At 69.8% G+C, this 57,671-nt stretch carries 43 protein-coding genes and 1 pseudogene; 21 read left to right on the top strand and 23 right to left on the bottom strand.

Translation table 11 applies throughout. The features are described 5' to 3' along the window. The first annotated feature begins 104 nt into the window (after positions 1 to 104). Positions 105 to 1,193: a glycoside hydrolase family 19 protein gene (locus Aco03nite_RS16715; protein ID WP_203796260.1), complete on the top strand. Its 1,089-nt coding sequence runs from the start codon at positions 105 to 107 to the stop codon at positions 1,191 to 1,193. A 57-nt stretch (positions 1,194 to 1,250) separates the two neighbouring features. Here the strand turns inward: Aco03nite_RS16715 and Aco03nite_RS16710 are convergent, their stop codons facing one another. After that, positions 1,251 to 1,748, bottom strand: coding sequence for a phospholipase (locus tag Aco03nite_RS16710; RefSeq protein ID WP_203796258.1), 498 nt, complete (start codon positions 1,746 to 1,748; stop codon positions 1,251 to 1,253). A gap of 135 nt (positions 1,749 to 1,883) precedes the next feature. Next, on the bottom strand, positions 1,884 to 7,886 hold the full coding sequence (locus tag Aco03nite_RS16705; protein ID WP_203796256.1) for a LamG-like jellyroll fold domain-containing protein: 6,003 nt from the start codon (positions 7,884 to 7,886) through the stop codon (positions 1,884 to 1,886). A gap of 503 nt (positions 7,887 to 8,389) precedes the next feature. On the opposite strand from Aco03nite_RS16705, the gene Aco03nite_RS16700 reads away from it, so the two are divergent. Beyond that, the gene (locus Aco03nite_RS16700; RefSeq protein ID WP_203796254.1) at positions 8,390 to 14,662 is read left to right on the top strand and encodes an RHS repeat domain-containing protein; all 6,273 of its coding nucleotides are present in this window, start codon (positions 8,390 to 8,392) and stop codon (positions 14,660 to 14,662) included. Positions 14,663 to 14,743: 81 nt separating this feature from the next. Here Aco03nite_RS16700 and Aco03nite_RS16695 read toward each other — a convergent pair whose 3' ends face one another. From Aco03nite_RS16695 to Aco03nite_RS16675, 5 genes are all read right to left on the bottom strand, one after another. Beyond that, entirely contained in the window at positions 14,744 to 15,193 is a 450-nt protein-coding gene (locus Aco03nite_RS16695; RefSeq protein ID WP_203796252.1) for a SitI3 family protein, read from the bottom strand. Between the two features lie 30 nt (positions 15,194 to 15,223). After that, a complete protein-coding gene (locus Aco03nite_RS16690; RefSeq protein ID WP_203796251.1) occupies positions 15,224 to 15,676 on the bottom strand; it encodes a SitI3 family protein in 453 nt (150 codons plus the stop codon). Between the two features lie 11 nt (positions 15,677 to 15,687). Then, positions 15,688 to 16,125, bottom strand: coding sequence for a CdiA C-terminal domain-containing protein (locus tag Aco03nite_RS16685; protein ID WP_203796463.1), 438 nt, complete (start codon positions 16,123 to 16,125; stop codon positions 15,688 to 15,690). A 232-nt stretch (positions 16,126 to 16,357) separates the two neighbouring features. Further along, positions 16,358 to 17,020: a WXG100 family type VII secretion target gene (locus tag Aco03nite_RS16680; RefSeq protein ID WP_203796249.1), complete on the bottom strand. Its 663-nt coding sequence runs from the start codon at positions 17,018 to 17,020 to the stop codon at positions 16,358 to 16,360. Then, on the bottom strand, positions 17,017 to 17,328 hold the full coding sequence (locus Aco03nite_RS16675; RefSeq protein ID WP_203796247.1) for a type VII secretion target: 312 nt from the start codon (positions 17,326 to 17,328) through the stop codon (positions 17,017 to 17,019). Before Aco03nite_RS16675 ends, Aco03nite_RS16680 begins: the two co-directional genes overlap by 4 nt. A 285-nt stretch (positions 17,329 to 17,613) precedes the next feature. Between Aco03nite_RS16675 and Aco03nite_RS16670 the strand changes: the two genes are divergently transcribed. Further along, the gene (locus Aco03nite_RS16670; RefSeq protein ID WP_203796245.1) at positions 17,614 to 18,969 is read left to right on the top strand and encodes an FAD-dependent oxidoreductase; all 1,356 of its coding nucleotides are present in this window, start codon (positions 17,614 to 17,616) and stop codon (positions 18,967 to 18,969) included. Positions 18,970 to 19,021: 52 nt separating this feature from the next. Here Aco03nite_RS16670 and Aco03nite_RS16665 read toward each other — a convergent pair whose 3' ends face one another. Both Aco03nite_RS16665 and Aco03nite_RS16660 read right to left on the bottom strand, forming a co-directional pair. Then, positions 19,022 to 20,530 carry a glycosyltransferase family 2 protein gene (locus Aco03nite_RS16665; protein ID WP_203796243.1) on the bottom strand — a complete coding sequence of 503 codons (1,509 nt, stop codon included), beginning with the start codon at positions 20,528 to 20,530 and terminating at the stop codon, positions 19,022 to 19,024. Then, positions 20,527 to 21,156, bottom strand: a complete 630-nt coding sequence (locus Aco03nite_RS16660; RefSeq protein ID WP_239145214.1) for a hypothetical protein — start codon at positions 21,154 to 21,156, stop codon at positions 20,527 to 20,529. Before Aco03nite_RS16660 ends, Aco03nite_RS16665 begins: the two co-directional genes overlap by 4 nt. Before the next feature lie 208 nt (positions 21,157 to 21,364). Here Aco03nite_RS16660 and Aco03nite_RS16655 point away from each other — a divergent pair, with 208 nt between their 5' ends. The 5 genes from Aco03nite_RS16655 to Aco03nite_RS16635 are packed head-to-tail and all read left to right on the top strand — an operon-like array spanning position 21,365 to position 26,208. Continuing rightward, the gene (locus tag Aco03nite_RS16655) at positions 21,365 to 22,237 is read left to right on the top strand and encodes a S1C family serine protease (RefSeq protein WP_239145213.1); all 873 of its coding nucleotides are present in this window, start codon (positions 21,365 to 21,367) and stop codon (positions 22,235 to 22,237) included. A gap of 25 nt (positions 22,238 to 22,262) precedes the next feature. Continuing rightward, entirely contained in the window at positions 22,263 to 23,255 is a 993-nt protein-coding gene (locus Aco03nite_RS16650; RefSeq protein WP_203796240.1) for an AAA family ATPase, read from the top strand. Continuing rightward, positions 23,256 to 24,143 (top strand): DUF58 domain-containing protein, encoded by an 888-nt coding sequence (locus Aco03nite_RS16645; RefSeq protein ID WP_203796238.1) that lies wholly within the window; start codon positions 23,256 to 23,258, stop codon positions 24,141 to 24,143. It abuts the gene before it with no gap. Beyond that, positions 24,140 to 25,114, top strand: coding sequence for a vWA domain-containing protein (locus Aco03nite_RS16640; RefSeq protein ID WP_203796236.1), 975 nt, complete (start codon positions 24,140 to 24,142; stop codon positions 25,112 to 25,114). The genes Aco03nite_RS16645 and Aco03nite_RS16640 overlap by 4 nt, the downstream gene beginning before the upstream one ends. After that, positions 25,114 to 26,208, top strand: coding sequence for a VWA domain-containing protein (locus Aco03nite_RS16635; protein WP_203796234.1), 1,095 nt, complete (start codon positions 25,114 to 25,116; stop codon positions 26,206 to 26,208). Before Aco03nite_RS16640 ends, Aco03nite_RS16635 begins: the two co-directional genes overlap by 1 nt. On the opposite strand, the gene Aco03nite_RS16630 is transcribed toward Aco03nite_RS16635, so the two are convergent. Continuing rightward, positions 26,141 to 28,069 carry a bifunctional sugar phosphate isomerase/epimerase/4-hydroxyphenylpyruvate dioxygenase family protein gene (locus Aco03nite_RS16630; protein ID WP_203796232.1) on the bottom strand — a complete coding sequence of 643 codons (1,929 nt, stop codon included), beginning with the start codon at positions 28,067 to 28,069 and terminating at the stop codon, positions 26,141 to 26,143. The two genes, Aco03nite_RS16635 and Aco03nite_RS16630, sit on opposite strands and share 68 nt — an antisense overlap. A gap of 7 nt (positions 28,070 to 28,076) precedes the next feature. Further along, a complete protein-coding gene (locus tag Aco03nite_RS16625) occupies positions 28,077 to 28,703 on the bottom strand; it encodes a TetR/AcrR family transcriptional regulator (RefSeq protein ID WP_203796230.1) in 627 nt (208 codons plus the stop codon). Between the two features lie 89 nt (positions 28,704 to 28,792). Here Aco03nite_RS16625 and Aco03nite_RS16620 point away from each other — a divergent pair, with 89 nt between their 5' ends. Beyond that, the gene (locus tag Aco03nite_RS16620) at positions 28,793 to 29,617 is read left to right on the top strand and encodes a shikimate dehydrogenase (RefSeq protein ID WP_203796228.1); all 825 of its coding nucleotides are present in this window, start codon (positions 28,793 to 28,795) and stop codon (positions 29,615 to 29,617) included. Next, positions 29,601 to 30,977 (top strand): Nramp family divalent metal transporter, encoded by a 1,377-nt coding sequence (locus tag Aco03nite_RS16615; RefSeq protein ID WP_203796226.1) that lies wholly within the window; start codon positions 29,601 to 29,603, stop codon positions 30,975 to 30,977. Before Aco03nite_RS16620 ends, Aco03nite_RS16615 begins: the two co-directional genes overlap by 17 nt. Positions 30,978 to 31,016: 39 nt before the next feature. Here the strand turns inward: Aco03nite_RS16615 and Aco03nite_RS16610 are convergent, their stop codons facing one another. Both Aco03nite_RS16610 and Aco03nite_RS16605 read right to left on the bottom strand, forming a co-directional pair. Beyond that, a complete protein-coding gene (locus Aco03nite_RS16610) occupies positions 31,017 to 31,799 on the bottom strand; it encodes a peptidase (protein ID WP_203796220.1) in 783 nt (260 codons plus the stop codon). A 2-nt stretch (positions 31,800 to 31,801) separates the two neighbouring features. Continuing rightward, positions 31,802 to 33,049: a VWA domain-containing protein gene (locus tag Aco03nite_RS16605; RefSeq protein WP_203796218.1), complete on the bottom strand. Its 1,248-nt coding sequence runs from the start codon at positions 33,047 to 33,049 to the stop codon at positions 31,802 to 31,804. A 167-nt stretch (positions 33,050 to 33,216) separates the two neighbouring features. Here Aco03nite_RS16605 and Aco03nite_RS16600 point away from each other — a divergent pair, with 167 nt between their 5' ends. From Aco03nite_RS16600 to Aco03nite_RS16585, 4 genes are all read left to right on the top strand, one after another. Next, complete coding sequence (locus tag Aco03nite_RS16600; RefSeq protein WP_239145212.1) at positions 33,217 to 33,942, top strand: AAA family ATPase; 726 nt, start codon at positions 33,217 to 33,219, stop codon at positions 33,940 to 33,942. 184 nt (positions 33,943 to 34,126) lie between these two features. Further along, positions 34,127 to 35,077, top strand: coding sequence for a zinc-binding dehydrogenase (locus Aco03nite_RS16595; protein ID WP_203796216.1), 951 nt, complete (start codon positions 34,127 to 34,129; stop codon positions 35,075 to 35,077). 76 nt (positions 35,078 to 35,153) lie between these two features. Beyond that, positions 35,154 to 35,654: a SigE family RNA polymerase sigma factor gene (locus Aco03nite_RS16590; RefSeq protein WP_203796215.1), complete on the top strand. Its 501-nt coding sequence runs from the start codon at positions 35,154 to 35,156 to the stop codon at positions 35,652 to 35,654. Further along, on the top strand, positions 35,651 to 36,379 hold the full coding sequence (locus Aco03nite_RS16585) for a hypothetical protein (RefSeq protein WP_203796213.1): 729 nt from the start codon (positions 35,651 to 35,653) through the stop codon (positions 36,377 to 36,379). Before Aco03nite_RS16590 ends, Aco03nite_RS16585 begins: the two co-directional genes overlap by 4 nt. 2 nt (positions 36,380 to 36,381) lie before the next feature. On the opposite strand, the gene Aco03nite_RS16580 is transcribed toward Aco03nite_RS16585, so the two are convergent. The 4 genes from Aco03nite_RS16580 to Aco03nite_RS16565 all read right to left on the bottom strand — a co-directional run bounded on the left by Aco03nite_RS16580 (position 36,382) and on the right by Aco03nite_RS16565 (position 41,283). Continuing rightward, the gene (locus tag Aco03nite_RS16580) at positions 36,382 to 37,884 is read right to left on the bottom strand and encodes a ricin-type beta-trefoil lectin domain protein (RefSeq protein ID WP_203796211.1); all 1,503 of its coding nucleotides are present in this window, start codon (positions 37,882 to 37,884) and stop codon (positions 36,382 to 36,384) included. Further along, a complete protein-coding gene (locus Aco03nite_RS16575; RefSeq protein ID WP_203796209.1) occupies positions 37,881 to 38,528 on the bottom strand; it encodes a prepilin-type N-terminal cleavage/methylation domain-containing protein in 648 nt (215 codons plus the stop codon). The genes Aco03nite_RS16580 and Aco03nite_RS16575 overlap by 4 nt, the downstream gene beginning before the upstream one ends. Next, positions 38,525 to 40,207 carry an Ig domain-containing protein gene (locus Aco03nite_RS54080; RefSeq protein ID WP_203796207.1) on the bottom strand — a complete coding sequence of 561 codons (1,683 nt, stop codon included), beginning with the start codon at positions 40,205 to 40,207 and terminating at the stop codon, positions 38,525 to 38,527. The genes Aco03nite_RS16575 and Aco03nite_RS54080 overlap by 4 nt, the downstream gene beginning before the upstream one ends. Positions 40,208 to 40,284: 77 nt before the next feature. Next, a complete protein-coding gene (locus Aco03nite_RS16565) occupies positions 40,285 to 41,283 on the bottom strand; it encodes a polyprenyl synthetase family protein (RefSeq protein ID WP_373872603.1) in 999 nt (332 codons plus the stop codon). 65 nt (positions 41,284 to 41,348) lie between these two features. On the opposite strand from Aco03nite_RS16565, the gene Aco03nite_RS16560 reads away from it, so the two are divergent. Continuing rightward, positions 41,349 to 42,515, top strand: coding sequence for an acyl-CoA dehydrogenase family protein (locus tag Aco03nite_RS16560; RefSeq protein ID WP_203796203.1), 1,167 nt, complete (start codon positions 41,349 to 41,351; stop codon positions 42,513 to 42,515). Positions 42,516 to 42,707: 192 nt separating this feature from the next. Here the strand turns inward: Aco03nite_RS16560 and Aco03nite_RS16555 are convergent, their stop codons facing one another. Next, positions 42,708 to 45,146: a glycogen/starch/alpha-glucan phosphorylase gene (locus tag Aco03nite_RS16555; protein ID WP_203796201.1), complete on the bottom strand. Its 2,439-nt coding sequence runs from the start codon at positions 45,144 to 45,146 to the stop codon at positions 42,708 to 42,710. A 45-nt stretch (positions 45,147 to 45,191) separates the two neighbouring features. Here Aco03nite_RS16555 and Aco03nite_RS16550 point away from each other — a divergent pair, with 45 nt between their 5' ends. Then, on the top strand, positions 45,192 to 45,830 hold the full coding sequence (locus tag Aco03nite_RS16550) for a 4'-phosphopantetheinyl transferase family protein (RefSeq protein WP_203796199.1): 639 nt from the start codon (positions 45,192 to 45,194) through the stop codon (positions 45,828 to 45,830). On the opposite strand, the gene Aco03nite_RS16545 is transcribed toward Aco03nite_RS16550, so the two are convergent. Further along, the gene (locus Aco03nite_RS16545; RefSeq protein WP_203796197.1) at positions 45,821 to 47,323 is read right to left on the bottom strand and encodes an ArnT family glycosyltransferase; all 1,503 of its coding nucleotides are present in this window, start codon (positions 47,321 to 47,323) and stop codon (positions 45,821 to 45,823) included. The genes Aco03nite_RS16550 and Aco03nite_RS16545 overlap by 10 nt on opposite strands. 40 nt (positions 47,324 to 47,363) lie before the next feature. Beyond that, positions 47,364 to 47,522: a hypothetical protein gene (locus Aco03nite_RS16540; RefSeq protein WP_203796195.1), complete on the bottom strand. Its 159-nt coding sequence runs from the start codon at positions 47,520 to 47,522 to the stop codon at positions 47,364 to 47,366. 117 nt (positions 47,523 to 47,639) lie between these two features. Here Aco03nite_RS16540 and Aco03nite_RS16535 point away from each other — a divergent pair, with 117 nt between their 5' ends. The 5 genes from Aco03nite_RS16535 to Aco03nite_RS16515 all read left to right on the top strand — a co-directional run bounded on the left by Aco03nite_RS16535 (position 47,640) and on the right by Aco03nite_RS16515 (position 54,832). After that, positions 47,640 to 51,770: an nSTAND1 domain-containing NTPase gene (locus Aco03nite_RS16535; protein WP_203796193.1), complete on the top strand. Its 4,131-nt coding sequence runs from the start codon at positions 47,640 to 47,642 to the stop codon at positions 51,768 to 51,770. 236 nt (positions 51,771 to 52,006) lie between these two features. Continuing rightward, positions 52,007 to 52,552, top strand: coding sequence for a hypothetical protein (locus tag Aco03nite_RS16530; protein WP_203796191.1), 546 nt, complete (start codon positions 52,007 to 52,009; stop codon positions 52,550 to 52,552). After that, on the top strand, positions 52,549 to 53,316 hold the full coding sequence (locus Aco03nite_RS16525; RefSeq protein WP_203796189.1) for a hypothetical protein: 768 nt from the start codon (positions 52,549 to 52,551) through the stop codon (positions 53,314 to 53,316). Before Aco03nite_RS16530 ends, Aco03nite_RS16525 begins: the two co-directional genes overlap by 4 nt. A 24-nt stretch (positions 53,317 to 53,340) precedes the next feature. Continuing rightward, on the top strand, positions 53,341 to 53,748 hold the full coding sequence (locus Aco03nite_RS16520; protein WP_203796187.1) for a hypothetical protein: 408 nt from the start codon (positions 53,341 to 53,343) through the stop codon (positions 53,746 to 53,748). Between the two features lie 64 nt (positions 53,749 to 53,812). Continuing rightward, positions 53,813 to 54,832 (top strand): hypothetical protein, encoded by a 1,020-nt coding sequence (locus Aco03nite_RS16515; protein WP_203796185.1) that lies wholly within the window; start codon positions 53,813 to 53,815, stop codon positions 54,830 to 54,832. Positions 54,833 to 54,838: 6 nt separating this feature from the next. On the opposite strand, the gene Aco03nite_RS16510 is transcribed toward Aco03nite_RS16515, so the two are convergent. The 3 genes and pseudogenes from Aco03nite_RS16510 to Aco03nite_RS16500 all read right to left on the bottom strand — a co-directional run. Further along, entirely contained in the window at positions 54,839 to 56,020 is a 1,182-nt protein-coding gene (locus Aco03nite_RS16510; RefSeq protein ID WP_239145211.1) for a CynX/NimT family MFS transporter, read from the bottom strand. A gap of 47 nt (positions 56,021 to 56,067) precedes the next feature. Continuing rightward, positions 56,068 to 56,898 (bottom strand): siderophore-interacting protein, encoded by an 831-nt coding sequence (locus tag Aco03nite_RS16505; protein ID WP_203796181.1) that lies wholly within the window; start codon positions 56,896 to 56,898, stop codon positions 56,068 to 56,070. A 196-nt stretch (positions 56,899 to 57,094) separates the two neighbouring features. Then, positions 57,095 to 57,671 (bottom strand): annotated as a pseudogene (locus Aco03nite_RS16500) (hypothetical protein); the annotation flags it as partial.

Raw genomic sequence — 57,671 nt, 5'->3', positions numbered from 1 at the left:
TTTCTTAACAGATGTCTTGACTGCGGGTCTATTGATCTAGTTGAGTCGATGTACCACTCATCCCCCTCGCGCCAGTGCGTACCGAGACGTACGGAAGGTGAAGCATGCCCAGAAAAAGGGTGTTGTCGATCATGGCCACGATCGGTGTCGCGGTGGCCGGGGCCGCCGCCGCGCTCATGCCGATGACCGCGTCGCACGCGGCCGAGGCCTGCGCCGCGGCGTACAGCGGTTCGGCGGTCTACACCGGCGGCCAGCGGGCCTCGTACAGTGGGCACAACTGGACCGCCAAGTGGTGGACCCAGGGCGAGACGCCCAGTACCGGAGGGTCCGGCGTGTGGAGTGACAACGGCTCCTGCGGTGGCGGCACCACCACCCCGCCGCCGTCCGGCAACTGCAACCACCCGAGCTGGGTGGCCGGGCAGTTCTACCCGGCCGGCGCGATCGTGAAGTACACCAACGGGCAGTACTACCAGGCCACCCACGAGAACCCGGGGTACGACCCGGTGATCAGCACCTGGTACTGGTCGCCGTACACCTGTTCCGGGACCACCACCCCGCCGCCCACCGGAAACGGCAGCTTCCCGGTGACCGAGGCGCAGTTCAACCAGATGTTCCCGAACCGGATCGCCTTCTACTCGTACGCCGGTCTGATCGATGCCGTGAAGAAGTTCCCGGCCTTCACCACCACCGGCAGCGACACGGTCAAGCGCCAGGAGGCCGCGGCCTTCCTCGCCAACGTCAACCACGAGTCCGGCGGCCTGGTCTACGTCGAGGAGCTGAACCAGGCGAACTGGCCGCTCTACTGCGACCGCAACCAGCCCTACGGCTGCCCGGCCGGGCAGAGCGCCTACCACGGTCGTGGCCCGATCCAGCTGAGCTGGAACTTCAACTACAAGGCGGCCGGTGACGCGCTCGGCATCGACCTGCTGAACAACCCGGACCGGGTCAAGAACGAGGCGTCGGTGGCCTACCAGACGGCGGTCTGGTACTGGATGACCCAGCGCGGTCCCGGCACCATGACCCCGCACGAGGCGATCGTCAACGGCCGCGGCTTCGGCGAGACCATCCGCAGCATCAACGGCGCCCTGGAGTGCAACGGCGGCAACCCCGCCCAGGTGCAGAGCCGGGTCGACGCGTACAACCGCTTCGCCGGGATCCTGGGTGTGACCCCGGGCGGCAACCTGTACTGCTGACAGCACACGGAATGGGGCCGGCGGATCTTCCGCCGGCCCCATTCCATGTGTCAGGGCTCAGCCGATCAGTTCGGCTGCGGTGTCCAGATCGGTCTGGGTGACCGACGCCGTCGAGCCGAAGATCTGGACGGCCCGGTAGTACGTCAGGGCCAGGGTCCGGCAGGCCGGCCGGACCGCGGGCCGGTAGGTCGAACACTTGCGTTTGAGGTCGCCGTAGAAGGCGTCGTCGATCCGGTCCTTGGCGGCGCCGGTGAAGGCGTCGGCCGCCTTGTGGTTGCGGTAGCCGAAGTCGTGGCGGTGGCAGGAGAGCCGGAAGTCGAAACCCAGCGGCCGGTCGGGGCTGAGCGAGCAGTAGTCGGTGCCCCAGTCGAAGCCGTAGTCGTCCGGGCTCTGCCGGGCCGTGTTCCACCTGTCGTAGGACGCGGCGGTGGTCTGGGTGAGGGAGGCGAGGACGGCGGCCTTCCCGGCGGCTGTCGCGGCGTGGGCGGGGGAGGCCGTCCCGAGAACGACGGCGACAGTGGCGGCCAGAGCGAGAAGTCGGGGGAAACCGGGCATCGAGGGCTCCTTCGGACGGCTCGAGCGCTCAGGCTACCGGCGGGTAGATGAACGATCATTAAGTCCAGAGCCCGATTCCGGCCAATCCGTAAAAAGGGGCGCCCGGCGAGTGCCGGGCGCCCCTGTGATCGTCGGCTAGACGGTGCCCAGCTCCTTCACCGTCTCCGGGGTGATCACGCCCTGGTAGACGTGCACCGCGTCCAGGTCACCGGGGAAGAAGTCGGCGGCCTGGTCGTTCCAGCGGGTCCGGCCCGCCGTGAACGAGCCGCCGGCGTGCCACGGGGTGCCTGTCGACTGCCCCTCACCGGACAGCTCGCCGTTGACGTACAGCGAAATCCTTCCGGTCGTCACGTCGTACGTGGCGGCCAGATGCGTCCAGGTGTTCAGCTGCACACCGGCCGGCGCCTGCGCGACGGTGACCGCCGGGTTCACACTGTCCGATCCGGTCATCACGACCCGCCAGCAGGCGCAGTCCCCGCCACGCTGGAGCATGAACCGTCCGGTGTGGTCACCCTCCTGGCTCAGCACCGTGGCGCTGCGCTGGTCGGCGGTGGTCAGCCGGGCCCACGCCGCGACCGAGAACGACTGGTCGGTACGCAGCAGCGGCTTCGACGTGACGTGGGCGGAGCCGCCGTTGAGCCGTACCGCGCCGATGTCGCCGAAGCTGGGGTGCCCCGGGTAGGTGTAGGCAGCGCCGCCGGTGAGCCGGCCGTCGTTGCCGTGGAAGCTCCAGTCCTTGGCGATCGTGGCGTCGCTGTCGTCCTCGAACTGCCAGTTGGCCGTCATCTCCGGCTGGGCCAGCGCCGATACCTCGGCGTCGTTGACGGCCCGGTTCCACACCCGCACCTCGGCCAGGTCGCCGGCGAACCAGGAGCCGGCGCCCCGGCCGATCCAGGTCGGCACGGTCAGGTCGGCGAACGGGGTGACGTCCGCAGCCGAGGTGTCGGCCGCCCCGTCGACGTAGAGGGTGAGCGACTTCAGTTCGGCGTCGTAGACCGCGGCCAGATGAGTCCACACGCCGGTTCGGGCGACCGTTGACGACTCCGCGTTGTGCCAGACGACGTCGGCTCCGGTGGCCGCCGACGGCATCACGGCCCGCCAGTGGTCACTGGACTGCTGGTACTGGAAGTAGAGCGCGGAGTTCCCGTCGCCACCCCGGGCGATGACGGTGCGGTCGGCGGACTTGTCGGTCAGCCGGGCCCAGGCGCTCACCGTGAAACTGCGGGTGGTGTTGAGGAGCAGTCCGGTGTCGCCGTAGCTGCCGGTCCCGTCGAACCGGGCGGCCTTGCGGCCGGTCAGCCGCCCGTCGGCCCAGGCGACGTCGTGCAGCTTCGCGTGGCTGAGACCGCGGTCGGGGCCGACACCCCAGCCGGTGTCCCGGCCGTCGGTTCCACTGCCCTCACCGAGCTTCCACTCGGCGACGGCGGGCTCGACGGGTGTGGGGTCGTCGACGATCCAGTCCGACGGGTCGGCATCGGCGAGGTACTGCTTGGCGAGCGCCACGTAGAAGAAGTCGCTCGGGAACACCGAGGTGCTGTCCCTCCACAGGTAGTCCTCGTGGATCCGGTCGGACAGGTGGTCACCGTCGACGGAGACCGCCGCGGCGAAGTTGATCACGTCGTCGGCGTACCCCTGGAGCTGGTCCGACCCCGGTGCGGTGCCGGCGATGAACTCGTTGACCAGCTTCCGCGCGGCCTCCTGTACCGGTGTCGCCGGCTTGGCGAACGGCGGCAACGTGGCCACATAGATGCGCAGCCCACCGGTCTTGTTCTGGAGCACGACGCCTGAGGTGTTCGCGTCATCCGTCTTGACCTTGCGCAGCTGGGAGGTCAGCGCGATCAGCTTGGTCTGGACAGCGGTGGCGCACGCGTCGGCGGTGGTGGCGGTGCAGGCCAGTAGATCGCTGGAACCCGCCGAGATCAGCACGGTCCGGACATTGGACTGGTTCAGGATCGCCCGGTCCACGGCGGCGATGGCGTTCTCCGGTGTGACGGCGCCCCCGCTCGGCAGTTGGCCCCGGTTGGCCCACGCACTGCTACCCAGATTGAGTACGCCGAACGGCACGGTCCCGCTGCCGTTCGGCGCCCAGAACAGCTGCTCGGCGATCCGGCTGTCGAGCCGGCCCTCGCCGGTGGCGGTCACGGTGTCGGCGTTGACGGTGTGGTCGCCGTACAGCACCAGGGCGCCGGACGGCTTGTCGGCGGGTGTGGTGACGTCGACACCGGCCAGGAACGGGATCCCGGTGACGGTGGACGTGCTGAAGCCGGTGCCCGCGGTGTCCAGGGTGCGGTCGACGCCGTCCGCGGCGCTGAGGTACACCGGGGTCTTGCCGTCCTGGTGCCCCGGCACCTTGCTGATCTTCCCGCGGACCTTGGCACTGAGCAGCACCACCGCGCGATCGGGCGCGGAGAACGGCACCGGGTCGCTGACGATGTCGGCGCCGGCCGCCAGGGTGATCGACTTCGAGCCGCTGAAACGGAGCGCCACCGGCGCGGAGGCCGCAGCCGCCCCGTCGGCCCGCGGCGCGATGGAGACCGAGTCCAGCGTGATCGGGGTCTTGCCGAGACTGTTGGCCACCCGGATCCGGACCTTCTGGGGACCGCGGGTGCCGATGCTCAGATGCACCGGGACACGGACGGTCTGCTCGTCGAGCGTGGCGTCCACGGTCGGCGCGCCGGGTGTCGGGTACGACTGCACCACGGCGGTGTCCTGGGCCGCGGCCCAGCTACCGACCCAGCGGTCACCGCCGGCTGTCGAGACCTGGCGGATCCCCAGGCCGAGGAGGTGCAGGGCCGGGCGTCCGGCCTGCGCCACGTTGGTGACCAGCGGCAGCGTGATGCCGGAGACGACCGCGCCGGGACAGGCCAGCGGGACGCTGGTGGCGAACATGCTGATCGGGACGGCGCTCCGGGTCGCGGTGCCCTTGTTGGCGGTGGGCGCGGTGAACACCGTCTCGGAGGCCGGGGTGGTCGTCCAGTCGGCGAGCGACTGGAGGGTGAACGACTGGCTCTTCATGCCGCAGCTGGTCTGGGCGTACGTGATCGTGCCGGTGGCGTCCCGGATCGGGCCGTTCGTGGTGAATCCGACGAAGACCACCGCGTTGCCCCGGTTGACCACGCCGGTGGGCGGCACCGTGACGATCTGCCCCGAGGAGAGCATGTTGTCGTTCCGGCCGTCACCGAACGTGGCGGGCAGTTTGATGGGCGCGCCGTTGACATTCACCGTGCCGCCCGGGTTCCAGCCGGCCGCCTTGAGGTGCGCGGCCTCGAAGCTGCTGCCGCCACCGTCGGCGTCGGCCCTGGTCACCGAGGGCGTGGTGCCCTCGGTGAGGGTGCTGATCGCGGTGTTGTTGAGACAGCTGGTGGTGTTGTCGACCGAGCAGGTCGGCACCGGGGCGAGCCGCAGCACGTCGAGGCCGGCCATGTGCCCGCCGGACGCGGCGTTCTTGCCGATCACCGTGAGCGTGATGGTGTGCAGGCCCTTGTGCAGGACGCGGGCGGTACCGCCACTGTCGGCGGCGATCCCGAAGTTGCGGAACGTGACCGAGTTGCGGGCGTTGTACGCGTCGAAGCCCCGCACCAGCGGTGTCTCACTCGTCCAGCCCTTGTCCAAGGTCAGGTTGTAGACGCCGTAGTTGGTCGCGGTCATCAGGCTCGCACCCAACTCGTACACGCCGGCCGCGGGGATGTTGAATTGGAAGACCGCGGAGTCGCCGACCGCGACCCGGCGGGTGGTGTCGATGTCGGCCAGCATGCCTTGCTGTCCGGTGTGGAAGTACCAGCCGGGGTAGCTGGGCTGCGTCTTCAGGAAGCCGCCGGTGCTGGTCAGGGTGGCCGGCGGGACCACTGTCGTGGTGCCGTCGGTGTTGTTCGCGGTCCATCCGGTGACCATGTCGTTGCCGGCCGCATAGAACGGCGACGTGGTGCCGGCGTAGAACGAGTACGTGGTCTGCGGTGACGTCGAACCGCCCTGGTCGACCGCCTTGACGAAGACCCGGTGCGCCCCCGCGGTGCCCGGAGCGAACCGCACCCCCGCGGTGCCGTTGATCACGGCGGTGCCGGTGCCGGCGGCGTTGTCGGCAGTCGCGAAGTAGACCTTCCCGGGGGTGGGTACGGTGGCCGCCGTCCACGCCGTGCCCTTGTTCGCGGCGTAGGTGACGTTCGCGAGGTCACCGTCGAGGGAGAACAGGTAGCCGACCACGTTGTTCGTACGGTCGTTGGCGAACTGGAAGACCCCGGGATCGGTGTACGAGCCGCCCATCATGTCGGGTGGGAACTGGGCGGAGACGACAGGTGGGGCCTTCGGCGCCTCGGTGTCGACGTGGAAGGTCTGGCCCTGTGACCAGACACCACCGTCCAGCCCGGACTCGTTCTTGATCGACGCCCGCCAGGAGTAGGTGCCGTTGCCCAGGGCCGGCGTCACCGTCCAGGCGCTGCCGTTGAGGTTGTAGCCGCTGCCCGGCCCGTATCCGGTGCGGATCTGGGTGCCGGCGTTGTCGAACACCTGGTACGTGATCCGGACGTTCTCCTGGTGGCCGTTCATCTTGGGGCTGTAGCCGTGCGCGGTCAGGGTGGGGGTCCGCGACGTGGTCACGATCCGGCCCTGGTCCACCACCGACGGGGTGACCTGCGGGTTTCCGGTGCCGTTGGTGAACTTCGGTTTGTAGCTGTACCGCACCGACAGCGTCGCGCCGCCGCCGTACCCGAGCTGCTTCCAGTGGTAGGCGTCGTTCATGTTCTTGGCCTCGACCATGAACGTCGCGTTGTTCGACTGGCCGGCGGCCAGCGGCTTGATGAAGCCGAGCACGTTGAAGTTCAGACTGGCCGGGCTGGGGCGCACCTTGCTGGTGCCGCAGTCCAGTTCCTGGGCGTTGACCGTGGACAGCACGCCGGTCTTCTTCAACGGCTCCTTGCCCCAGTACAGGCCGGAGGCGTTCCAGGACGCGATGGCGCCGACCCCGTAGATCACCGACGCGGTGTTGTAGCAGGACGCCGACCAGCGGTGCACCACGTACATGTTGGCTTCGTAGATCTCCGCGCCCTTGATGCCGGCGGTGTTCATCTGGTAGTACGTGCGGGCCCGTTCCCCGCCGCCGCCGGCCCAGTTGTCCCAGCCGACCCGGGCGCTCGTCGCGCCGGTGGTGGAGGTCGAGTTGTACACGTTCCAGCCGTTGCTGGAGATCCGGGCCCACTGCAGCTGCGACTTACTCGGCGAACCCGACCAGTACGGGTCGATGTAGACCGGGAACTTCGTGCTCTTCGCGGTCAGCAGCTTCCGGTCCGGCACCAGGGTCTGCTTGCCGCCGGCGATCCCGACCTGGACCTTCGCCCGGTTCCGGCCCAGACTGCCGGCCGCGATCCGGGCCTCCTGCGGGGTGAGATCGGCGCCGGTGGGCGGGGCGGGCGCGCCCTTCTCCGGGGTGCTGTCCCACATCAGTGCGGTGTCGGTGTGGAAGATCCGCTCACCGGACTTCGTGTCGATCGCCTCGGCCCCACCGTTGGCGGTCTCGGCGAGCTTGACCCCCGTACCGGAAAGTCCGAAATCGATCTTTTGAAGTGCGGGGTCGGCGGCCGCCTCGGGAGTCTTCACGACAAGCATCGACGAGTAGCCGGTCGCGTCCGCGATCACCTGCAGGTCTACGTCGGGCAGCACGTCACGGTAGGTGGCGGTGTCGCCGGAAACGACCGGCGTGGGCAGCTTGCCGGTCCAGGAGAAGGCCAGCTTCCGCTTACCGTCCGACATCGACAGCAGGCTGGTGCCGCCACCGCCGGAGATCGACAGCTCGGTGTTCGCCGCCCGTGGACCGAATGTGCCGTCCTTGCGCTTGACCAGGGTGGTGTCGACGGGCACCCAGGCACCGTCCTGCTTCACCCGCTGCGGGGCGGAGGAGTAGATCGCGGTCAGCGACCCGTCCGGGTTCGCCGACGTCGTCGAGTACTCGTCGGTGAGCGAGGGCACCGGGATCGGATCACCCTCGTCCCGGGCCTTGCCGATCGCCGAGGCGACCGGATCGGCCGGTGCCGGAGTCTTCGGTTCCGCATGAGCCGGCGCCGGCGCGACGACCGTTCCGGCGGTGAGCAATATGGCGACCGCGGATGCCAGAGGCAGGCGGCGCCGATGCGTCCATAGTGACGGCATGATGCCCTTCAAAGGTGTCGGGAAGAACGACATAGTAAGCCGTCGTCAATCGAGACGCGCGCCCCTCCTATTGCATTATCTGATTGACCCCTAAAAATGTCGTGTGAAGTCTCCTGGACAACCTGTCGCCAGTGTTGTATGTGGCGGCATTCTATTTTGGAGAATGGCGCATCCGGTGCAGACGGCGGCCGGGGCCGGACTTACGCTGTGCTCGCTTGATCGAAGATCATCATGCACAGAAACTCATACGGGGAAAGGGCCGTGGGGCTTTGTTCACCTTTTACGGTCGAACGGCGAGACTGGTGGCCCGATGCCAACAGGGCATCGCTGTCGTCGGCGCGTTCGTCATCACCGCGGGGTTGTTGAACCTCGTTCCGCCGAGCGGTGCGAACGCCGCTCCTAAAGACCCGAAACCGGTCGAGATGAAGCGGGTTCCGCTGGGTCCGGCCAAATCTGCGAAAAAGGTCACGGCGACGAAGCCGTACGCGAGACACGATCCGGCCGTGGCCGCCGAACTGCCCGGTGCCTCGACGTCGACGGTCACCCTGTCCCGGACCGGTCGCCAGCGGGCCGGGAAGTCACCGGTCTCCCTCAGCCGTCCCGGCCGCGGCACGGCACCCGGTCAGGTCCAGGTCCGCACCGTCGACCAGACGACCGCACGGGCGGCCGGGGTCACCGGCATGCTGTTCACGCTGCAAGCCTCGGGCACCGTCGACGTCTCCGTCGACGAGAGCACGTTCCGTAACGCGTACGGCGGCGGTTTCGCCTCTCGGCTCAAGCTGGTGCGGCTGCCGGAGTGCGCGGTCACGACCCCGTCGCTGGCGGCGTGCCAGACCCAGACCCCGCTGTCCGGGGCGTCCCTGTCCGCGACGGTGGCGCTGGCCGGCACGACGGTCCTGGCCGCGACGGCGGGGGAGTCCGGCGCCGAGGGCGACTACTCGGCGACCAGCCTGTCCCCGGGCGGCACCTGGTCCACCAGCGGCAACACCGGCGGCTTCACCTACAGCTACCCACTGACCCTGCCCCCGGCGATCGTGGGTGACGCGCCGGAGATCAGCCTGAACTACAACTCCAGCACACAGGACGCCCGAACCGCCGGAACCAACAACCAGTCCTCCTGGATCGGCGACGGCTGGACCGGGGCGGAGAGCTTCATCGAGCGCTCCTACAAGCCCTGCAAGGACGTCACCGGTTCGGGCGCCCCGGACGACAGCGGCGAGGTCTGCTGGGCCGGCCAGGTGCTGACCATGTCGTTGGACGGCAAGTCGACGCAGATCGTCTACGACGACGCCACCAAGACGTTCCGGCCCGCCGACGACAACGCGACCACCAAGATCGAGCGGTTGACCGGCGCGACCAACGGGTCGAAGAACGGCGAGCACTTCAAGGTCACCATGGACGGCACCGAGTTCTGGTTCGGCCTGAACCGGCTGCCCGGCTGGAGCGCCGACAAGGAGGAGACCCGGTCGGTCTTCACCATGCCGGTCTACAAGGCCACCGCGGGCGCCGCCGAATGCCCCACCGGCGCTTTCGCCGACACCGCCTGCAACCTGGGCTTCCGGTTCAACCTGGACTACACGGTGGACCGCAACGCCAACGCGGTGGCGTACTACTACACGCCGGAGATCGGCTACTACGGCGCCAACGGCAAGAACACCGCGGTCTCCTACGTCCGGGGTGGGCAGCTCAAGCGGATCGACTACGGCATGCGGTCCTCGGCGATCTACTCCGCCGCGGCCCCGGTGCGGGTCGAGTTCAACACTGCCGAGCGGTGCATCGCCGGTCGCCCGGCCGGCAACACCTGCGCCGACAGCCAGTTCACCGACTCCCACCCGGAGTACTGGCCGGACACCCCGGTCGACCTGAACTGTGTCAGCGGCAAGGACTGCACCAACCACGGCGCGAGCTTCTGGTCCCGCAAGCGGCTGTCCTCGATCGTCACCAAGGTCCAGGTGGGCGGGGAGACGAAGCTGGTCGACCGCTACGACCTGACCCAGACCTTCCCGGACGGCGGCGACCACGCCCCGACGCTCTGGCTGGAATCGATCAAACGAACCGGCCTGAACCGACTCGGCGGAGCAACCGCCGACGCCGACGGCGGAACCACCACGTTCCACCCCGTCCAGTTGCCGAACCGGGTAGGCACGGTTCCCGGTCTTCCCCGGATGTACCACAACCGGATCGTCTCGATGGAGTCGGAGACAGGTGCGCTGACCACCGTCGAGTACTCCACACCGGACTGCTCCAAGGCGCCGGCCAGCGACCTGAACGACGCTGACGACAGCGCCGCTCAGAAGTTCGCCTCCACCAACACCACCGGGTGCTTCCCCGTCTACTGGGCGCCCGACGGACAACCGCGCCCGCTGATCGACTGGTTCTACACCCACCCGGTCGTCAAGGTCAGCACCGTCGACCGGTACAACCGCTACCAGGACGGGAGCCAGCCCGGACTGGTGACCGAGTACGCGTACAAGGGAAATCCCGGCTGGCACTACGACGACAACGAACTCGTCAAAGCCGTGAATCGCACCTGGGGGCAGTTTCGCGGTTACCCGGAGGTGCAGACCCGAACCGGCGACACCAAGGTCTTCCACTGGGCCGACGGTGAGCAGGTCTACGACCGAAAGACCCTGACCACGTCGTACTACTTCCTCGGCATGAACGGCGACAAGCTTCCCGGCGGCGGCACCCGCAGTGTTCCGGTCCTGAAGAGCACCGACGGCACGATCACGGTGGCCGATGACAACCGGCTGGCCGGACGGGAGTTCGAGAAGGTCCGGTACACGGCCGACGGCGGCGGCATCGCCAGTGCCACGGTCTCCATCCCGACGTTGATCGGCCCGACCGCGTCCCGGGCCCGCACCGGGGTACCGGCGCTGACCTCGGACATGGTGCGCACCGCCCGGACGGTGAAGCGGGAGAAGGTCTCCTACGGCTGGCGTACCACCGAGAGCCGGAAGTTCTACGACACCGCCGGCATGGAGGTGCAGAGCGTCGACCGCGGTGAGGCAGGCGCCGCCGGCAACGTCACTACCTGTACCTTCACCCGCTACCTCAAGGGCACGGTCGACACGCTCGTCCTGCCGGCTCAGGTCATCACGACCGATCAGGACTGTGCCGCCGCGGGCGCCGCCCCGGCCGGCAATCTGGTCTCCGACGTCCGGACCTGGTACGACAGCAACCCGTTCGCCTACGAGGGTGACGGTCAGGCGAACCCGGCCCGGCCGTCGCGGGGCCTGATCACCCTGCGGCAGGAGGCATCGGCCTCGACCGGTTCGACCGCGACCGCGTACGTGGACACGAACGCCTCCACGTACGACGAGTACGGCCGTGTCATCACCCAGACGCGGACCCCGAAGTCGAAGGCCCTGGACGGGACCACCAGCCTGGCGCAGACCGTGCACACCAGGTTCACTCCGACCACGGTCACCACGGTCACCCAGATCACGCCCGGCGCGGCATGCGCCACGGCCACCGCCTCGACCAGGGACTGCCAGGTCAGCCTGGTCATCCTCGACCAGGCCCGACGGCTCACCCTCACGGAGGTGGACGCGGCCGGGGCCACCACCTCGATGGCCTACGACGCGCTCGGCCGCCTGACCGCGGCCTGGCTCGCCAACAAGAACCGGACGGCCGGAGCCGAGCCGAACCTGACGCACGAGTACGCACTGTCGGCGACCGGACCGTCCGTGGTCACCTCCCGGCAGTTGCTGGACGCCACCGAACTGGGCGCTCCGCCGGCGTACAAGACCAGCAAGGTCCTGTACGACGCGATGCTCCGTGAACTCGAGCAGCAGGACACCGGTGAGAACGGCACCACCGTCGTCGACGACACCCAGTACGACTCGCACGGCCGTACCGTGATCACGAACAACGCCTACGCCGTCACCGGCGCGCCCCGGAACGAGCTGATCTCCGACCGGATCTCTCAGGTGACCATCCCGGCTTCCACCGTGACCTGGTACGACGGCCAGGGCCGAGCGACCCGGACCGCCGAGCAGCACAACGGCGCCGCGACGTTCAGCACCCGCACGGCGTACGAAGGGGACCGCACCACCGTCGTCCCGCCGAACGGTGGCGTCATCAACACGAAGGTCGTCGATGCCCTGGGCCGGCTCGCCGAGTTCCGCCAGTACACCGCCCCGCCGGTACTCGCCGGCGACCCTGTCGGCGGCTATACCGCAACCGGCGGAACCGCGGTGAGCACGAAGTACGGGTACAACGCCGCAGGCAAGCGGACCGGGGTGACCGGTGCTGACGGCGTCTCCTGGACCTGGACCTACGACCTGCGCGGCCGGGAGATCTCGCGGGTGGACCCGGACACCGGGACCAACTTCCAGAAGTTCGACGACGCGGGCAACCTGACCTCGACCAAGGACGCCCGTGGCATCGAACTGAACTTCACCTACGACCTGGCCGGCCGCAGACTCACCGCGGTCGACAAGGCCAAGAGCAACTTCAAGTACGCCTCCTGGGAGTACGACACCCTGCGGATCGGTGCTCTCACGTCATCCACCCGGCACGTGAACGGGGTGACCGGCGGCTACACGGTGGCCGTCACCGGGTACTCCACCCTGGGCAAGCCGCTCGGCCAGAAGGTCAGCCTGCCGTCCAGCGAAGCGCCGCTGCCGGTCGAGCACACCACGTCCTTCCGGTACACGCAGAACACCGAACAGCTCGCCTCGCAGGAGTATCCGGCGATCGGTGGCCTGCCCGGTGAGTTGATCAACTACGGTCGCAACCTGCTCGGGGCACCGACCCGGGTGTCCGGAATCGATCTGTACGTCTCCGGAGCCACCTACACCGACTTCGGGCAGCTGTCCCGGGTCACCATGGGCTCGTCCACCGACCAGGTGCAGGCGCTGTACTCCTTCGACGAGTACACGCTGCGGCTGACCGGGCGGACCGTGCACCGCAGCAAGGGCCTCGGCCCGCTGATCGACGACACCACCTTCACCTACGACGACGCGGGCAATCCGCTCTCGGTCACCGACAAGCAGTCCGAATCCGGCAACACGGTCACCGACGCCCAGTGCTTCCGGTACGACGGACTGAACCGGCTGGTCGAAGCCTGGACCGCGGCCGCGGCCTGTCCCGCCGCCACGGCCACCACGCCGGCCAGCGGAACCCTGGCCACCGGCCCGGCCGCCTACTGGCAGTCGTTCGGCTACGACGAGATCAGCAATCGCACCGAATTCACCGAGCACTCGGTCAACGGTGGGACCGACGCGGTCACCGGCTACACCGACGGTTGTACGGCCTCCTGTAACCGCACCGGGGCACAGCCGCACACGCTCACCGCGACGACCGGGGCGAATGCGTCGACGTTCACCTACGACGTCAACGGCAACATGCTGACCCGCACCTCCGCCTCGGGGAACGGGCAGACGCTGAAATGGGACGACGAAGGCCGTCTCGCCGAGGTCGTCGTCACCGGCTCGGGCGCGGGGACGACGAAGTACCTGTACGACGCCGACGGCAACCAGCTGATCCGGCGCGACCCCGGCAAAACCACCCTGTTCGTCGGAGACACCCAGATCGTCCTTGACACCGGTGTCACCCCGGCTGTGCTCAAAGGCGCCTCACGCACCTACTCGTTCGGTGGCAGCGGCCACGCCGTCGCCGTCCGGTCCACACTGCCCGGTGGTGGCACCCACTACCTGCTCAACGACACCCACGGCACCGGAACACTTGCCATCGACACCACCACCCAGCAGGTGTCCCGCCAGCAGATCAAGCCGTACGGCGAGGCGCGCGGCACCGTCAACACCGCGGCCTGGCCCGACCAGACCCGTGGTTACCTGGGCAAATCGAAGAGTGACAGCACCGGGTACTCGGATCTGGGAGCCCGCAAGTACGACCCGTCACTGGGCCGGTTCATCAGCGCCGACCCGCTCCTGGACGACGCCGACCCGAACCAGCTGGGCGGTTATACGTACGCGGGCAGCAACCCGATCCTGTCCAGCGACCCCAGCGGCAAACGTGTCGACGACGACATGAAGGTCGACGGGCGCGACTACTCCGGGAAACCGGCCGGCAGCACCGGCAACTCGCCGACCATCGGCGGCCCCCGCCAGCCGACCAGCTACACCGGCTGGACCCCGCCACCGTCGTTCAACATGCCGATCTCCCGGCCGAAGCCGCCGACGATCCCGCCCCGGCCGGTCTGCCTGTCCGGCGATGCCTTCGTCGCCGCGCCGCCGACCACCGGCGAGAAGATCGACGACGCTGCCAAGGCGGTCGCGGACGCCGCAGCGCCGTGCACGTTCGCGAAGTTCGCCGGTAACTACCTGCAACCCGGATGCGGTGGCTTCACGGATGCCGCCGGCGCCGCACCCAAGGGTGGCAAGGACTTCGGATCGGGCAACGTCACCAACACCGATCTGACGAAGAAGCTTCCCACCGCCGGGCAGCTCTACCTGATGGACCCGAAGTCGGTCGGGCACCGCATCCTCAAGAGCGGAGCCCTCAAGTGGCTCGGCAAGGCGGGCTTCGTCTTCGCCGCCCTAGGTGCAGTCGACACCTACTCCTCCGAACGGGAGAAGGGCTACTCGCGGACACAGGCCGGCTTCGCCGCCGGCGGGAACTTCGCGGGCGGCCTAGCCGGCGCCTACTACGGAGCCCAGGCCGGCGCGATCCTCGGATCGGCCTTTCCCGGAGTCGGCACGGTTGTCGGAGGTGTGGTCGGAGGTGTGGTCGGCGGCATTCTCGGCGCCGGCGCCGGACAACTGATCGTCGACGGCATCGGCGCGGGCTGGCGCAAGATGTTCGACTGACAGAACCAGAGCCGCACAACCAGCACCGTCAACGACGAGCGCCCCCGCCGATCACCGGCGGGGGCGCCCTCGTCTTCGCCCCTATCCGCCGATCACCGCGTCTGCCGCCGGGTGGGCGGACCACCAGCGGGCGTGATTGTGTTTGACGAGGTGACCGCCGAAGCGGGCCACCAGCAGGTAGTCGCCGTTGACCACCAGCGCCGCGTCCTCAGGCCCGGTCTCCAGAACCCGCCGGACGACGGCGATCATGTTGGCGGCGGCCTGCCCCGAGCGGACCGAACCGCCCAGACCGAAGGTGATCGCCACGAAGGGGCCCGGCTCCCACTCCAGGGGCTCACCGTCGGTGTCCGCGTCGACGTAGCCGTGCCGGGCGGACCGGAGGGTGACGTCGACCCCGAGCGTCCCGGAGAGGTTGGCGCCGAGAGCACGGCCGTCCCCCCACGACACCGCCTCCACCGGCAGCAGGGCGCGCTCCGCGATCTGAGCCGCGGTGAGGCCGGTGGCCAGGGTGAGCCGGTAATCAAGCGACATCCGCCTCGGTTCTCCTGCCCCACGGTTCCGTCAGGCGTCGATCACCGTGTTTGCTGCGGGATGGTGGTTCCACCAGGTGTTGCGGCGGTGTTTGAGCAGGGCTCCGGCGAATCGGGTGAGGAGCAGGACGTCGCCGTCGAGGAGCAGGACGGCGTCCTCGGGGCCGGTGTCCAGGAGGCGCCGGACGACGGTGAGCATGTCCGGCACGCTCTGTTCCGGCTCCGCGGACTTGTCCAGGTAGAACGTCAGCGACACATGGGCGTCGGGTTCGAACTCCCACATCCCGTCGTCCGATTCGGCGGAGACGTACCCGAACTCCCTGGTGAGCAGCGTGACGTCGAAACCGTGCGTGGCCCGGAGACCGGTGGAGTGGAGGACCGGGCCCGCTCCGGCCGGCCGCTCGGCGGGGTCGGGAAAGGCCCGCTCCGCGATCTGTTCAGCGGTGCCGTCGCCGATCAGGATCAGTTCGTACTCGAATGCCACTCTTCATGCTCTCAATCACTCGGCGGGGGCAGGTGGATCTGCACTGTCTCACCGTTCGGAAGCAGGGCCTTGACCTCTTTGAGGTTCTCGATCGGCCAGTCGTCGAACTGCCTCTGCAGGGCGGACAGATCCCCGCGCCAATGAACCAGGTCCACCACCACGCGCTGGGTCTGTTCCTTGACCACCTTGTCCTGGGTCTGCCACCAGACACCCCGGATCGGCTTGTCCGGTGTCGGGGAGTAGCAGTCGAACACCCGGCCCTCGATCAAGTAGTCCGGGTCCTTCGCCGGACTGCCAGCGTCGCCGGTGCTCAGCCGGGCCCGGGCGACCTCCTCCCCGCTCGGCCGTTGCTTGATCAGGTACCCCTGCTCGGCGAGCGCCGCAGCCGTAGCGTTCTCCCGCTCGGCCGACCGCCGGTTGTCACTGCGGTCCTCGGTGTCCCGCAACATCCCCGGGGTGATCTCGACCGGGCGGCCGTCGGGCCGGCCACCAGGAGTACCGGTCATCCGGGTGAAGCCGTCGTCGGTCCGGCCGCCGGCCGCCGCGGACGACCGGCCGGTGGCATTGCCGGCCCGTCCCTGGCGGGCGACCTCGGCCGCGGTCGTCTCGCTCGGTCTGACCGCGTCTGCGTGGCCGTGTGGGCGGGAGGAATGTGCGTCCCGGGGCTTGCCGGTCACCGGGTCAGCCGTTCAGGAGACGGGTCAGGTTGGTCAGGCTGGTGATCAGGGCGCTCACGTACGAGGCGATCCGCCCGGACCATTTGGCGACCGCTGACGCGATCTGGGCCGCCACCACCGGGATGGTGACCACCAGCAGGGCCTCGGCGGCCCACACGATCACCCGGGCCACCAGGTCGGCTATCAGGTCGCGGACCAGGTCCCGGGTGAAGGCGACCAGGTTGCCGGCAGCCTCGGTGGCCGACGCCATGGTGGTGGCCAGGACGCTCAGGCCTCCCATCGAGTCGACGTTGTGGGCCATCAGCCTCCGGTACGTGTCGGCGGCCGCGCCCTGCCAGTCGCTGACTCCGGTGGACAGGGCGGTGGCCAGGTCTCCGGACATGCCGGCCAGGTCCGCGGCGACGGTCTGCCAGGCGGCTGCATGGGCGATGACCAGGTCCGGCATGCCCGCGATCCGGTCGAGGATCTCGCGGAGCGGCTCGAAATGCTCCATCGCCCAGCCGAGGCCGCCCGCGAGCAGGGCACTGAACGGGTCGAGTACGGTGGCGACGGTCTCGGCGGCGAACGCGCCACCGGCCAGTGCCTGGTCGGCCCAGCTGCCGCTGTCGACCGCCTGGCGGACGCTCTGGAAACTGTCCGCCAGAGGGACGGCGTTGACCTCGGTCACCGTGCCCGCCGGACACGGTCCGCGGCAGCCGCGTCGCTGTCGGCGTAGTCCTGGGCGGTTCGGATCAGGGACTCCTCGGCCAGGCTCAGGTTTTCCTCGAGGTAGGCGTGGATCTCGGCCTGGGCCTCCCGGCGGGCGTCGAGGATTTCGGACATCCAACCGCACAGCAGGCCGTACGCCGCGTCGTTCCGGCCTATCGAGGCGCTCGCGGCGTGGACCGCGGCGAACCGGTCGCGGATGGTGGCGAGTCGGGCCGCGTGGGCCCGCAGCTGTGCCGGGTCGACGGTGAACGAGTCAGCCACGGTCATCGCAATCGTCCTCGTGGGTGGGATCCGGCGAAAACCGTCGAATCCTAGCAAGGTTCGTCGATGTCTGGAGTGACCGAACGGTGGTACACCGATCGAGGGAGACGGGGGCCACAGAAATCAGTAAAACCGCAGCTCAGGGTGGGTGCTAAGGGTGACCTAAGTCCGGTTTGGGGGGAATGTGGAGGGGGGTCGCATTGATCTAAACCTAGGTTGAGGTTTTATTGTCGCTCTGGCCTGTCGTCGATCAAGGCTGACGGATTCGAAGCGACGAGATTGGAAGCGACCATGAACCGCCCCCTGCGGGTTGCTGTCATCGGTGCCGGTCCGGCCGGTATCTACGCCGCTGACCACCTCATCAAAGCATCGGAGACGGTCACCGTCGACATCTTCGACAAGCTGCCCACACCCTACGGCCTGATCCGGTACGGGGTGGCGCCCGACCACCCCCGGATCAAGGAGATCGTCAAGGCTCTGTTCCGGATCCTGGACAACCCGCGCATCCGGTTCATCGGCAACGTCTCCTACGGTGAGGACGTCAAGCCGGAGGAGCTGAGCCGCTTCTACGACGCCACGGTGATCTCCACCGGCGCCGAGAAGGACCGCTCGCTCGACATCCCGGGCATCGACCTGCAGGGCAGCTTCGGCGGCGCCGACTTCGCCTCGTGGTTCAACGGCCACCCGGACGTGCCGCGCGACTGGCCGCTGGAGGCCAAGGAGGTCGCCGTCATCGGCGCCGGCAACGTCGCCGTCGACGTGGCCCGCATCCTCGCCAAGACCGCCGACGAGCTGCTGGTCACCGAGATCCCGGACAACGTCTACCAGGCCCTGAAGAAGAGCCCGGTCACTGACGTGCTCGTCTTCTCCCGCCGCGGCCCGGGGCAGGTCAAGTTCACCCCGCAGGAGCTGCGTGAGCTGGACCACTCGCCGAACGTCGAGGTGATCGTCCACCCCGAGGGCATCGAGTTCGACGAGGCCAGCCTCCAGGCGATGCGGGACACCCGGCACATCAAGATGTGTGTCGACATCCTGCAGAACTGGGCCGTGCGCGACCCGCGGGACCGCCCGCGCCGCCTGCACCTGTACTTCCTGCAGGCCCCGGTCGAGGTGCTCGGTGAGGACGGCAAGGTCGTCGGCCTGCGCACCGAGACGCAGGAGCTGACCGGTGACGGCTGGGTGCGCGGCACCGGCGAGTTCACCGACTGGGACGTGCAGGCCGTCTACCGGGCCGTCGGCTACCTCAGCTCGGCGCTGCCGGACCTGCCGTTCGACACCAGGACCGGCACCATCCCGCACGCCGGCGGCCGGGTCATGGACCTGGACGGCGAGCACATCCCCGGCATGTACGTGGCCGGCTGGATCAAGCGTGGCCCGGTCGGCCTGATCGGCCACACCAAGGGCTGCTCGGGCGAGACCGTCGCCAGCCTGATCGAGGACCAGACCACCGAGCGGCTGCCGCTCGCGCCCGAGGGTGACGACCAGAACGCCCCGGTCGCCTACCTGGAGCAGCGTGGCCTGCCGATCACCACGTGGGCCGGCTGGCAGCTGCTGGACGCGTTCGAGATCGCGCTCGGCGAGCCGCACGGCCGCAACCGGGTCAAGGTCGTCGACCGCGACGAGATGACCCGCATCTCCCGCGGCTGATCAAGCGCGTAAAAAATGGCCGGGGCATGATGCCCCGGCCATTTTCACGACATCAGACCTGGAAACCGCGGTGCCGGCGGAACAGCTTGCGCGCCATGAAGACCGTCTGGGCCACGGTGGCGATGTAGAGGATCGGCCAGCCCAGCGACAGGATCGCCGACTGGATCTCGACGCTCTGCTGGGTCCACGCGTAGGTCGAGGCGGCGACGATGGCCAGCAGGACGACCAGGGGCATGACGTACGCCGAGCCCTTGCCCTTCTCCGCGTTGGCCTGTGCCGCCCAGTTGTCCTGGTCGCTCTTGGCGAAGAACTGCGCCCAGGCCGAGACGAAGTGCCCCATCCGGACCCACATGTACATCTCGGCGGGCAGGGCCAGGGCGGCGTACAGCAGGTCGGAGGCGCTCTTGTCCTTCATCGCCAGCGCGAGCCGCAGGTTGAGCAGTGCCGCGACCGCCGGGGGGATCAGCCAGATCGGGTTGAAGACGAACGCCCCGATCGACAGCGACGCCACCAGCAGCAGCAGGAAGCCCAGTCGCGAGCCGATGTTGAACGCCATCGAGATGTTCTCGTACCAGCGCAGCCGCAGGTTGGGGTGCAGCGGCTGACCTTTGTTGTCACCGCGCTGGCCGGGCCAGAACAGGTCGATCGCGCCGAAGTTCCACTTCACCTGCTGACCGTGCAGCGCCCGCAGGTTCGTCATCGGGCCGACGTAGGCACGAGCGGACGCGCTGATCTTCGTACTGAAGCCGGCGTCCTTGATCTGCAACGACAGCTTGCTGTCCTCGACCTCGCTGTCGCGCACCCACGGCGCCTGCTGGTGGTGGCGGACCATCACCATCTCCAGCGCGCGCACGTTGAACAGGCTGCACTGGCCGCCGAGCACCGCCATGTTGCGCCCGCGCAGCAGGTTGTCCATGTTGAACGCGCCGAACTGCGCGCGCTGGCCGGCGATCAGGAACCGGGCCATCAGCCCCCGGAAGCGGCTCTTGTCGATGCTGTAGATGGCGCTCAGCCCGCCGATCCGCGGGTCGTCGGTCATCTCCAGCTCGAGCCGCTCCACCACGTCCCGGGCGAGCGTGGTGTCGCCGTCCACACCGAGGATGTAGTCGTAGCCCCGGGACAGGAAGTAGCCGTAGTTGAGTGCGCCGACCTTCTTGTCCGGGTTGACGCCCATGTCGTGGACGTGCACCTCGGTGACGAACTTCGAGCCTTTCACCGTACGGGTGTGTCTGCCCTCGTAGGTCCGGGCGATCTCCGGGGTGTCGTCGTCGGTGTTGTTGATGATGACGTGGATGACGTCCGGCAGCCGGGTCTGGGCGAGCAGGCTCTTCAGGACGTCGCCGATCGTGTCCTGCTCGTTGTAGCAGGGGATGATGCAGCTGATCGTGGCGTGCCGGGGCCCGCCGGACGAGGCCGCGATCTCGCCGGAGACGGTCTCGACCGCCTCCAGTTCGTGCAGCTTGGGAACGGACGGCAGGGCCAGCGGCCCGGCCTTGGCGCTACGCGGCAGCAGGATCTGGCGATCGCCGGCGCGGCGTAGCCCGGGAACGGTCTCGGTCATTCGGTGGCACCGTCCTTGACCAGCGGCAGGGTGAGAGTGTCCAGAGCGGTCGAGCGGTAGTACGTGCCGGCCTTCGGCGCGGTCTCCACCAGGAGATCCATCCGGACGGTCAGCGTCAGCGCGGAGGCGCCGGCGGTCGCGGCCGGCAGGGTCACCACCGTGTTGTACGGGTACGGCGGGGTGACGTCGAACTTCCCGTTGTCGGTCCGGACGTCGGTCCGTTTCGTGCCGTCGTCCTGCAGCACCTGAACGGTGGTGGCCGTGATGCGATGGGTGCTGTCGGTGTCCTCGATGTGGGCCGCGATGTTGAGGGTCTTGTCCGACGCGGCGGTGTAGAGCTTCGCGTTGTCGGAGGTCCAGTAGGTGAGGGTGACCGTGAAGGTGCCCTGCTTGACCTTGTGGACGACCGAGCCGGTGTCCAGAGGTCCACTCACCCGGGCGGCGGCGCTGCTGCTCGCGGAGACCGACACCGATGGGGACGGCTCGGCGGTGGGCTCGGTCGTTGAACTCTTGCCGAGCAGCGGTTTGCTGCTGCTGGTCAGCTCCTGGAAGCTGGCGCAGCCGGTGAGGCTGCCACACAGCGCGGCGGCCACCAGGCCGACGGCCGCACTTCGGGGGAGTCGCACGGGTACCCCTTTGCTGGGGGTGGGGGACAGGGGTCGGAGCTTCAGGTCGGCATCGCGGAGCCACGGTTGAGGGGTTGGGAGATGGTTGTCTAAGAAGTGGATAAGAGCGCGGTCCTTTTGCCGGATCTTGTGGTGAAAAGGAGGAATTCGCGTCCCGGAAACGGCCAGACTTCTCATGGGCAATTCCTAGGAATCGCTTCTAAGTTCGATGGATGAAGACTGTGGCGGTCATGCCGTGATGACGGTGCTCCGCCCGGACGGATCCGAGACGCCGGAGCCCGTTCCGGAGGAGCCGAAGAGACGGTTCAACACCACGTGGAACACACCTGAGCTGCGGCGGAGGGTGTTCATCGGCGCCGTCGTGATCTGGGCCGTGGCCATCACGGCAGTGGTGGCCGTACGCGGCGGGGGTGACGAACAGACGCCCGCCGTGGCCGCCCCGGCGCCCTCGCCCTCGGCATCGGACGCGCCGCTCACCGTCGCCGAGGTGTACCAGACGCTCACCCCGTCGGTCGTCCTGATCCAGACCACCGGCCACGATTCGCAGGACCGTCTGGAAGCGGGCACCGGCACCGGTGTGATCGCCAACGCCGACGGCACCATCCTCACCGCGAACCACGTCATCGACGGTGCCGAGTCGATCCGCCTGGTCTACGCCGACGGAACCCGGTCCACGGCCGAGGTCGCCAGCGCCGATCCGGCCCAGGACATCGCCACCCTCACTCCGGCACAACTGCCGGAGACCCTGGTCCCGGCGGTGCTCGGTGGTGGCGCCGCGGTCGGCGACGACGTGGTGGCGATCGGCAACCCGCTCGGGCTGACCTTCAGCACCACCAGCGGCGTCGTCTCCGGGCTGGAACGCGACAGCGGCGACATCGAGGGCCTGATCCAGTTCGACGCGGCGGTCAACCCGGGCAACTCCGGCGGCCCGCTGATCAACGACCGCGGCCAGGTCATCGGTATCGTCATCGCGCTCGCCAACCCGAGCGGCGCGGGCACCTTCATCGGCATCGGCTTCGCCGTCCCGATCGGCGCGGCCCTGGGCGGCGGCGAGGGCGAAGGCCAGTCCCCGCCACTGTGAGAAACCACGATATGAGGACGGATCAATGAGCTGGACCGACGCCCCGCCCGCCTCCGCCGGCCCGATCGAGAAGGTGCTGTACGAGGTCAAGAAGACCATCGTCGGCCAGGACGTCCTGCTCGAGCGCCTGATCGTGGCGCTGCTGGCCCGCGGCCACATCCTGGTCGAGGGCGTGCCCGGCCTGGCCAAGACCCTGGCGGTGAAATCGCTGGCCGAGGCGATCGGCGGGGACTTCCACCGGGTGCAGTTCACCCCCGACCTGGTGCCCGCGGACATCGTCGGCACCCGCGTCTACAACCAGCAGAGCGGTGAGTTCCAGGTCCAGCTCGGCCCGGTCTTCACCAACCTGCTGCTGGCCGACGAGATCAACCGGGCGCCGGCCAAGGTGCAGAGCGCACTGCTGGAGACCATGCAGGAGCGGCAGGTCACCATCGGCCGGGAGACGCACAAGCTGCCGACCCCGTTCCTGGTGATGGCGACCCAGAACCCGATCGAGAACGAGGGCGTCTATCCGCTGCCCGAGGCCCAGGTCGACCGGTTCATGATGAAGGTCGTCGTCGGTTACCCGACGGTGACCGAGGAGTTCGTGGTCGTCGAGCGGGCCCTGGCCCGGACCGCCGCGATCCAGCGGATCATCGACCCGGACACGCTGGCCGGCCTCCAGGAGGAGGTGGACCGGGTCTACGTCGACCCCTCCCTGATCGAGTACGCGGTGAACCTCGCGCACGCGACCCGCGACCCGTCCCGGGTGGGCCTGACCGACCTGGCGAAGTACGTCACCTTCGGCGCCAGCCCCCGCTCGTCGATCAGCATGGTGCTGGCCGGCCGGGCCCTCGCGTTCATCCGCGGCCGGGAATACGTAGTGCCCGAGGACCTCGCCGACCTGGCGATGGACGTGCTGCGGCACCGGATCGTGCTCTCCTACGAGGCGCTCTCCGACGAGGTCACCCCGGATCTGATCATCGCGAAGATCCTGGCGAACCTGACGTTCCCGGAACCCGCCGGCCGGGCCCGCTAGATGGCGACCGCCCCCGACCGGTTGCTACGGCGCCTGGAGTGGAAACTCGGGCGCCGTCTCGACGGGCGCCTGCAGGGCTCCTACCGGACCGTGTGGCACGGCTCCGGGTTCGACTTCACCGATCTGCGGGTCTATACGCCGGAGGACGACGTCCGGCACATCGACTGGAACGTGACGGCGCGCTTGGACGAGCCGTTCGTCAGGCAGTACACCGAGGACCGGGAGATGACCGCCTGGCTGGTCGTCGACCGGTCGGCGTCGATGCGCTTCGGTGGCGGCTCCGGAAAGGAGTCGACGGCCGCTGAGCTGGCGGTCAGCATCGCCCGGCTGATCTCCCAGGGCGGCAACCGGGTGGGGGCGATCCTCTACGACAACGCCGGTCATCGGCTCATCCCGCCGCGGACCGGGCGGGATCAGATTCTGCGCATCGCGCGGGATCTGACGGCGGACATCGTCCCGAAAAAGTCGGACAAGACGACGGACCTGACGGCGATGCTGCGATTCGCCGCGACCACCACGTCGCGCCGGCGGAGCCTCGTCTTCGTCATGTCCGACTTCATCGGCGACCCCGGCTGGGACCGCCCCCTCGCCCAGCTCACCCACCGGCACGAGGTAGTGGTCATCCGGGTCGTCGACCCGTCCGAACTGGAACTGCCCGACCTCGGCCTGGTCCTGGTCGAGGACGCCGAGACCGGCGAACAGCTCCTCGTCGACACCAGCGACCCGCTGCTGCGCGCCCGGCTCACCGAGCAGGTCGGCGCCCGCGAGGACGAGCTGGCCGCCGGCATGCGCAAGGCCGGTGTCGACGCCCACCGGATCACCACCGACCAGGACATGATGGCCACCCTGGTCGACATGGTCCGCCGTTCCGGACGGAGACGCCGGTGACCTTCCTCCACCCGGCCCTGATCGCCGTCGCGGTGCTGGCCGGCGCGGCCGCCGTGGCCGGTTACGTGGCCCTGCAGAAACGCCGGTCTGCGGCATTGTCAGCCGCGGGCTTCGCCGGCGCCGGCGGTGGGGGCGTGCGCAAGCACCTGCCGTACGCGCTGATCCTCGCCGCTCTTCCGGTCATGCTGATCGGCCTGGCCCGGCCGCAGGCGGAGGTCGCCGTGCCCCGCGTCGCCGGGACGGTGCTGCTCGCCTTCGACATCTCCAACAGCATGTCCGCCGACGACGTCGCGCCCAGCCGGATCGCCGCCGCGCAGGAGGCCGCCAAGGCGTTCGTCGAGGACCAGCCGGACACCGTCGACGTCGGCGTGATCGTCTTCGGTGACCAGGCGCTGCTCACCCAGGCGCCCACCGACGACCACGCCGCCGCCACCGCGGCCATCGGCCGGGTCACGCCCGGCGGCGGCACCTCGCTCGGGCAGGCCATCCTGGTCGCGCTCGGCACCATCACCGGCAAGCCGGTCAGCCTCCCGTCCGAGGAGTCCGGCGCCGCCGCCGCACCCCAGGACCTCGGCTACTGGCCGTCGGCGACGATCGTGGTCTTCTCCGACGGCGAGGAGACCGGCGGGCCCGACGTGGCGGCCGCCGCCGAACTCGCCGCCGCCGCCGGGGTGCGGATCCAGACCGTCGGTGTCGGCACCGCCAAGGGCGCGACCGTCGAGGTGGACGGTTTCCAGCTGGGCACCCGGCTCGACGAGAGCCTGCTGACCTCGGTCGCGCAGGTAACCGGTGGGGCGTACCAGCAGGCCGGGGACGCCGACGCGCTGGTGAACAGCACCAAGGCGATCGACCTGCGGCTGACCACCGAGAAGGAACCCCTCGAACTGACCGCCCCGTTCGCGGCCGCGGCACTCCTGCTCCTGACGCTCGGCGGGCTGCTGGGCACCCGGTGGAACGGAAGGATCGTCTGATGTCGCTGAGCTGGCCGTGGGCCCTGCTCGCGCTGCTGACCGTACCGCTGCTGCTCCTGGCCCGCTGGTTGCTGAACCGGCGGCGCAAACGGACCGCGGTGACGGTGTCCAGTGTCGCGCTGATCCGTGCCGCGCTGCCCGGGCGGACCGCCTGGCGCCGCCGGGTTCCGGTCTGGCTCTTCCTGGCCGGGCTGCTCGCCCTCGCCGGTGGGGTGGCCCGCCCGCAGGCGTCGCTGCAGGTGCCGTCCAACGACACCACGATCCTGCTGGCCATCGACGTGTCCGGCTCGATGTGCAACATCGACATCGCACCGAACCGGCTGGCCGTCGCCACCGACGCGGCCCGCGAGTTCGTCGAGGCGCAGGAGGGGGACACCCGGATCGGGCTGGTCGCCTTCTCCGGCATCGCCGGCCTGCTGGTCCCGCCGACCGCCGAGAAGGCGCCGCTGCTGGAGGCGATCGAAGGACTCAAGACCGCCCGCGGTACGGCCATCGGCCAGGCGATCCTCACCTCCATCGACGCGATCGCCGAGATCAACCCCGAGGTGTCCGGCACCGGCGTCGAACTGACCGCGCCCGCGGCCGGCGGCACCCCCGTCGACTACGAGCCGGACACCATCGTCGTCCTCACCGACGGCTCCAACACCACGGGCGTCGACCCGGTCACCGCCGCCGAACAGGCCGCGGCCCGGCGACTGCGGGTCTACACCATCGGGTTCGGTACCACCGACCCGCAGCAGATGGTCTGCACCCCCGACCAGGTCGGTGGTGACTCCTTCGGCGGCGGCCGGGGCAACGGTTTCGGCGGCGGTGGTTTCGGTGGCGGCGGTGGCGGCCGGGGTGGCAACCGGGAGATCGACGAGGAGGCGCTCACCCAGGTCGCCGATCTGACCGGTGGCCGCTACTTCAAGGCCGAGGACGCCCAGCAGCTCACCGACGTGCTCGGCGACCTGCCCAGCGAGTTCGGCCTGACCCGGCAGAACGTCGAGGTCAGCGTCTGGTTCCTGGCGCTCGGCGCGATGCTGGTCACCGCCGGGGTGACGCTGTCGCTGTGGTGGAACCGGGGCCCGGCTCCGCGGAAGGCGCCGAGCTGAGCCGCTGGTGGCGCTGGGCCGCCATCCGGACCGGGGCGTTCGGTTCACCGAAACGGTCGTAACCGCCGCGGCGTTCGACGATCTCGAAGAAGACCCGGCCGCCGATGACCCGGGTGTAGAGGTGCAGCAGCTCGCCGCCCCCGGCATCCCGGTCGTAGAGGATGCCGTGCTCCTTCAGCGTCGCCACCAGGGCGTCCGGGAGCGCGAACCGGGCGGCGAGATCGTCGTAGTAGTTGGCCGGGACCGGCAGCGCGGGCAAGGCCAGCGCTTTCGCGGTGGCGACGATGTCGGCGGTGGTGAAGGCGATGTGCTGCGGATCGGCCACCGCGGGCGCCCACTCGCCGCGGCGCAGCAGCGACACGGTCAGCGCCACCCGCACGTGCCGGGCCGGGTCGGCGACCGCCCGGGACCGCATCAGCCCGAACGGGGCCGCGTACTCCTCGGCGGCGAGATGCTCCAGCCCGAGAACCGAGTGATAGAAGAGCCCGGCCTCGTCGAAGTGGTCGAACGGCTGAGCCAGCCCGAGATGGTCGACACGCAGCAAGCCGGCGCCGGGCGTGTCGCTCCGCGTTCCCGAACCGCCTGCCGCGCCGCCCTCTCCCGCGCCCGCCGCCGTGCCGGTGGGCAGGAAGTCCGCGCGCCACGGGTTTGCCGGATCGGTCACGAAGATCTGGGTGCCGTCCGGGGCCGTGATCGCGGCCAGTTCCGCCTCGCCCGGCTCGCGGACGTTGGGGTGCGCGGGGGCCAGGAGAGCACCGGCCCGGGCGAGGGCCATCGCGGGATCGTCCGAGGTCACCGCGAAAGCGCTGATGGCGGCGGGGCCGGGAGCGGTCACCGCGCTGTTCAGGATGACCCGGCAGGAGTTCTGCTCCCAGAGTTCCACCGGCTTGGTCCGGTGTTGGCCGGTGTGGGCGAAACCGAGGCCACGCAGGACGGTCCGGAGTTCCGGCCCGGAGCGGCCGTCGACGGCGAACTCGGTGAAGGCGTGCCCGGCGAGGTGCGGCGCGGGAGGAAGGGAACGAAGGGCGGGGCTGCTCCCGGCGTACGGCGCAATCGGCAGTTGATCTTCTAGGGCGACCAGGGACCGCATGGCGTCGATCGCGGTGCGGGTGGGGTCGGCCTGGCGGAAGACGTCGTTGAAGACCTCCAGGGACAGCGGGCCGGCGTAGCCCGCGGCCAGCACCGAGCGGACGAAGCCGGGCAGGTCGAAGGCGCCCTGGCCGGGGAAGAGGCGGTGGTGGCGGCTCCACTGCAGGACGTCCATCCGCAGGTGGGGCGCGTCCGCGAGCTGCAGGAAGAAGATCTTGCCGGGGGTGATGCCGGCGATCCCGTCGGGGCTCACCTCGCGGGAGAGGACGTGGAACGAGTCCAGGCACAGGCCCAGTGCGGGGTGGTCGGCTCGGCGGACGATCTCCCACGAGCGGTCCCAGGTGGATACGTGCCGGCCCCAGGCCAGGGCCTCGTAGGCGATCCGCATCCCGTTGTCGGCCGCCCGGTCGGCCAGTTGGGACAACTGGGACGCGATGTGGTCGTTGTCGTCCGCCGCGTCCTCAGCCACCGAGGAGCACACGAGCACGGTGTCGATGCCGAGGGCGGACATCAGGTCGAACTTCCGCTCCGCTCTTTCGAGGTTTTTCGTGAAATGTCCCGAATCAGTGCTGTCCAGGTCGCGGAACGGCTGGTACAGATCGATGCTCAGGCCCAGATCGGCGCACCGGGATCGCACCTCGGCCGGCGACCACGGTGACACCACGAGATCGTTCTCGAACAGTTCGATCCCGTCGAACCCGGCTGCCGCGGCGGCCGACAGCTTGTCGCCGAGGGTGCCCGAGACGCAGACGGTGGCGATCGACCGGCGCATGGCGGCCTCACTTTCGTAGATAGCCGGTGACCAGGTCCCCGAGCATGGTCCGGTAGTGCTCCCGCCGGTCCGGGGCGAGCAGGTCCCGGTCGAAGAGGGCGCCCCAGGTGTGACGGTTGGCGACGCGGAAGAAGCAGAACGAGCTGATCATCATGTGGACGTCGAGGGCGTCGACGTCGTCGCGGAACACCCCGTCGCGCACCCCGCGGTCCAGGACCCCGCGGAGCAGGTCGACGGCCGAGCTGTTCAGGTCGACGAGCCGGGCCACGTGGTTCATGTGCTTGGCGTGCTGGGCGTTCTCCACCCCGACGAGCTTGATGAACGCGGGATGCGCCTCGTGGTGGTCGAAGGTGACCTCGGCGAGCCGGCGGACGGCGGCCGGGGGATCGAGGTGGCCGACGTCGGCGGTGCGCTCGGCGGCCCGGATCTCCGCGTACGCCCGCTCCAGCACCGCCAGGTAAAGCTGCTCCTTGCCGCCGAAGTAGTAGTAGATCATCCGTTTCGTGGTGCGGGTACGTGCGGCGATCTCGTCGACCCGGGCACCGCTGTAGCCGCGCTCGGCGAACTCCTCGGTGGCCACGTCGAGGAGTTCGGTACGGGTGCGTTCGGCGTCGCGCTGCCGTTCCTGCGTCATGAACGCAAGTCTGCCGTGGGCCTTGACAGTGTCCGTCGTCACACCTCATAACTAACGTACTAGTTCGTACATTAGCAAGGAGTTCGACGATGGCAGCTTGCCGATGCGGGTTGATCGGGACCGGGATCGGCGCGTCGCTGTCACCGGCACTGCACGAGGCCGAGGGGCGCCACCACCACCTCGGGCTCAGCTACGAGTTGTTCGATGTGGACACCCCGGCGGAACTGAAACGCTGCCTCTCCCTTGCGGAGCGATCCGATTTCGCCGGGCTCAACATCACCCATCCCTTCAAACAGCAGGTGATCGAGCACCTCGACGAGCTGTCCCCGCAGGCCCGGGAGATCGGCGCGGTCAACACCGTGGTCTTCCGGGACGGGCGGCGGTTCGGCTACAACACCGACGCCCTCGGGTTCGCCGAATCGTTCCGGACCGGCCTGCCCGGCGTCGCCCTCGGCCACGTGGTGATGCTGGGCGCGGGCGGTGCCGGAGCCGCCTGCGGTCACGCGCTGCGGGAGCTGGGCGTGGAAAGGCTGACCATCGTGGACCCCGTCCGTGGCGGGGAACTGGCCGATCAACTGGGCGCCTCCTATCTCCCCGAGATCAACTCCTTGAACGACGCCGACGGGCTCGTCAACGCCAGCCCGGTCGGCATGCGGCACCACCCCGGGATTCCGCTGCCCGCAGACCTGCTCCACCGCGGTCTGTGGGTCGCCGACATCGTCTACGTGCCCGTCGACACCGAGCTGCTGATCGCCGCCCGGGCCGCCGGACTCCGGGCGATCGGCGGCGCCGCGATGTGCGTCTACCAGGCCGCCGCGGCGTTCCAGCTGTTCACCGGGCGCACCCCCGATATCGCGCGGATGTTGCTTCACCTCTCCCGACTCCTGGAGCGCGGCAATGTTGACCGAGACTGAACTCCCCGAACCCCCCTCACTACGGCGCATGGTCGGCCCCGGTGTCGTCGCCGTCGGCATCGGCATGGCGGCCGGCGAGATCATCCTCTGGCCCTACCTGACCGCCCTCGGCGGCCTCGGCCTGCTCTGGCTGGCCTTCACCACGCTCGCCGTGCAGTTCGTCATCAACATGGAGATCGAGCGGTACACCCTGGCCACCGGCCAGACCGTGGTCGCCGGCTTCTCCCGCTGGTGGAAGGGCTGGGGCATCATCATCTGCCTGGCCGGCGCCTTCCAGTACGTCTGGCCCGGCTGGGCGACCAGCGGCTCCACCGTTTTCACCTATCTGGTGGGTGGCGGCGACCCGGTCTGGATCACCGTCGGGGTGCTGGTCACCATCGGCGTCTTCCTGACCCTGTCCAAAGTGATCTACAAGACCGTCGAGCGGGTGGAGACGGTCAAGGTCGTCCTCACCCTGTTCTTCCTCGCGGTCGTGGTCGTCTTCGTGATCTCGCTGAGCACCTGGGGCGAGGGTGCGAAGGCCACCGTGACCGAGTTCGGTCAGATCCCGGACGGCATCACCTTCACCATGCTGCTCAGCGCGATCGGCGCGGCCGGGGCGGGCGGGGTGCACAACCTGGTGCTGAGCAACTGGATCCGGGACAAGCGGTACGGCATGGGCGCGCACGTGCCCCGCCTGATCTCGCCGATCACCGGCCAGGAGGAGGCGGCCGGCGCCGACCGCTACACGTTCCCGATCGACGAGACCTCGATGGGCCGCTGGAACCTGTGGTGGAAGCGGGCCAACGCCGAACACCTGGTCACGTTCGTGGCGGTCTGTTTCGTGACGATCGGCGTGATGAGCCTGCTCGCCTACGAGACGCTGTTCGGCCGGGACGACCTCAAGTCCGACCCGTCGTTCCTGCGGATCCAGGGCGAGATCTTCGAGGCCGAGGTCGGCACCTGGCTCAAGCTGCTGTTCCTGGCGGTCGCGGCGGTCTCGCTGTGGGCGGCGGCGATGGGCCTGCTGGACATCATCGGGCGGGTCGCCTCGGACTTCCTGCGCCGCAACTATCTGCAGACGTCCACCCGGTGGACCGAGGCCCGGATCTACCTGATCGTGGTGTGGGTGGAGATCGTGCTCGGCTCGATCATCCTGCTGGCCGGGTTCACCCAGCCGCTCGGCCTGCTGATCGTCTCCACCTGTGCGGCTTCAGTGGTGACCCTGCTCTATTCGATCCTGCTGGTCCGGTTGAACACCCGGGACCTTCCGGCGCCGATCCGGATCCGGGGCTGGCGTCTCGGCGGTCTGCTGGTGGCGATCGGGTTCTACGGCTTCTTCGCGATCGCCATGGTCGTCACCCAGCTCGACAAATTGTGAGGTTCTGCCCGGGCTCGCGCGAGCCCGGGCAGAAACAACTCAGACCCGGCGCCGGCGACGGGTCCAGGAGAACCCGATCAGGCCGGTGACCGCGGCGATGAAACCACCGGCCACCGTCCACACCCACCGGGACGAGAAGTCCGGCAGCCAGTCCATCGAGAAGTCGAAGGAGGACTCCTCTTCGGGCTCCACGCTTGTCGTCGGCGCGGCGGAGGCGAGCAACTTGCCCGGCTGGTTGTTCGGCACCAGCGGGGCGGCCAGTTCACCCTGGTCGGCGCCGGTGTCCCCGGTCGGCGACTTCAGGGCCAGCGTGACGTCCAGCGGCAGACCCAGGTCCTTCTCCGGCAGTTCGGTGCTGGAGAGCCGGACGTAGTAGGTGCCCGGCAGCGGGTCACCGTCCCACGGTTCGGCCCAGGACCGGACCTGCCGCAGCCGGCAACCGAGCTGCAGCGTGGTGTCGGTGGTCTTGGCGACCGGGCTCTGCTCGCCGCCCACGCAGGCCTGCCGGCGGCGCAGACCGTCGAAGACCTCCACGGTCCACGAGTGGTCGCCGCTGCGGCCGGTGGCGGGCAGCGCGACGTCGATGGTCAGCTCCGGCCGCTGACCGGCGGTCGCCGGGAACTGCCAGTACAGGTAGTCACCGGTGACGGCACTGACCTTGACCTGCTGTTCCGGGGCGATCGCCACGGCGGTCAGGAACGACGTACCGGCCGAGGTGATGCTCTGCAACGGGGTAGGCCCGTCCGTCGGATCAGCAGCGAACGCCGAGGCTGCAGGCAGGAGAACCATGCCGAGAACGGCGAGTCCGAGAAGCTTCCGCATGATCAGTTCTCCCTCCAGGTGGCGACCCACCAGCGGGTCAGCCAGCCGGCCAGCACCCCGGCCACCAGACCGGCGATCGCCAGCACGAACAGCAGCAGGAAGCCACGGCCCAGGCCCGGGGCATCCGGCGCCTGCGAGGCCTCGACCAGGTCGATGCTCAGCTCGACGGGCATACCGGGGGCGCCGGCCGCCGTCGCCGAGGCGAACGAGTTGCTCACCACCAGGCAGATGTCCGAGGTCGCGGCCAGCGCCGGCTCCTCATCACCGGACCAGCGCAGGCCCGCCGACACCACGTCGGAGCGGCCACTGGCGGCGTCCAGCCCGCGGACCAGCTCACGACCGTCCACGGTGGCGGCCTTGACCAGCACGCCGTAGTCCCGGTTCAGCGGCCGGTCCAGCGAGATGCTGACACTCGCCCGCAGCTCCCGGCCGGCGTCCACGGCCACCCGGTAGAACCGGTGCTCGCCGATCAGCTCACGGTCGGTGTAGACACCGGCGGCCAGCAGCGGCGCGGTCGCGCAGTCCTTGGCGCCCTGCACGGTGGCCGGGGTGACCGGCGGCGGCACCGCGGCCCGGTCCACCAGCTGCTTGATCCGGTCGGTCAGCTCCTCCTCGCTCTGCGCCGCGGCGTAGGTGCCGCCGGTCGCCTGCGAGATGCAGACCAGTTGCTTGCGGGTCTTCTCGTCCGGCGCCAGGCCGAGCGTGTCGACGACCAGGTCGGTGCCCTGGGCGGCCAGCTCACGGGCCACGTCACAGGGGTCCGGCGGGGTGCAGGTGTCCTCGCCGTCGGTGATCAGCACGATCCGGCGGGCCGAACCGGTGCCCTCCAGGTCCTTGGCCGTCTCCCGCAGCGCCAGCCCGATCGGGGTGAAGCCGGTCGGTTTCAGCGAGGCGATGGCGTTCTTCGCCGCGACCCGGTTGACCGGCCCGACCGCCACGATCTGCTGGGTGTCCTTGCAGCCGAGACGCTTGTTGTCACCGCCGTAGGTGGCGCCGAGCACCCGGATGCCGAGCTGGGTGGTCTCCGGCAGGGCGTCGACCACCTCGTTGAAGGCCCGTTTGGCGACCGTCATCCGGGTCTGCCCGTCGATGTCGGCGGCCTTCATCGAGCCACTCACATCGAGAACCAGTTCCACCACCGGCGGTTCGGTCTCGGATGTCGGTTCGGCGTGCGCGGGGGTGGCGCCGAGAAAGGCGGAAGCCGCGATCAATCCCGTCGCTGTCACTATGGACAGTTTTCTGTGGATCACGCGGTAAGATCATAAACAATCTATTTCGGTACGGGGTAATCGGCCCCACAACCGCACCGGCCCCGGCCGTCTCGTCCGCGCGAGGTCCGCGTCCGCCGGGACCGACCCGCGACCGCCGGGCCGGATGCGGTGGTCCGGGTCACACCGCCCGCCGGTACCGTGGTGGCGTGTTCATCAGGGGGATGCGGCTGGACGAGGTGCCGGGGGGTAAGTATCCGTTCCGGGTTCCGGCGGTGCGCGGCCTGGTGAGCGCCGGTGAGCTGCGGTTCGACACGCCGGTCACGCTGATCGCCGGTGGCAACGGCAGCGGCAAGTCGACCCTGATCGAGGGGATCGCGGTGGCCGCCGGCTTCAACCCCGAGGGCGGGAGCACGTCGTTCAACTTCGCCACCCGCCCCAGCGAGTCGTCGCTGGGCGAGCACCTGACCCTGGTGCGCACCGCGGGCCGCAAACCCCGGACCGGTTTCTTTCTGCGCGCCGAGTCGTACTACAACGTGGCCACCGAGATCGAGCGGCTCGACGAGAACGGCTTCGACTCCTACGGCGGGGTGTCACCACACCACCGCTCCCACGGTGAGTCCTTCCTGGACCTGGCCACCCACCGGTTCGGCCCGGGCGGGCTCTACCTGCTGGACGAGCCCGAAGCGGCCCTGTCGGTGCAGGGCTGCCTGGCCCTGCTGGTCCGGATGGCCGACCTGGTCGAGAGCGGCAGCCAGTTCATCATCGCCACGCACTCCCCGATCCTGCTGGCCAGCCCGGGCGCGACGATCCTGGAGATCGACCCGGCCGGCACGATCGACCGGGTTCCGTTCGACCGGGCCGAGGCGGTGGTGATGACCCGGGCCTTCCTCGCCGACCCGAACCGCTTCCTGACGAAGTTGATGGCCGGCTGAGAGACGACGTTGACGGCCGGCTGAGAGACCGGTGACCATCGCCTCCGGCCCGGCGGTCGCCGGGCGGTCCGGTGGGGGGACCACATCGCGGGTGGCCACGGGAGTGGTGGTCGCTTCTGGCCGGGTGTAGGCGTACTGCCGCGAATTCATCTCTATCTTTTCTCTCGGGATAGCATGCTTTGCCATGAGAGCGATCCTGGTGTCCCGCCTCGGTGGTCCCGAGGTTCTTGATGTCGCCGAGTTGCCCGCGCCCGCCGAGGAGGCCGGCCGGAGTCTGATCGGGGTGACCGCGGCCGGGGTCAACTACGCCGACACGCATCGGACCGATGGTAGTTATCGGGCAGCGCCTGCTCTGCCGTTTGTGCCGGGCACCGAGGTCGCCGGGGTGACCGCGGATGGGCAGCGGGTGGTGGCGCTGCTGTTCCCCGGTGGCGGTTATGCGGAACAGGCTTCCGCCGCCATCGAAGATGTCGTGAAAATTCCGGACAAGGTGGATGACGCCACTGCGTTGGCCCTGCTAGTCCAGGGCCTGACCGCGTTCCACGTTCTGCGCGGCAGCGCCCGCCTCCAACCCGGCGAGACGGTGGTGGTCGGGGCGGCCGCCGGTGGGGTCGGTACCGTCGCGGTGCAGCTGGCCAGGATCTTCGGGGCCGGGCAGGTGATCGCCGCGGCCTCCACGCCGGAGAAACGCGAGCTGGCGCTGCGACTCGGCGCCGACGTGGCGGTGGACAGCGCACCGGACGGCTACCCGGACCGGATCCGGGCGGCCACCGGCGGCCGGGGTGCGGACGTGATCCTCGACTCGACCGGCGGCGCCACCCTGACCGCGGCCCTGGACGGCCTGGCGCACTGGGGTCGCCTGATCAGTTTCGGTAACGCCTCCCGTCAGGGCCGGGCCCCGATCGACCCCGGCACGCTGGCTGACCGGAACACGTCGGTCGCCGGGTTCTGGCTGCGCCCGGCCCTGGACCAGCCCGGCGGCTTCCACCAGCCGCTGACCGAACTGCTGGAGCTGGTCGCCGCCGGCCGGCTGGTGCTGCCGCCCGGACCGTCCTACCCGCTGGCCGACGCCCGGCGCGCGCACGAGGACCTGCTGGCCCGCCGGACCACCGGAAAGGTGGTCCTGACGATGTGATCCGTCCGCGCGGCCCTTGCTCTCGGTCCGCCGAGATCTCTAACGTCGGCTGCTCGGCCAGGGGAGGTGTGTTCGATTGCGTGACGACGCGTTCCGCGCGTATTTCGAACGGCACCACGATTCCCTCTCCCGGCTGGCCTATCTGATGACCGGCGAGTCCGCGGTGGCCGACGATCTGGCCGCCGACGCCCTGACCGAGGTGTGGCGGCACTGGGACCGGGTGAACGCGGCCGACGATCCGGCCGCCTACGGCCACGGCATCGTGATGAACCTGGCCCGCAACTGGGTGCGCCGCCGCAGCCGGGAGCGGATGCTGTCGTTCGGCCCGCTGCGCCGCGACCGGGACGCCGACGTGCCGGCCGTGCTCGACGTGCGCGGCGCGCTGAAACGGCTCCCGCACCGGCGGCGCGCGTGCGTGGTCCTGCGGTACGCGTTCGACCTGCCGGAACGTGAGGTCGCCGAGATCCTGGGGATCTCCGTCGGCGCGGTGAAGAGTGCCACTTCCCGGGGTGCGAGACAGCTCGCCGGGCTGCTGGGCGATCATGTCGGTATGGACGGTTGGGAGGCGGCGCGATGAGTCTCTCCGACGACCAGCTCCGGGCCGCTCTGCGGGACGCGGCCGCCGGGCACCGGCCGGACCGGGAGGCGATGCTCGACCGGATCGGTTCGGCCGCCATGCAGGACACCGGGGTGCGGCAGCGGGGTTCCCGGCTGCGGATGGCCGCGGTGGCCGGCGCGGTGGCCCTGATCTTCGGCGGCGGCGGGGTCGGCACCTGGGCCCTGACCAGCTCACCCGCCCCGGCGCCGGCCCCGCCAGCCCCGGCGCCCGGCACCGTCCGGCCGAGCCCGGCGGACACCGCGCCGGTGAGCGTCGAGCCCAGCCCGTCCGCCGTCTCGTCGAAACCGTCGCCGGCGCGGACCACCACACCGCCGGAGAAGAACCGGGTCGAGCAGGGCCCGATCTGGTCCGACGGTTCGGTCGTCGACGGGTCGAGCGTCGTCACCGTGAAGACCACCGCCGAGCTGACGTCGCTGGAGGTGGTGATCCGGGTGGCCCGCACCGACGGCCTGGTCACCCGCGGCGGGGTGAAGAAGGTGCCCGGCGCCAGCGTCACCACCACGGTCACCGAGGAGACGCGGGCCTTCGTCTACCGGTTCGTCATGTCACCGTCGGACACCCTCGCCCCGGGCACCTACACGTTCACCGCCCGCTACACCCACCCCGACGGCGGCCGGGACGCGGGCGGCGACACGTACCAGGCGGTCTCCGGCGATCTCCAGGTGTCCGGCGACTTCTTCTGAGGTCAGTTCTCCCGGATGTCGGTCAGCGGGGTCAGCTTGCTGATGTTGGCCGGCGCGTTCCACTTCTGCAGCTCCGAGCTGCTGCACTTCTCGACCTTGACCTTGCTGGTGCCGTCGGAGTGGGTGTCCTTCGGTGACGCGTTCAGGTCGGTCGGCTGGAGGCAGAAGCCGCTGCTGTCCATGATCCGGTAGCTCGTCGCGTACAGGCCGGTGTCGTGGAAGACGGTCCACTTCAGGGCCGCAGTCGCGGTCGGGTTGGTGGGGCACTTCTGCGTCGTCGCGTACGCGTTGGAGGCGGTGCTCAGCGGTGACTTGAGGCAGTAGACGGTTTTGCCGTCCTTGCTGGTCACCTGGATCGGGCCCTCCGCGTACTTGGCCGGCGCCACCGGGACCGGGTGCACCCAGATCTGGTTCCAGTCGACCTTGGCCTGCGGGTGCTGCTTGCAGAACCAGGCGATCATGTACGAGTACCCGGCGTCCTGGTTGGTGACGTCCAGACAGCGGCTGAACTGGGAGTAGTTGACCAGTTGGTTGGTGTCGTCACCGGCCATGCCCGCGCCGACACCGGCCGACGAACGCCACACGGTGGTGGTGCTGTTCACCGAGCAGGAGTTCAGGATCACCGCGCTGCCGATGGTGCTGGCGTTCTTCATGTTGATGCAGAAGTTCTCGACCGCCGCACTGGCGCTGGTCGAGTGGAACAGGCTGGAGCCGTCCAGGCTCCACTGGTAGAGCGGCTCGCGGGTGGCCGGATCGGCGGGGCACTTCTGCAGGGTGAGCGCGTTGTTGTTGGCGTGCGACGTGCCGGCGTACAGGCAGAGGCCGTCGGGCGCGGCTGTCGACTCCGAGTTGACGAGTTTCAGGTACAGGTCGGCGGTGTAGCCGAACTGCTGGGTGCTGGCGGCGTTGCAGGTCTTCACGACGAGGGCGGTGCCGACCGTCGGCGTCTTGGAGCCGGCGTCGAAGCAGAGACTGCCGACGCTGGACGAGGCGATCTGGATCGAGCCGCCGGGGATGTTGGTGTTGCTGGTGGAGAAGACGTAGGTGGCGCTCAGGCTGCGCGAGCCGGAGGTGTCCGTGCCGACGGCGCTGCTGCGCAGGCCCTGCGAGGTGACCAGCGCGGTGGTCGGCACCTTGGTGAGCGGGCAGGCGAGCGTCTTGCCGTCCTGGTCCTTGTAGACGATGGTGACGATGTACCGCAGTGACTCGCCGGTGTCGTCGACCCCGGCGTCCCCGGTGATGTTGCAGCCGGGCATGTCCTCCAGCTGGCCCACCACCTTGTCCTTCTCGAGGGTGGACGCCGCCCGGACCCGGGCCATCACCACGTCGAGCCCGATCTGGGCGCCGTTCAGGGCGGTGTTCCGGTCGACCAGGGTGCGGGTGCCGGTGACCTGCCGCAGGATCACCGGCAGCAGCATCGCCGACAGGGACAGGCCGATGGTGACGACGAGCATCGCCATCGGCAGTGATCCACGTTCGTCCCGGAAGAGGCGGTGTGGGCTCATGAGGTCGGCCTCCCTGCGCTGCAACTGTTGATAAGGATCTTGGAGGCTTCGGTGTCGATGTTCTGCGCGGTGAAGATGCTGTCGAACGGCAGGGCGACCTTGCCGACGGTCACCGAGAACCGCAGCCGGACCTGCTGGAACTGTGGTTGGTAGGCGACACCCACCCCCGCCACGCCGGCGCTCGCCGTGGCGTACGGCGAATCGCCCGGCTTGTAGACCGTCACCGGCCCGGTGGTGGTGTTCGCGGTGACGTCGGTGGCCAGCACCGTCTGTGACGTGGGTGCGGTGGCCGGCAGATCCCAGGTGGCCAGGATCAGCTGGCCGTTGTTGAGGATGATCTGCCGGCACGGGCTCTTGCCCGCCGTGTCGTCCGGCAGCGCGTACTCGGTGTACCAGCGGGTGCCGACCTTGCCCGGGACGGAGACCCAGGTGGCGTACCGCAGCTCCCGGTCGAGCCGGCGGAAGCTGATGTCCAGCTGGTCCCGGGCCTCCGAGGTCTGCTGGGTCCGGTTGGTGTCGGAGTAGAACTGCACGATGCCGGTCAGCGCGATGGCCAGGACGAACGTCATGATCGTCGCCGTCATCATGACCTCGATCAGCGAGAACCCGCGATCGTCGGTGAGTCGCCGGATCAGCCGCTTCACGTCACGGTCCAGATGAAGTTGTAGATGGTGGTGGACACCGGCACGGTGCTGACGCTGGTCAGGACCACCTGGTAGGTGCCGGGCGTGGTCGGGGTGCCGGTGAAGGCGCTCTTGCCGGCGTTCCAGGTCATCCCGGGTGGTGTGCCGAGCACGGTGGTGGTGACCCCCTTGGCGCCGACGGCCGTGGCGTTGGTCTCGACCGGGACCGTCGTCTTGTCGCCGGACTTCGACGTCACATCGGTGGCCGGTGACGTGACCAGCAGGCCGGTCGTGTTCACCTGGATCACGAACCGGTCGCTGACCGCGGGCCCGATGCTGTCGGTCACGCTGACCGTCGGCAGGTAGCGTCCCGGGGTCAACGGTGTGCCGCTCACCACGCCGGTCGAGGCGTTGATCGACACCCCCACGGGCAGGTTGGCGGCGGAGAACGTCAGGGTGCCGAAACCACCCGAGGCGGTGGCGGTCGCGATGACCGACGAGCCGAGGGCCACGGTCTGGTCGGCCGGCCTGGTCAGCACGATCGCCGGGTAGACCGTGTGGGTGTACGTCGCCTCGCCGTAGACCCCGTTGTTGTCGGTGGCCCGCACGACGGCCGTGTAGGTGGCGCTCGCGGTGCCGGTGATCGCCCCGGTCGCGGCGTCGAAGGTGAGCCCGCTGGGCAGCCCGGTGACGCTCCAGGTGTACTTCGAGGTGCCGCCGGTGTCCCCGCCGGTGACGGTGGGCTGCAGCGAGACGGCCTCACCGACGTGGTTCTTCGGCGCGCCGGGTGTCACCGTCACGGCCGGCGGGACGACCACGGTGTAGGTGATGCCGGTGAGGGTGTCCGAGCGGCCGGAGTCGTCGGTGACCTTCGCGGTGGCGCTGCTGTACGTGCCGGCCTTTGTCGGTGTGCCGCTGATCAGGCCGTTCTTGTCCCCGGTCAGGCCGGTCGGCACACCGGTGAAGGTCCAGGTGTTGGGCAGCGTGCCACCGGTCGCCTTGTACTGGTAGGTCACCGTGTTCAGCCCGACGTAGAAGACCGGCATCGGGTTCAGGGTGAGGTTGCGGACCACCGGCGACGGCCGTTTGATGTCGAAGAGCGGCTCGCTGATCTGCGAGATGAGCGTGGAGGTCAGGTAACCGCACTGGTCGTTGGTGCAGCCCCGCTGGGCCCAGGACTCCAGGACGACGACCCGGAAGTACTTGAGCTTCTGGGTCTCGTCGGCCGGTACGTTCGTCGCGGTGGCCGGATCGACACACTGGTCGGTCTTCGCGAAGTACACCTCGCACGTACCCACGTAGATCGACTGCTTGAAGTCGGTGCCGTTCACCGACTGGGTCATCGAGCTGGTGGAGATGGGCGCGTCGGCCCCGCCGGTGGCGTCCTTGTCGAAAGCCATCGCCATGCTGTCCAGGTACGGCTTCAGCCGGTCCTTGAACTGGCTGTCGTTCAGCGCGGCGTCCCACTGGGCCTGCACGGCGGTCTTGCCCCGGCCCACCAGCAGAGCGGTGTTCTGCAGCGCCCGGACCTGCTCGATCGCGGTCGACGCCAGCTGGGCCGCCTGCCGCTGGTCACGCTGCTGGTCGACGGCTTTGGTGCCGTTGACGAAGAACGTCCCGAAACCGGCCATGGCGATACTGAGCACGGCCATGGCCATGATGAGCTCGACGATGGAGAAGCCGTCGTCCTTCCCGCGCATCTCACTCCCCGTGGTGTGCCGTACAGAAATCGCACTGGCACCTTCGGCGAAGATCGCGAGAAGTGAAGGGAAAAGTGTCAGCCGGTGCGATCCGCGATGTAATGGCACAGGGATTCGAGCGTGCTGCGGGCGGCGCTGTCCGGCAGGGTCGCGGCGCTGCGGCGGGCCGCCCCGGCGTAACCGTGCACGGTCTCCCGCGCCTGCTTCAGGGCCGCCGACCCGCGCAGCAGCCCCAGCGCCTCGGCGTGCAGCGTGTCGTCGACGATCGGGCCGGCCGACAGCAGCTCCTTCAGCCGCCGCACGTCGGCGCCGGTGTCGTCGGCGGCCAGCGCGTACAACATCGGCAGGGTCGGCACGCCCTCGCGCAGATCGGTGCCGGGAGTCTTGCCGGACTGCTCCGACTCCGACGCGATGTCCAGCAGATCGTCGGAGAGCTGGAAGGCGATGCCGATCGCGGTGCCGAACTCGGCCAGGGTCTCCACGTGCGGCGCGGGCAGCCCGGAGAACAGGCCGCCGAACCGGGCCGACGTGGCGATCAGCGAGGCGGTCTTGTCCTCGACGGCCTGCAGATGGAACCGGATCGGGTCGGCGCCGCGCGGGCCGACGGTCTCCGACAGCTGCCCCCGGACCAGCTGCGACAGGGTGCTGGCCTGCAACCGGACCGCCTCGTCACCCAGCCCCGCGGCCATCTGGGCGGCACGGGCCAGCAGGTAGTCGCCCACGTACACCGCGAGCTTGTTGCTCCACCGGGAGTTGGCGCTGGCCGCGCCGCGCCGCAGCGGGGCCTCGTCCATCACGTCGTCGTGGTAGAGCGTGGCCAGGTGGGTCAGCTCCATCAGCACCGCCGACGGCAGCAGCTCCGGCCGGCCCGGGTCGCCGAGCTGGGCGCAGAGCGCCACGGTCAGCGGCCGGAACCGTTTGCCCCCGGCCCGCACCAGATGCGCGGCGACCTCGTCGACCAGCGGGTCCGGGCTGGCCACGGCGGTGCGCAGCTCGGTCTCCACGGTCGCCAGGAACTCCGTCACGGAGTCACGGACAGCCGGATCGATGAAGTCGGTCAGCGTGGGGGCCGTCATGATCATGAGGCTAGATCACCCGGCTGAGAGCACGCTGACGAGGCCCGCGGTGGCATCATCGACGGATGGCGCTCACCGATCCGCTGGACCTGCTCGACTTCGACGGCCTCCTCAGCGACGAGGAGCGGCAGATCCGCGAGACGGTGGCCAGGTTCGTCACCGAGCACGTGCGGCCGCACGTGGCGGACTGGTTCGAGGAGGGCACGTTCCCCCGCGAGCTGGCCCCTGAGCTGGGCAGGCTCGGCGTGCTCGGGATGCACCTGGAGGGTTACGGGTGTGCCGGGACCAGCGCGGTCGCCTACGGGCTGGCCTGTCTGGAGCTGGAATCGGGCGACTCCGGGCTGCGCAGTTTCGTCTCCGTGCAGGGTTCCCTGGCGATGTTCTCGATCTGGAGGTACGGGTCGGAGGAGCAGAAACTCGAGTGGCTGCCCCGGATGGCCGCCGGTGAGGCGATCGGGTGTTTCGGCCTGACCGAGCCCGATTTCGGCAGCGATCCGGCGAACATGCGCACCCGGGCGGTCCGCGACGGCGGCGACTGGATCCTCAACGGCGGCAAGATGTGGATCACCAACGGTTCGATCGCCGACGTCGCCACCGTGTGGGCGCAGACCGAGGACGGCATCCGCGGTTTCCTGGTGCCCCGCGACACCCCCGGGTTCACCAGCCGCACCATCAAACGCAAACTGTCCCTGCGGGCCTCGATCACCGGCGAGCTGTCCTTCGACGACGTGCGCCTGCCGGCATCGGCGCAGCTCCCGCACGCGAAGGGGCTGGGCGCCCCGCTGAGCTGCCTGTCGGAGGCCCGGTTCGGCATCGTCTTCGGCTCCACCGGGGCGGCCCTGGACAGTCTGCGGACGGCGATCGGTTACGCGAACGCCCGCATCCAGTTCGGCAAGCCGATCGCCGCCTTCCAGCTGACCCAGGAGAAACTGGCCGACATGGCGGTCGACCTGAACACGGCGGCCCTGCTGGCCCTGCACCTGGGCCGTCTGAAGGACGCCGGCACCCTGCAACCCCACCAGATCAGCGTCGGCAAACTCAACAACGTCCGCCGCGCCCTGGCGATCGCCCGCGAATGCCGCACCATCCTCGGCGGCAGCGGCATCACCCTCGACTACTCCCCACTGCGGCACGCCAACAACCTGGAGTCCGTCCTCACCTACGAGGGCACGTCGGAGATCCACACGTTGGTGATCGGCCAGACGTTGACCGGACACGCGGCCTACCGCTGAACCCCCTTTGCGGTACGCCACACGGCCCCCACAACCGCACCAGCCGGCCCTGTCGGTCCCCCGCGAGGCCCGCGCCACTCCCGGCCGACCCGCGACCGCCGGGCCGGATTCGGTGGTCACCGCCGGACCGGCCGTCCGAGGAAAAGACAGGGCGGCGCGCGGAACGCCGCACGCCGCCCTGAACGGAATCGGTCAGTTTTCCTGGGGGACCGGGACGGGGGAGACCCGCCAGATGCGGGCGGCGTAGTCGGCCACCGTGCGGTCGGAGCTGAAGAAACCGCTGTGTGCGGTGTTCAGGATCGACATCCGGGTCCAGCGGTCGTGGTCGCGCCACGCCTCCTCGACCCGGCCCTGGCAGTCGACGTAGGCGCGGTAATCGGCCAGGGCCAGGTACTCGTCCCAGCCGAGCAGGGCGCTCGCCACCCGGTGGCCCACCTCGCCGAAGGCGCCGGAACCCAGCGCGTCGATCGCGGCGCGCAACTCCTCGTCGTGGTCGTAGAAGGCCCGCGGCTGGTAGCCGTTGATCCGGGCCTGCGCGGCCTCGTAGGCGTCCAGGCCGAACAGGAAGAAGTTGTCGTCGCCGACCCGGGCGTGGATCTCGATGTTGGCGCCGTCCAGGGTGCCGATGGTGACGGCGCCGTTGAGGGCCAGTTTCATGTTGCCGGTGCCGGACGCCTCCTTGCCGGCCAGGGAGATCTGCTCGGACAGGTCGGCCGCCGGAATGATCTTCTCGGCCAGGGTGACGTTGTAGTTCGAGGGGAAGACCACCTTGAGGTACGGCGACACCACCGGATCCGCCGCGATCGTCGCTGCGACCGTCGCGATCAGACGGATCAGGTCCTTCGCCGCGTGGTAGGCGGGGGCCGCCTTGCCGGCGAACAGCACCGTGCGCGGCACCCAGTCGCCCGCCGGGTTCGCCCGGATCCGCTGGTAGAGGGTGACCACGTGGAGCAGTTTGAGCTGCTGCCGCTTGTACTCGTGGAACCTCTTGATCATCACGTCGGTGAGCGAGTCGGGGTCGCCGGCGGCCAGGTCGACCTTGTTGGCCCGCTTGATCGACCGCCAGCGCTCACGGAACGACGCGTCGTCGGCCAGCGACTCCAGCCCGGCCAGTTTCTCCAGGTCACGTACCCAGCCGTCGCCGCCGAGACCCTCGGTGATCAGGTCGGAAAGCCGCGGGTTCGCGATCCGGATGAAACGGCGCGGGGAGATGCCGTTGGTGACGTTCTGGAACTTGGCCGGCCACAACTCGGCGAAGTCGTCGAGGACCGTCTCGCGCAGCAGTTTCGAGTGCAGTTCGGCGACCCCGTTGACGGCCTCGGTGCCGACCACCGCGAGATGGGCCATCCGGACCCGGCGCTCCGGCTCCTCCTGGATGATCGACATGCGCCGCACCCGCTCCTGGTCACCCGGGAACCGGGCGCCGACCGTACGCAGGAAGTGCATGTTGATCAGGTAGATGATCTCCAGGTGCCGGGGCAGCAGCTTCTCGATCAACCGGACCGGCCAGGTCTCCAGGGCCTCCGGCAGCAGCGTGTGGCAGGTGTAGGCGAACGTCTTGCGGGTGATCTCCCAGGCCCGGTCCCACTCCAGTTCGTACTCGTCGACCAGGAGCCGCATCAGCTCCGGGATGGCGATCGTCGGGTGGGTGTCGTTGAGCTGGATGACCGTCTTCTCGGCGAACTCGTCCCAGTTCTCGTTGCGCAGCCGGAACCGGCGGACGATGTCCCGCAGCGAGCAGGAGACCAGGAAGTACTGCTGCTTGAGCCGTAGCTCCCGGCCCAGTTCGGTGCTGTCGTCGGGGTAGAGGACCTTGCTGATGTTCTCCGCCCGGACCGCCTCCTGGACGGCCTCGGCATACTGCCCGGCGGAGAACCGGCTCAGGTCGAACGACGCCTCGCTGGCCTTGGCGCTCCACAGCCGGACGATGTTGACGGTGTCGGTGCCGTACCCGGGGACCAGCATGTGGCTGGGCTCGCCGAGCACGATCTCGCCCGGCACCCAGACCTTGCGGGTGGTCGATCCGGGGACCGGTTCGGTGTGCCCGTAGAAGCCGACGGTCTGCCTGTCGTCGGGTGCCGGGAACTCCCACGGGTTGCCGTGGAACGCCCAGTCGTCGGGCAGCTCGGTCTGCCCGTTCTCGGTGATTACCTGCCGGAAGATGCCCAGGTCGTAGCGGATGCCGTAGCCGACGGCCGGGATGTCCCGGGTCGCCAGCGAGTCGACCAGGCAGGCGGCGAGCCGGCCCAGGCCGCCGTTGCCCAGGCCGGGCTCCACGTCGAGGTCCTCGACGTCCTCCAGACTGAAGCCGAGTGCCTTGACCGCCGAGGCGGCCAGCTCGCCGGTGCCGGAGTAGAGCAGGTTCTGTTCGAGCTGTGCGCCGAGCAGGTATTCCGCGGAGAGGTAGTAGACCCAGCGGGGGTTGCTGGCGTAGTGCGCGGCGGCGGTGCGCGCCCGCCGCTCGGCGAGACGGTCCCGGACGGTCAGGGAGAGTGTCTCGTACGCGTCCCGGGCGCTCGCCGACTCGACCGTCGTGCCGCGCCGGTAGTAGAGGTTGCTCAACAGGTCCTGCTGGAACTCATCGGCGGTCTTGCCCAGTTTGCGTAGACCGATGCCCTGTCGAAGATCCATGCCGCCATTGTGCCCCGCTTCCCCCGGTGGTGAGAGAATTACCGAATGCTCGGATCGTTGCTGCCGCCGTCGGTGACCACCGCCGAGGCCTGGGCCGACGATCCGGCCGAGACCGTCTTTCCCGGCGAGGAGGATCTGATCGCCCGGGCCGGCGACGGGCGCCGCCGGGAGTTCCTGACCAGCCGCCGGTGTGCCCGGGAGGCGCTCGCCGCACTCGGGGTGCCGGCCGTGCCGATCCGGCCGGGCCCGCGCCGCGAGCCGCTGTGGCCGGCCGGGGTGGCCGGCAGCATCACCCACTGCACCGGCTACCGGGCCGCCGCCGTGGGCCGCGTCACCGACGTCGCCGGGATCGGCATCGACGCCGAGCCGCACGCCCCGCTGCCGCCCCGGGTGCTCGGCGCGGTCACCGCCCCCGGCGACGTCGAGCACCTCGAGGCGCTGACCGCCGCCGACCCGGGCACCCACTGGGACCGGCTGCTGTTCAGCGCCAAGGAGTCGGTCTACAAGGTGTGGTACCCGCTGACCGGCCGCTGGCTGGGCTTCGGCGACGCGGCGCTGGAGATCGACCCGGTGGAGCGGACCTTCACCGCGCGCATCCTGGTGCCGGCGCCGTTCCCCACCCTGACCGGCCGGTGGCTTGTCGACCGCGACCTGGTGGTGACCGCGATCGCCCGTCAGGAGTAGTGCCCCACCCGCGGCCAGATCACCGTCCACGGCACGCTCGGCCGGCACACCCAGACCCGCGCGCCGACCTCCTCGTTCGCCACCCCCGGCGTGTTGTGCAGGCTGCGCTCGGCGGTGCAGCGCCCGAACTCGGCGACCGGCGTGTCCTGCAGCACCGCGATCACCACCCGGGCCGACTCCGGCGGCGGGCCGAACCGGTGCAGCTCGTTGTGTCCGCTGTAGACGTCCGGCAGGCCGAGCGACGGGCCGAACCGGGCCAGCGCCCCGGCCTCGCCGTAGTTGCCGGTGAACAGGACCGCCCGGCGTTTGTCGGCCGGGGACAGGTCGGCGTAGACGAGACCGACCTGCCACACGTACTGCAGCCACCCGACCTGGTCGCCGATGGTGCTGTTCAGCTCGGCCGGCAGCGACCCGGCCAGCTCGTCCTCCGGGATCACCGGCAGCGACGTGACCACCCCGGCGGCGACGGACAGCACCACCCCGGCCGCCACCAGCGCCTGCCGGGCCCGGCGTCCGGTGATCCACCGTTCGACCGGCACCGCGCCCAGCGCGAAGATCCCGACCAGCAGGGGCACCGGATAGTACGGCTGACCGGCGCTGACCAGGACCAGCGCGAGCATCAGCGGGTAGGCCACGGCGATCGCCCGGATCCGCCGCCACCGCGGGTCGCGGACCAGAGTCACCAGCCCGGCGATCCACACCGGGGGCAGGATCACCAGCGCGAACTGCAACGGCAGCAGCATCAGCCGGGAGTCGGCGCCCTTCTCCCGCGCGATCGCCGCCGCCATCTCCAGTTGCGGGAACCCGTTGAGCACCTGGTAGACCAGGTTGGGCAGGCCGATCAGCACGGCCAGGCCGGCGCCCACCCACAGGTGCCGGGACCGGAACACCTCCCGGGGGCCGGCCACCAGCAGCGCCACCGCGAGACAGATCAGCAGTAGCACGACCAGATGTTTGTTCCACAGGCCCAACCCGGCCACCACCCCGGCGCCCAGCCAGGCCCGCGGGCGCTCCCACAGCAGCGCCCGGATCACCAGGAGCAGCACCAGCAGCCAGATCAGCAGATCGGTGCCGGCGGTGGAGGTGACGTGCGCGGCGGTCAGCGGGAAGGTGCTGAAGATCCCGGCCGCCGCGATCGACTGGGCGACCCGGCCGCCGCCGGCCTCCCGGGCGATCAGCGCGGCCACCACGACGGTCAGGCCGAGCAACACCGCCGGGACCACCCGGATCGCCCAGAGCGAGTCGCCGAACATCTCGATCCCGAACCGGACCAGCATCGGCGTGAACGGCGGCTGGTCGGCGTAACCCCAGGCCGGGTGCTCGCTCAGCATCCGGAAGTACAGCTCGTCGCGGTGGTAGCCGTAGTCGCCGGACAGGTACAGGAGCAGGATGACGGCGGAGGCGGCGGTCAGGCCGACCGGCCACGCGGCGAACGGTCGCCGGGCGGATTGAATACGCTGCGTTGCCGTGATGTCACTGAGGGCATCGACCACGTGGCCCACCGTACGGGTAACACCCCGCCGGTTGCCAATGTCATTTCGACCAGTCCGCTCCCAGCAGGCAGGTGCCGCAGCCCCGGCAGGCGCCGTCACCGTCCACAGTGCCGTCGGTACGCAGCGCGTACGGGCACGGCTCGCCGGTCGGTGTCGCGTACCGCCGCTCCGGATCGATCTCGCGGGGTTGTCCGTTCATGTCTCCATTGCCGCACCGGGCCGGCGGCCCGGTCCCGTGCCGAAAGTCCCGGGTCACACAGTGGATCGACGGTGTCATCATGAGACGGCGAAACGTGTCGATGCGCACGGAGGTCCGGTGGCCCTGGAGAACGCTGACGAGAGAGCCCGCGAGGGTGTCCGGGACTGGATCCGCAATTCGGGCCGCCGGACCAGGGAACGGCTGCGTGCCGCCGGTCCGTACGCCATCCTCGCCTTCCTGACCGCCTCCGTGGTCGCCCCGGTGGCCGGCGCCGGACTGGGCGCCCCGGACGCCTTCGCCGCCGCTCTCGACCAGGTCGGCGGGCTGGGCACCAACTATCTCGCCGACACCCTGGCCGGGACGGCCCGCCGGCTGCGCGAGGAGGAACCGGAGTCCGGCGGCTGGTCCGAGGCCCAGTGGCGGGACGCCATCGCCGCCGACCTGCTGCCCCGGCTGGCCGCCGCCGACGAGCAGGGCCGGGCCCTGCACGAGGAGGTCTCCCGGGTGCTGCGCGAGGTCGGCGCGGTGACGGTGGCGATCGCCGAGGCCGCGGTCACCGACGACGAGCTGCGGCGGGTGTTCGAGGGCGCGTTCCAGGAGCTCGGCTTCGGTGTCGCCGAACTCGGCTGGATGGTCACCGACGTCCGGCAGAGCGTGGACGGGCTGCGGCAGGACTTCGCCCGGCAGACCTTCGAGTTGACCCGGCGGCTCGACGAGGTACGCCGTCACCTCGTCGAGGTCACCCGGGAACAGCTGCCGCCCGGCGACGACCCGCCCGCCGTGGTGCCCGGCGGGGCCGTTCCGCCGTACCCCGGCCTGGTCAGTTTCCAGCCGGAGGACGCGTCCCGGTTCCGCGGCCGGGAGCAGCAGATCGCCCAGCTGCTCAGCCGGATCGCCGAACAGGCGCTCGGCGGGCCGCCCCTGGTGGTCACCGGGGTCTCCGGCGCCGGCAAGTCGTCGCTGCTGCGGGCCGGTCTGCTGCCGGCCATCGCGGGGGGCGCACTCGGCGAGGAGGCCACCGGGTGGTCGTGGGTCGTCACCACCCCTGGCGTACGCCCCCTCACCGACCTGTTGTCCCGGCTGCGCGGTTCCGCGCCGCCCGGACCCCCACCGTCCCGGAACGCCGGCCTCGGTGAGCTCGCCGCCAAGGCCACCGCCGCCGGTCATCGGCCGATCATCGTGGTCGACCAGTTCGAGGAGCTGTTCACCCAGTGCGCCGACCAGGCCGAACGCCTCGCCTACGTGACCGCGCTGACCAGCGCCGCCCCGGCGATCGTGGTGATCGCCGTGCGTTCCGACTTCTACCCGTCCTGCGTCGCCCTGCCCCCGCTGGCCAAGGTTCTCGCCGCCGGTCACGTCGTGCTCGGCCCGCTGGACGCCGCCGCGATCCGCCGGGCCGTCGTCGAACCCGCCGAACACGTCGGCCTCACCGTCGAACCCGGGCTGCCCGGCCTGCTCCTGCGGGACCTGGGGGTGGACGACCGGGGCGGGTACGAGCCGGGCGCGCTGCCGCTGCTCGCCCACGCCCTGCGCGCCACCTGGGACCGGCGTGAGGGGATCCGGCTCACCGTCAAGGCGTACCAGGACACCGGCGGCATCCGGCACGCCGTCGCGGAGACCGCCGAGAACATCTACCTCGACCAGACCCCGGAGGACCGCGCCCGGCTGCGGGACGCCCTGCTCGCCCTGGTCACCGTCACCGCCGACGGCACCGCCGTGCGCCGCCGCGGGGTCCGGGCCGCCAGCGACTCCCGGGTGCTCCGCCGGCTGGTCAAGGCCCGGCTGGTCACCGTCGGCGCGGACACCGTGGAGATCAGCCACGAGGCGCTGCTGACCAGCTGGCCCCGGCTGGCCGGCTGGGTCGCCGAGGCCCGTGAGGACCTGCTGCTGCGCGAATCGGTCACCGAGGCGGCCCGGGACTGGGACCGCTCCGGCCGCGACCCCGACCTGCTGCCCCGCGGCGCCCGCCTGATCGCCGCCCGGGAACGGATCCCGGCCGGGGACGGGGTGCCGCCGGTGGTGGGGGAGTACCTCGCCGCCGGGGGCGCGGCCGCCCTCCGGGAGCAGCTCGCCCGGGAACGCGGCACCCGTCGCCTGCGCCGGCTGGCTGCCGGGCTCGGTGTCGCGCTGCTGCTCACCGCGGGCGCCGGGCTGGTCGCGCTGGACCGGCAGCGGACCGCCGAGGCGGTCGGCCGGGACGCCCGGTCCCGGCAGTACGCGGCCGAGGCCCTCACCCTGCTCGACCAGGACGAACCGGCCGCGGTACGCCGGGCCCTCGACGCCTGGAGCGAGGAACCGACCGCGGAGGCCGAGGGGGCGCTGCTCTCCACCCAGCAGGTCCGGTTCGCCGGGCGGCTGGGCACCGTCGACGGCGGGTACTCGGCCGCGGTCAGCCCGGACGGCACCCGGATCGCGATCGGGGACAAGACCGGGCTGGTCCGGCTCTGGGACGCGGCCACCCTGACCGAGGTGGGCCCGCCACTGGCCTACACCGACACGGACGCGGACGAGGTCTGGGTCTCGTCGGTGGCGTTCTCCCCCGACGGCCGCTACCTGGCCACCGGGGCGATCGTGGCGGACGGTGTCAAGATCTGGGAGGTGGCCACCGGCGCGCTGGTCCGTACCCTGCCGGCGTTCGGAGCGGTCACCTGGCTGCCCGGCACCGGCACGGTCGTGGCCACCGATGTCCAGCTGTCCGGAAAGCAGGCGGTGCTCGGGTTCTGGGAGGCGTCCACCGGCCGGTCGCTCCGCACCCTGCCGGTCGGCGAGGACAGTGGAAAAGCGGTGGCCGTCAGCCCGGACGGCGCCCACCTCGCCGAGGTCGGGCTGCACGCCGCCGAGGTCTGGCGGCTGCGCGACGGCCGGCGGCTGGCGTCGATGGCGATGGCCAGCCCGGCGCATCTCGCGTTCGCGCCGGACGGCTCCCTGGTCACCGGGGATCCGGTAGCCGGGAACAGGTCCCAGCTCCGGCAGTGGGATCCGGCGACCGGCCGGAAACTGCGCGACATCACCCCGGCGGACGGCCTCACCGCCCCCAACGCGTACTTCGCGATCACCGGTGACGGCATGGTCATCGGCAGCCGCGGGGAGGGCCGGGTCAACCTGTGGCCGCTCAGCGGGAACATCCCCGGTGACCTGCGGATCGGGACCATGACGTACGCCGCGGCGGCGGCCTCGGCGAGCGGCCAGTTCGTGGTGGTCACCGGCCCGGACGAGCCGACCGTCGTGTTCCGGCGGGTGGTGAACGCCTTCAACACCGAGGGCGAGGTCTACGACGTGCACTTCTCGCCGGACGGACGCCGGATCGCGGCCGGGGGCTTCGACGGCACCGTCCGGATCTGGGACGCCGCCACCCGCACCCGGATCACGTCGTTCCGCCCGGCCGGATCGGTGATCGGCCTGGCCTGGACGTCGGGCGGCTTGATCGGGGTCGTCACCCGGGCCGAGACCCTGGAACTGTGGGACGAACGCGGCGAGCGGCAGGTGTCGGTGAAACTGCCGTCCTGCCCGAAGGACATGACCGTCTCCCCGCGCGGCGACCTGATGTACGTGTCGACCTCCAGCTGCGTCGACGGCGCCTTGCTCACCACCCCGGCCGAGATCCACGTGTACGACGTCGGCGGCCGCCGGATGCGCAACAAGATCGATCTCGACGGTGACAGCAGCTACGCGATCGCCCTCACCCCGGACGGCGGCACCCTGTACGCGGCCCTCACCACGTCGAGCCTCGAGTCGGGGGCCGCCGGGGTATCGGCCGAGCTGCGGTCCTGGCGCGCCGGCGACCTCGCCGAGATCGGCGAACCCCGGCCGCTGGGCGGCTACCAGGTGCTGGACCTGGCCATCGCCCCGGACGGAAGGTCGATGGCGGTGACCGGGACCAGCCGCTCCGTCGACGTGCGCAGCGCGGACGGCGCCACCTCGCTGTGGCACAGCCCGGAACAGGGCGACCAGATCGACCGGGTCAGCTGGTCCCCGGACGGCCGGACCCTGGCGATCGGCGACCGGCAGGGCCCGGTCCGGCTGTGGGACATGACCACCCGCCGGAACCCGGTGGCGCTGCACGGCCACGTGTCGACCCCGGCCGCACTGGAATTCGCCCCCGACGGCCGGACACTGGTCAGCGGCGGCCTGGACTCCCAGGTCTACGTCTGGCAGCTGGACCCGTCGGCGGCGGCCCACTCCCTGTGCGGCATCGCGGCTTCCCTGACCCGCAACGACGGCCAGCCACTGGCCCCCGCCTGTTCGTGATCTGTTCCCGGCGTGTTCTCAAGGCCCGATCCGAATGATAGGTTAGCCTTGCCTAACTTGAGGTCGGGGTGACGACCCCACGTGAGCAGGCCCGGTGCGCCGGCACTTCCTCGGTCTCGGCGTACCGGGCTGTCCCTGTTCCGACCCGCCACGCGTCGAACCGGACCACCCCACCCGGCGTACCCTCCAGCAAGGACCTGTCGAGAGACAGTTGTCGATCAAGCTGGGTGGGCGACGTGGGTGAGTTGGCCGGACTGCTGGAGCGCATCGACGTCTCCGCGACGTCGCCGGACGGTGCGATCCGGGCCACCGTCTCCGGCCGGCTCCGGCTCACGCTGGACATCCGGAGCCGGGACTACACCTCCTGCTCCGAGACCGACCTCGCGCACCGGATCGAGCGGCTCGCCACCACCCTCTGGATTCGTTACCACCGTGAGTACGCCGAGGTCGAGGAAGCATTCCTGGGCCCGCCGGGGGCCGATCCGACGCCGGAGGACCGGCGGTTCGGGCAGGAGGCGGCGGATCTGACCGTCACGGCCACCTCGCCCGGCGGTTGGGTCACCGTGACCAGTCGCGCGCTCGCCACCTGGACCGTCCGGCTCGAACCGGGAATCCAGAGGGAACTCTCCGTCGACCGGTTCGCCGCCGAGGCGATCGCGGCGGCCACCGGCGCGATCGGCGCCTACCGGGCCGGCCGGATGCGTCTGCTCGACCGGTACTACGACCTGTCCAACGGGCTGCCGCCCTGGCGGCGCGCCGACTCTCCTCGGGAGCCCTGGTGAACTCACGCCTCTTGTTCTGGCTGGTGCTCGTCGTCACGGGGGTGGGACTCACCGGGCTTCTCGTCGTTCGGACGTACCTGGAGAGGCCCGAGGCTCCACCGATCATCGTGACAACCCCCACGCCGACCGTGTCGAGCCTTCCGGACGACTGCCTGCCCGAGGTCACCGAAGTCGGCTTCACCGTCGAGGAGCGCGATGTCCGGTACGGCATTCACACGCGCAACGACTGCCCGTACGCCCTCGTCAACGCCACGGTGAAAGTCGAGGTCCTGGACGGGAAGGGCCGTCCGGTCGCCGGCCGGGACCAGTATCTGCCCGATCTGACCGTCCTGCTGCCCGGCCAGCAGGCGGAAGCGGGAGGCTACTTCTACCTGGACAAGGAGGGGCCGGTTGGCCGGGTCGAAGCGTCCTTCACCTCGGGAACGCCGGCACCGGCCGAGGTCTTCGCCGGGTGGCCACGTGAGGTGCGCGTCGAAGATCTGACCGTCAGCGCGCCCGACGACCGCGGCCGCTCCGAAGTGACCGGCCTGATGGTCACCGAACCGGCCGGCGCCACCCCGTGTTCACCCGCAGCGAGTCTGATCCTGCGGAACAGGGCTGGGAAGATCATCTATGGCCGACAGGTCTTCATCAAGGCTGACCGGGTGAACATCGATCTCGTCGTCCCCGAGACCGCTGATCCGGCCCGGACCACGGTGTTCGTCTCGCAGGGACAGGACGCGGTCTCCTTCAACCCGATACCGATCGCGGCGTGTGCCGCCTGACCGGCCGAACGAGACGGGGACATCATGGCTGACTACTTCACCAGCGACATCAACGCGCTCCACATCATCGGGCGGATGGATCTGCCACTGATGGGGTTGACCTACGCCCGGTTGAACAACGCGGTGGCCGACACCGCGACGGGTGAGCAAGCGGCGTTCCAAGAGGCGCCCGGCGGCCCGCCGGCCCGGATCGCCGGCCTCTGGCGGATCGTCCGGGACGACCTGCAGAACATCCTCGGGCAGAGCACGGAGAACCTGCACGCTGCCGCCGCGACGATGGTGCACATCGCCGAGACCTACGAGCAGACCGACACCGACAGTGGCAAAGCCATCCTCGCCACGGACTGGGGCCCCGGTGGCAGCCCGAGCGGGACCATCGACGGTGAGAGGATTCCGGACGAGGCGCAGCCTCCGGTCCGGATCGCCGGGTAGGCCGGTTATGGCCACTGGATACGTCTATCGCAGCCTCGCTGACCTGCAAGGTCTCGGTCAGCGCGTGATCGACAAAGCCGTCGAGGTCGTGGCATGGCAGGACGAGTCGTACAGCATGGCCCAACAGGGGTCGATCAACGACTACAACAGGTACGGCCCGCCTGGCGTCCCTACGCAGAACCCGCACTACCAGCCGCCGGCCAGTGGCGAACCCTCGGACGTGGCGAACGTTCAGGAGTACGTCCGGCAGGCCCTCGCCGATGTACCAGAGCTTTTCACCGCGTTCGCCGTGCCCGACCCGGACATCGCGGCGGGAATGATGAACGGTCCGCTGTACCGCACTGCCGGAACTCTGGTGCCCAACCTCCGGATCGCTCGCCGTGCGGACGGGGGTCTGTCGACCGAGGTGCTCGCCGGTGACAGCGAGGTGGAGCCGGTCGGCCAGTTGGCAGTGAACATCGGCCTGCACATGGAGCACTGGGAGGGCGACGCGGCGATCGAGTTCTCCGGGTACTGCTCCAAGCTCGGCACCGCCGCCGTCATGCAGCAGTCAGCGGCGCTGAACCTCGCCGAGATCATGGAGGCGCACCTGGAGATCCGCCGACGGCAGCTCACCGACGCCTGGCGGATCGGCGAGGACACCATCAAGGTGATGGACTCACTGAGTGCTTGGTGCCGGAGCCGCAAGAAGAGCACCCAGACGGTGCTGACGGTGGTCGGCGCCATCGCCGCCGTGGTCGTCATCTCGGTGGCGCCCGAGGCTCTGCCCGCCGGCGCGGCGCTCGGCGCCGAGGTCATCCAGGGCCTGGGGGCGGTCCTGGGCACTGTGCCGGACAGCAAGGAGGAGACCTTGTCGATCGCCGGTGCCACGGTTCAAGACGTGATCCAGTCGATGTCCGTTGCCCTGTACACCTTGCAGGCACGTGTCGACGCGCAGGAGGAGCTGCTGGTCGGTGCTCTGAGCAAGCTGGCCACGGCGATGAACGAACGGCGAGGCTCGTTGCTCGTCGAACCGCTGGGGAAGTATATCGGCCTGGCCGACGCGGATCTTCCCGAACTCCGGGAGCAGTTCTACAACCGCTGATCCGGGTCAGATCTGGCGGTTGCGGCCGGCCAGGGCTCCGGCGATCATTTGCGGGATCGTCAGGGCGACCATGAAACCCAGGGGCAGGCGCCAGCCGCCGGACCAGTCGTGCAGGGCTCCGACCAGGATCGGGCTGGGGATGGCGATCAGGTAGCCGACGCTCTGGGCGAACGCCGACAGCTTCACCACCGTCGCAGGTGTGCGGCCGCGTAGTGCGATCATCGTCAGGACCAGGGGGAACGCGGCGTTCGCCACGCCCAGCAGGGTCGCCCACAGCCACGGGGCGGCTGCCGGGGCCGCCCACAGGCCGGACCAGCCGGCGAGGCCGAAGACGCCCAGGGTCAGGGCGATGCCGCTCTGGGAACGGAGCCGGCCGGCGTACGCCGACAGCAGGAACGACAACGGCACACCCAGCAGGGACGTGGTGGCGAACAGGATGCCGGCGGTCGAGGCGGACAGGCCGGCGTCGCGGTAGATCTCCGGCAGCCACCCGATGATCACGTAGGCCGAGGTGGACTGCATGCCGAAGTAGACGGCCAGCGCCCAGGCCACCGGATGCCTGCTCACCCGTACCGGCGCGGGATCTGTGGGAGAGGGGCCGGCGGCGGGCCGGTGGTCGCGGGCCAGCAGCAACCACGGCGGGAGGGCGAGGACCGCCGCGAGGGACCAGCAGACCAGGCCCAGCCGCCAGTCGTCGCCGAAGGCGCCGGTGATCGGGACGGTCGCGGCGGCCGCGGTGGTGGCGCCGATGTTGAGCGCCACCGAGTAGAGGCCGGTGACGGTGCCGACCCGATCCGGGAAACGGTCCTTGACGATCGACGGCAGCAGCACGTTGACCAGGGCGATGCCGGCCATCGCGACGGCGCTGAAGAGCAGGAACAGAAAAGCGTTGCCGCCGTACGGCCGGACCAGCAGCCCGACCGTGAGCAGCAGCAGACCGCCGAGGATCACCCGGGCGGCCCCGAACCGGGCGGCGAGCCGCGGCGCGAAGAGACCGATGACGGCGAAACACACCACCGGCACCGACGTGAGCAGCCCGGCGACGGTGGCGCTCATCCCGAGCCCGTCGCGGATCTCGGTCAGCACCGGGCCGATGCTGGTGACCGCGAGCCTCAGGTTGACGGCCGCCAGCAGCAGCGCCGTCAGGGCGAACAAGCCGCCGGTACGTGTCTTCTCCCCGATCACCACGAACTCCATCGTATTGGGTGATCGGGGTTACACTCCTTACAGGCTGGTCACGCGGCTTCCTGCTCGCGCTCGACCTGCTCGTTCCACTCCCGCTTGCTGGACTGCCAGCCGTCCTCGTTGAGGCCGAGCCGCCAGTAACCGGAGATCGACAGCTGGTCCATCGTCAGGCCGCGCTCGCGCCGCAGGTGACCGCGCAGATCACGGACGAAACCGGCCTCGCCGTGCACGAACGCCTGCACCCGGCCGGCCGGGAACTCCTGCTCCCGCACCGCGGCGACCAGCCGCTCGCCGACCGGACGCGACCCGCGGTGCAGCCAGACGATCTCGGCGTCGCTCGTCGTCTCGATCTTCTGCTCCTCGTCCGGCCCGGACACCTCGATGAACGCGCGGGCCGGCACCCCCTCGGGCAGGCGCTCCAGCGAGGCGGCGATCGCCGGGATGGCGCTCTCGTCGCCGGCGAGCAGGTGCCAGTCGAACTCGGCGGTCGGCAGGTAGGCGCCGCCCGGGCCGAGGAACAGGAACCGGTCACCGGGGCGGGCCCGGCCGGCCCACGGACCGGCGACACCCTGGTCGCCGTGGACGACGAAGTCCACCCACATCTCGCCGATCTCCGGCAGCCATTTGCGGATCGTGTACGTCCGGACGACGGGCCACGACTCGGGCGGCATCGTCGCGCGGATCTCGCCCTGATCGAAGGGAGTCGGATAGTCGACCCCGTCCTTCGGGAAGAAGATCTTGATGTAGTGGTCCGAGAACTGTCCGGCCTCGATCCCGGTCAGAGCCTCTCCACCGACGACCACACGAACCATGTGCGGGGTGAGCTGCTCCACCCGGGTGACCACACCTTCACGGGCCGGTCGCGCGGGTCTGTTAGCCATGACTGCACCTCACTGCCGGGGAAAATCACTTTACGGCAGGTAAGGCTACCCTTATTCCCGGCGATCTACCGCCCCGCCTCGGGAATCCGGGAAGTCTGGCATTCACCATAACCGGCGCCGACCGGAGATGATCATTGAACGACAAAAAATGAGGCGGAACCCGAACCGGGTTCCGCCTCATCTCGTCAGGTGCGTGTCAGCGCCAGTTGTTGCGCGGCCGGCCCCGCATGAAGGCCGCCACGATCAGGCCGACCAGGACCAGGACGGCGCCGCCGCCGATCCAGACCAGGTTGCTGCTGATCAGGTTGAACGAGCTGTTCTGGGTGGCCGGCGGCTCGGCCAGGTTCTCCGAGCCCGAGGTGCTCTCCGGGTCGTCGGGTGCGCCGTCGTCGGCCAGGGCCGGTCCGTCGGTGTCGGTCGCCTCCGGCTCCGGGTCGTCGATCTCCGCCGCCGTGGTGTTCTTCTTGGTGTTCTTCGGCGCCGACTCGGTGGTCGTCTCCGACTCCGTCTCGGTGGACTTCGTCGAGGGCGCCTTGGGCGAGGCGGACGGGCTGGCCTTCTTGGTGTTCTCCGCCTCGGCCTGTTCGTCGTCGGCCTTGGCGGTGGTCCGGGAGGCCTTCGGGGTGGCGGTGAAGGTGGTCACGTCGGTCTTCGGCGTGAGGGTCACCACCGGCGCGGACGGGGTCACTTCACCGGTGTTGGGGTTGTTGCCCCCGTTGTTCCCACCGTTGTTGTTGCCACCGCCGTTGTTGCCGTTGTTGTTCCCGCCGTTG

This window comes from Actinoplanes couchii, assembly GCF_016862075.1.
Taxonomy (GTDB): Bacteria; Actinomycetota; Actinomycetes; order Mycobacteriales; family Micromonosporaceae; genus Actinoplanes; species Actinoplanes couchii.
This window is presented reverse-complemented; position numbering and strand designations above follow the sequence as displayed.

What these genes read in the sequence shown, in the direction of transcription:
- Aco03nite_RS16550 (WP_203796199.1), top strand. Translation starts at nt 45,192, where the DNA reads ATGCTCGGATCGTTGCTGCCGCCGTCGGTGACCACCGCCGAGGCCTGG.
- Aco03nite_RS16705 (WP_203796256.1), bottom strand. Translation starts at nt 7,886, where the DNA reads ATGCCGTCACTATGGACGCATCGGCGCCGCCTGCCTCTGGCATCCGCG.
- Aco03nite_RS16710 (WP_203796258.1), bottom strand. Translation starts at nt 1,748, where the DNA reads ATGCCCGGTTTCCCCCGACTTCTCGCTCTGGCCGCCACTGTCGCCGTC.
- Aco03nite_RS16520 (WP_203796187.1), top strand. Translation starts at nt 53,341, where the DNA reads ATGGCTGACTACTTCACCAGCGACATCAACGCGCTCCACATCATCGGG.
- Aco03nite_RS16540 (WP_203796195.1), bottom strand. Translation starts at nt 47,522, where the DNA reads ATGAACGGACAACCCCGCGAGATCGATCCGGAGCGGCGGTACGCGACA.
- Aco03nite_RS16695 (WP_203796252.1), bottom strand. Translation starts at nt 15,193, where the DNA reads ATGTCGCTTGATTACCGGCTCACCCTGGCCACCGGCCTCACCGCGGCT.
- Aco03nite_RS16650 (WP_203796240.1), top strand. Translation starts at nt 22,263, where the DNA reads ATGAGCTGGACCGACGCCCCGCCCGCCTCCGCCGGCCCGATCGAGAAG.
- Aco03nite_RS16715 (WP_203796260.1), top strand. Translation starts at nt 105, where the DNA reads ATGCCCAGAAAAAGGGTGTTGTCGATCATGGCCACGATCGGTGTCGCG.
- Aco03nite_RS16565 (WP_373872603.1), bottom strand. Translation starts at nt 41,283, where the DNA reads ATGACGGCCCCCACGCTGACCGACTTCATCGATCCGGCTGTCCGTGAC.
- Aco03nite_RS16675 (WP_203796247.1), bottom strand. Translation starts at nt 17,328, where the DNA reads ATGACCGTGGCTGACTCGTTCACCGTCGACCCGGCACAGCTGCGGGCC.
- Aco03nite_RS16625 (WP_203796230.1), bottom strand. Translation starts at nt 28,703, where the DNA reads ATGACGCAGGAACGGCAGCGCGACGCCGAACGCACCCGTACCGAACTC.
- Aco03nite_RS16655 (WP_239145213.1), top strand. Translation starts at nt 21,365, where the DNA reads ATGGATGAAGACTGTGGCGGTCATGCCGTGATGACGGTGCTCCGCCCG.
- Aco03nite_RS16620 (WP_203796228.1), top strand. Translation starts at nt 28,793, where the DNA reads ATGGCAGCTTGCCGATGCGGGTTGATCGGGACCGGGATCGGCGCGTCG.
- Aco03nite_RS16505 (WP_203796181.1), bottom strand. Translation starts at nt 56,898, where the DNA reads ATGGCTAACAGACCCGCGCGACCGGCCCGTGAAGGTGTGGTCACCCGG.
- Aco03nite_RS16630 (WP_203796232.1), bottom strand. Translation starts at nt 28,069, where the DNA reads ATGCGCCGGTCGATCGCCACCGTCTGCGTCTCGGGCACCCTCGGCGAC.
- Aco03nite_RS16560 (WP_203796203.1), top strand. Translation starts at nt 41,349, where the DNA reads ATGGCGCTCACCGATCCGCTGGACCTGCTCGACTTCGACGGCCTCCTC.
- Aco03nite_RS16610 (WP_203796220.1), bottom strand. Translation starts at nt 31,799, where the DNA reads ATGCGGAAGCTTCTCGGACTCGCCGTTCTCGGCATGGTTCTCCTGCCT.
- Aco03nite_RS16555 (WP_203796201.1), bottom strand. Translation starts at nt 45,146, where the DNA reads ATGGATCTTCGACAGGGCATCGGTCTACGCAAACTGGGCAAGACCGCC.
- Aco03nite_RS16670 (WP_203796245.1), top strand. Translation starts at nt 17,614, where the DNA reads ATGAACCGCCCCCTGCGGGTTGCTGTCATCGGTGCCGGTCCGGCCGGT.
- Aco03nite_RS16580 (WP_203796211.1), bottom strand. Translation starts at nt 37,884, where the DNA reads ATGAGCCCACACCGCCTCTTCCGGGACGAACGTGGATCACTGCCGATG.
- Aco03nite_RS16585 (WP_203796213.1), top strand. Translation starts at nt 35,651, where the DNA reads ATGAGTCTCTCCGACGACCAGCTCCGGGCCGCTCTGCGGGACGCGGCC.
- Aco03nite_RS16685 (WP_203796463.1), bottom strand. Translation starts at nt 16,125, where the DNA reads ATGTTGCGGGACACCGAGGACCGCAGTGACAACCGGCGGTCGGCCGAG.
- Aco03nite_RS16665 (WP_203796243.1), bottom strand. Translation starts at nt 20,530, where the DNA reads ATGACCGAGACCGTTCCCGGGCTACGCCGCGCCGGCGATCGCCAGATC.
- Aco03nite_RS54080 (WP_203796207.1), bottom strand. Translation starts at nt 40,207, where the DNA reads ATGCGCGGGAAGGACGACGGCTTCTCCATCGTCGAGCTCATCATGGCC.
- Aco03nite_RS16615 (WP_203796226.1), top strand. Translation starts at nt 29,601, where the DNA reads ATGTTGACCGAGACTGAACTCCCCGAACCCCCCTCACTACGGCGCATG.
- Aco03nite_RS16645 (WP_203796238.1), top strand. Translation starts at nt 23,256, where the DNA reads ATGGCGACCGCCCCCGACCGGTTGCTACGGCGCCTGGAGTGGAAACTC.
- Aco03nite_RS16635 (WP_203796234.1), top strand. Translation starts at nt 25,114, where the DNA reads ATGTCGCTGAGCTGGCCGTGGGCCCTGCTCGCGCTGCTGACCGTACCG.
- Aco03nite_RS16595 (WP_203796216.1), top strand. Translation starts at nt 34,127, where the DNA reads ATGAGAGCGATCCTGGTGTCCCGCCTCGGTGGTCCCGAGGTTCTTGAT.